General features: G+C 32.4%; 61 protein-coding genes, 2 tRNA genes and 1 pseudogene (1 of these 64 only partly in view). 31 read left to right on the top strand and 33 right to left on the bottom strand.

All coding sequences use genetic code 11. The annotated features are described in order from the left end of the window. The 5 genes from HXZ74_RS04675 to HXZ74_RS04655 all read left to right on the top strand — a co-directional run. A protein-coding gene (locus HXZ74_RS04675) for a LemA family protein (RefSeq protein ID WP_180904995.1) crosses the window boundary here: on the top strand, nt 1-281 show its end. It extends 322 nt beyond the left edge of the window; only the last 281 of its 603 coding nucleotides appear in the window; the start codon falls outside the window, past its left edge; it ends in the stop codon at nt 279-281. A gap of 5 nt (nt 282-286) precedes the next feature. Beyond that, nucleotides 287-727 carry a TPM domain-containing protein gene (locus tag HXZ74_RS04670; protein WP_286474062.1) on the top strand — a complete coding sequence of 147 codons (441 nt, stop codon included), beginning with the start codon at nt 287-289 and terminating at the stop codon, nt 725-727. Continuing rightward, nucleotides 708-1,520 (top strand): TPM domain-containing protein, encoded by an 813-nt coding sequence (locus HXZ74_RS04665; RefSeq protein WP_286474060.1) that lies wholly within the window; start codon nt 708-710, stop codon nt 1,518-1,520. The genes HXZ74_RS04670 and HXZ74_RS04665 overlap by 20 nt, the downstream gene beginning before the upstream one ends. Nucleotides 1,521-2,107: 587 nt before the next feature. Beyond that, nucleotides 2,108-3,475, top strand: a complete 1,368-nt coding sequence (locus tag HXZ74_RS04660; protein WP_286474058.1) for a deoxyguanosinetriphosphate triphosphohydrolase — start codon at nt 2,108-2,110, stop codon at nt 3,473-3,475. A 139-nt stretch (nt 3,476-3,614) separates the two neighbouring features. Further along, nucleotides 3,615-4,067, top strand: coding sequence for a GNAT family N-acetyltransferase (locus HXZ74_RS04655; RefSeq protein WP_286474056.1), 453 nt, complete (start codon nt 3,615-3,617; stop codon nt 4,065-4,067). A 61-nt stretch (nt 4,068-4,128) separates the two neighbouring features. Here the strand turns inward: HXZ74_RS04655 and HXZ74_RS04650 are convergent, their stop codons facing one another. Further along, nucleotides 4,129-4,659 carry an RNA methyltransferase gene (locus tag HXZ74_RS04650; protein WP_038332036.1) on the bottom strand — a complete coding sequence of 177 codons (531 nt, stop codon included), beginning with the start codon at nt 4,657-4,659 and terminating at the stop codon, nt 4,129-4,131. Between the two features lie 80 nt (nt 4,660-4,739). On the opposite strand from HXZ74_RS04650, the gene mutS reads away from it, so the two are divergent. The 6 genes from mutS (at nt 4,740) to HXZ74_RS04620 (ending at nt 14,339) form a co-directional block, all read left to right on the top strand. Further along, nucleotides 4,740-7,295 carry a DNA mismatch repair protein MutS gene (gene mutS / locus HXZ74_RS04645; RefSeq protein WP_280063046.1) on the top strand — a complete coding sequence of 852 codons (2,556 nt, stop codon included), beginning with the start codon at nt 4,740-4,742 and terminating at the stop codon, nt 7,293-7,295. A gap of 10 nt (nt 7,296-7,305) precedes the next feature. After that, nucleotides 7,306-8,109 (top strand): M48 family metallopeptidase, encoded by an 804-nt coding sequence (locus tag HXZ74_RS04640; RefSeq protein WP_180904988.1) that lies wholly within the window; start codon nt 7,306-7,308, stop codon nt 8,107-8,109. 97 nt (nt 8,110-8,206) lie between these two features. Then, a complete protein-coding gene (gene acs, locus HXZ74_RS04635) occupies nt 8,207-10,111 on the top strand; it encodes an acetate--CoA ligase (RefSeq protein ID WP_280063048.1) in 1,905 nt (634 codons plus the stop codon). A gap of 180 nt (nt 10,112-10,291) precedes the next feature. Beyond that, nucleotides 10,292-10,939, top strand: coding sequence for an O-methyltransferase (locus tag HXZ74_RS04630; protein ID WP_125348752.1), 648 nt, complete (start codon nt 10,292-10,294; stop codon nt 10,937-10,939). Then, nucleotides 10,939-11,703: a C40 family peptidase gene (locus HXZ74_RS04625; RefSeq protein WP_038332052.1), complete on the top strand. Its 765-nt coding sequence runs from the start codon at nt 10,939-10,941 to the stop codon at nt 11,701-11,703. Before HXZ74_RS04630 ends, HXZ74_RS04625 begins: the two co-directional genes overlap by 1 nt. A 140-nt stretch (nt 11,704-11,843) precedes the next feature. Further along, nucleotides 11,844-14,339 carry a cation-translocating P-type ATPase gene (locus tag HXZ74_RS04620; RefSeq protein WP_286474053.1) on the top strand — a complete coding sequence of 832 codons (2,496 nt, stop codon included), beginning with the start codon at nt 11,844-11,846 and terminating at the stop codon, nt 14,337-14,339. Nucleotides 14,340-14,370: 31 nt separating this feature from the next. Here the strand turns inward: HXZ74_RS04620 and HXZ74_RS04615 are convergent, their stop codons facing one another. The 3 genes from HXZ74_RS04615 to HXZ74_RS04605 form a co-directional block, all read right to left on the bottom strand. Then, entirely contained in the window at nt 14,371-15,141 is a 771-nt protein-coding gene (locus tag HXZ74_RS04615; RefSeq protein WP_115002114.1) for an alpha/beta fold hydrolase, read from the bottom strand. A 90-nt stretch (nt 15,142-15,231) separates the two neighbouring features. Further along, the gene (gene gmk / locus HXZ74_RS04610; RefSeq protein ID WP_038332057.1) at nt 15,232-15,798 is read right to left on the bottom strand and encodes a guanylate kinase; all 567 of its coding nucleotides are present in this window, start codon (nt 15,796-15,798) and stop codon (nt 15,232-15,234) included. Beyond that, on the bottom strand, nt 15,798-16,658 hold the full coding sequence (locus tag HXZ74_RS04605) for a YicC/YloC family endoribonuclease (protein ID WP_260392484.1): 861 nt from the start codon (nt 16,656-16,658) through the stop codon (nt 15,798-15,800). The genes gmk and HXZ74_RS04605 overlap by 1 nt, the downstream gene beginning before the upstream one ends. 150 nt (nt 16,659-16,808) lie before the next feature. Between HXZ74_RS04605 and HXZ74_RS04600 the strand changes: the two genes are divergently transcribed. Then, the gene (locus tag HXZ74_RS04600; RefSeq protein WP_115001452.1) at nt 16,809-18,119 is read left to right on the top strand and encodes a DUF4026 domain-containing protein; all 1,311 of its coding nucleotides are present in this window, start codon (nt 16,809-16,811) and stop codon (nt 18,117-18,119) included. Here the strand turns inward: HXZ74_RS04600 and hutI are convergent. The 7 genes from hutI to hemH form a co-directional block, all read right to left on the bottom strand. After that, the gene (gene hutI, locus HXZ74_RS04595) at nt 18,109-19,338 is read right to left on the bottom strand and encodes an imidazolonepropionase (RefSeq protein WP_286474052.1); all 1,230 of its coding nucleotides are present in this window, start codon (nt 19,336-19,338) and stop codon (nt 18,109-18,111) included. The genes HXZ74_RS04600 and hutI overlap by 11 nt on opposite strands. A 26-nt stretch (nt 19,339-19,364) precedes the next feature. Next, a complete protein-coding gene (locus tag HXZ74_RS04590; protein ID WP_286474051.1) occupies nt 19,365-20,096 on the bottom strand; it encodes a Cthe_2314 family HEPN domain-containing protein in 732 nt (243 codons plus the stop codon). 60 nt (nt 20,097-20,156) lie between these two features. After that, on the bottom strand, nt 20,157-20,687 hold the full coding sequence (locus HXZ74_RS04585) for a GNAT family N-acetyltransferase (RefSeq protein WP_286474048.1): 531 nt from the start codon (nt 20,685-20,687) through the stop codon (nt 20,157-20,159). 5 nt (nt 20,688-20,692) lie between these two features. Next, complete coding sequence (locus HXZ74_RS04580) at nt 20,693-20,902, bottom strand: hypothetical protein (RefSeq protein WP_038332074.1); 210 nt, start codon at nt 20,900-20,902, stop codon at nt 20,693-20,695. Between the two features lie 70 nt (nt 20,903-20,972). Further along, a complete protein-coding gene (locus tag HXZ74_RS04575) occupies nt 20,973-22,025 on the bottom strand; it encodes a DUF3078 domain-containing protein (RefSeq protein WP_038332077.1) in 1,053 nt (350 codons plus the stop codon). A 26-nt stretch (nt 22,026-22,051) separates the two neighbouring features. Further along, nucleotides 22,052-23,152 (bottom strand): DUF3078 domain-containing protein, encoded by a 1,101-nt coding sequence (locus tag HXZ74_RS04570; protein WP_038332080.1) that lies wholly within the window; start codon nt 23,150-23,152, stop codon nt 22,052-22,054. An 80-nt stretch (nt 23,153-23,232) separates the two neighbouring features. Then, the gene (hemH, locus tag HXZ74_RS04565) at nt 23,233-24,216 is read right to left on the bottom strand and encodes a ferrochelatase (protein ID WP_038332082.1); all 984 of its coding nucleotides are present in this window, start codon (nt 24,214-24,216) and stop codon (nt 23,233-23,235) included. A gap of 108 nt (nt 24,217-24,324) precedes the next feature. Between hemH and ruvB the strand changes: the two genes are divergently transcribed. The 7 genes from ruvB to HXZ74_RS04530 all read left to right on the top strand — a co-directional run bounded on the left by ruvB (nt 24,325) and on the right by HXZ74_RS04530 (nt 29,191). Further along, nucleotides 24,325-25,362: a Holliday junction branch migration DNA helicase RuvB gene (ruvB, locus tag HXZ74_RS04560; RefSeq protein WP_038332085.1), complete on the top strand. Its 1,038-nt coding sequence runs from the start codon at nt 24,325-24,327 to the stop codon at nt 25,360-25,362. 120 nt (nt 25,363-25,482) lie between these two features. After that, nucleotides 25,483-25,773 carry a DUF1272 domain-containing protein gene (locus tag HXZ74_RS04555; protein WP_115001444.1) on the top strand — a complete coding sequence of 97 codons (291 nt, stop codon included), beginning with the start codon at nt 25,483-25,485 and terminating at the stop codon, nt 25,771-25,773. A gap of 176 nt (nt 25,774-25,949) precedes the next feature. Then, nucleotides 25,950-26,897, top strand: coding sequence for a tRNA epoxyqueuosine(34) reductase QueG (queG, locus tag HXZ74_RS04550; RefSeq protein WP_115001442.1), 948 nt, complete (start codon nt 25,950-25,952; stop codon nt 26,895-26,897). A gap of 61 nt (nt 26,898-26,958) precedes the next feature. Continuing rightward, on the top strand, nt 26,959-27,639 hold the full coding sequence (locus HXZ74_RS04545; RefSeq protein ID WP_280063065.1) for an SH3 domain-containing protein: 681 nt from the start codon (nt 26,959-26,961) through the stop codon (nt 27,637-27,639). 46 nt (nt 27,640-27,685) lie between these two features. Next, nucleotides 27,686-28,162, top strand: a complete 477-nt coding sequence (locus HXZ74_RS04540) for a hypothetical protein (RefSeq protein WP_115001438.1) — start codon at nt 27,686-27,688, stop codon at nt 28,160-28,162. Next, complete coding sequence (locus HXZ74_RS04535) at nt 28,152-28,646, top strand: hypothetical protein (protein ID WP_286474045.1); 495 nt, start codon at nt 28,152-28,154, stop codon at nt 28,644-28,646. The genes HXZ74_RS04540 and HXZ74_RS04535 overlap by 11 nt, the downstream gene beginning before the upstream one ends. 29 nt (nt 28,647-28,675) lie before the next feature. Continuing rightward, a complete protein-coding gene (locus HXZ74_RS04530) occupies nt 28,676-29,191 on the top strand; it encodes a hypothetical protein (RefSeq protein WP_280045309.1) in 516 nt (171 codons plus the stop codon). Between the two features lie 50 nt (nt 29,192-29,241). Here HXZ74_RS04530 and HXZ74_RS04525 read toward each other — a convergent pair whose 3' ends face one another. Together HXZ74_RS04525 and HXZ74_RS04520 are read right to left on the bottom strand one after the other, a co-directional pair. Next, entirely contained in the window at nt 29,242-30,294 is a 1,053-nt protein-coding gene (locus HXZ74_RS04525; RefSeq protein ID WP_280045310.1) for an endonuclease, read from the bottom strand. 80 nt (nt 30,295-30,374) lie between these two features. Then, the gene (locus tag HXZ74_RS04520; RefSeq protein WP_280063066.1) at nt 30,375-31,253 is read right to left on the bottom strand and encodes a helix-turn-helix domain-containing protein; all 879 of its coding nucleotides are present in this window, start codon (nt 31,251-31,253) and stop codon (nt 30,375-30,377) included. 196 nt (nt 31,254-31,449) lie between these two features. Between HXZ74_RS04520 and hemA the strand changes: the two genes are divergently transcribed. From hemA to hemE, 4 genes are read left to right on the top strand one after another with little or no spacing between them, the layout of a single operon-like run. Further along, nucleotides 31,450-32,697, top strand: a complete 1,248-nt coding sequence (hemA, locus tag HXZ74_RS04515; RefSeq protein ID WP_038332101.1) for a glutamyl-tRNA reductase — start codon at nt 31,450-31,452, stop codon at nt 32,695-32,697. A gap of 7 nt (nt 32,698-32,704) precedes the next feature. Beyond that, nucleotides 32,705-33,631: a hydroxymethylbilane synthase gene (gene hemC / locus HXZ74_RS04510; RefSeq protein ID WP_180904970.1), complete on the top strand. Its 927-nt coding sequence runs from the start codon at nt 32,705-32,707 to the stop codon at nt 33,629-33,631. Next, nucleotides 33,631-34,308, top strand: a complete 678-nt coding sequence (locus HXZ74_RS04505) for a uroporphyrinogen-III synthase (RefSeq protein ID WP_280051037.1) — start codon at nt 33,631-33,633, stop codon at nt 34,306-34,308. The genes hemC and HXZ74_RS04505 overlap by 1 nt, the downstream gene beginning before the upstream one ends. Beyond that, complete coding sequence (gene hemE / locus HXZ74_RS04500) at nt 34,295-35,323, top strand: uroporphyrinogen decarboxylase (RefSeq protein WP_115001423.1); 1,029 nt, start codon at nt 34,295-34,297, stop codon at nt 35,321-35,323. The genes HXZ74_RS04505 and hemE overlap by 14 nt, the downstream gene beginning before the upstream one ends. A gap of 200 nt (nt 35,324-35,523) precedes the next feature. Here hemE and HXZ74_RS04495 read toward each other — a convergent pair whose 3' ends face one another. After that, nucleotides 35,524-36,057, bottom strand: a complete 534-nt coding sequence (locus HXZ74_RS04495; protein WP_286474043.1) for a GNAT family N-acetyltransferase — start codon at nt 36,055-36,057, stop codon at nt 35,524-35,526. Between the two features lie 148 nt (nt 36,058-36,205). On the opposite strand from HXZ74_RS04495, the gene HXZ74_RS04490 reads away from it, so the two are divergent. Beyond that, a complete protein-coding gene (locus HXZ74_RS04490; protein ID WP_286474040.1) occupies nt 36,206-36,985 on the top strand; it encodes a superoxide dismutase in 780 nt (259 codons plus the stop codon). 70 nt (nt 36,986-37,055) lie between these two features. Here the strand turns inward: HXZ74_RS04490 and HXZ74_RS04485 are convergent, their stop codons facing one another. From HXZ74_RS04485 to HXZ74_RS04440, 10 genes are all read right to left on the bottom strand, one after another. Beyond that, the gene (locus tag HXZ74_RS04485) at nt 37,056-37,379 is read right to left on the bottom strand and encodes a T9SS type A sorting domain-containing protein (protein WP_115001418.1); all 324 of its coding nucleotides are present in this window, start codon (nt 37,377-37,379) and stop codon (nt 37,056-37,058) included. 129 nt (nt 37,380-37,508) lie between these two features. After that, nucleotides 37,509-38,333: a translation elongation factor Ts gene (gene tsf / locus HXZ74_RS04480; RefSeq protein WP_038334478.1), complete on the bottom strand. Its 825-nt coding sequence runs from the start codon at nt 38,331-38,333 to the stop codon at nt 37,509-37,511. Between the two features lie 114 nt (nt 38,334-38,447). After that, the gene (gene rpsB, locus HXZ74_RS04475) at nt 38,448-39,194 is read right to left on the bottom strand and encodes a 30S ribosomal protein S2 (RefSeq protein ID WP_115001416.1); all 747 of its coding nucleotides are present in this window, start codon (nt 39,192-39,194) and stop codon (nt 38,448-38,450) included. A gap of 124 nt (nt 39,195-39,318) precedes the next feature. Continuing rightward, on the bottom strand, nt 39,319-39,705 hold the full coding sequence (gene rpsI, locus HXZ74_RS04470) for a 30S ribosomal protein S9 (protein WP_038334481.1): 387 nt from the start codon (nt 39,703-39,705) through the stop codon (nt 39,319-39,321). 9 nt (nt 39,706-39,714) lie between these two features. After that, nucleotides 39,715-40,170, bottom strand: coding sequence for a 50S ribosomal protein L13 (gene rplM, locus HXZ74_RS04465; RefSeq protein ID WP_038334665.1), 456 nt, complete (start codon nt 40,168-40,170; stop codon nt 39,715-39,717). 354 nt (nt 40,171-40,524) lie between these two features. Further along, nucleotides 40,525-41,385, bottom strand: a complete 861-nt coding sequence (locus tag HXZ74_RS04460; RefSeq protein ID WP_115001415.1) for a fumarylacetoacetate hydrolase family protein — start codon at nt 41,383-41,385, stop codon at nt 40,525-40,527. 123 nt (nt 41,386-41,508) lie between these two features. Then, nucleotides 41,509-42,648 (bottom strand): acyl-CoA dehydrogenase family protein, encoded by a 1,140-nt coding sequence (locus HXZ74_RS04455; RefSeq protein ID WP_115001412.1) that lies wholly within the window; start codon nt 42,646-42,648, stop codon nt 41,509-41,511. 52 nt (nt 42,649-42,700) lie between these two features. Continuing rightward, nucleotides 42,701-43,489: a type IX secretion/gliding motility protein PorT/SprT gene (porT, locus tag HXZ74_RS04450; protein ID WP_280062563.1), complete on the bottom strand. Its 789-nt coding sequence runs from the start codon at nt 43,487-43,489 to the stop codon at nt 42,701-42,703. Between the two features lie 26 nt (nt 43,490-43,515). Beyond that, nucleotides 43,516-44,256 (bottom strand): bifunctional demethylmenaquinone methyltransferase/2-methoxy-6-polyprenyl-1,4-benzoquinol methylase UbiE, encoded by a 741-nt coding sequence (gene ubiE / locus HXZ74_RS04445; RefSeq protein ID WP_038334486.1) that lies wholly within the window; start codon nt 44,254-44,256, stop codon nt 43,516-43,518. A 25-nt stretch (nt 44,257-44,281) separates the two neighbouring features. After that, the gene (locus HXZ74_RS04440; RefSeq protein ID WP_115001408.1) at nt 44,282-44,845 is read right to left on the bottom strand and encodes a hypothetical protein; all 564 of its coding nucleotides are present in this window, start codon (nt 44,843-44,845) and stop codon (nt 44,282-44,284) included. Nucleotides 44,846-44,968: 123 nt separating this feature from the next. Between HXZ74_RS04440 and HXZ74_RS04435 the strand changes: the two genes are divergently transcribed. Together HXZ74_RS04435 and aroC are read left to right on the top strand one after the other, a co-directional pair. Beyond that, a complete protein-coding gene (locus HXZ74_RS04435) occupies nt 44,969-46,042 on the top strand; it encodes a 3-oxoacyl-ACP synthase III family protein (protein WP_038334667.1) in 1,074 nt (357 codons plus the stop codon). A 22-nt stretch (nt 46,043-46,064) separates the two neighbouring features. Next, the gene (aroC, locus tag HXZ74_RS04430) at nt 46,065-47,123 is read left to right on the top strand and encodes a chorismate synthase (protein WP_280062561.1); all 1,059 of its coding nucleotides are present in this window, start codon (nt 46,065-46,067) and stop codon (nt 47,121-47,123) included. A gap of 82 nt (nt 47,124-47,205) precedes the next feature. On the opposite strand, the gene HXZ74_RS04425 is transcribed toward aroC, so the two are convergent. After that, the gene (locus tag HXZ74_RS04425; protein WP_280062560.1) at nt 47,206-47,886 is read right to left on the bottom strand and encodes a LytR/AlgR family response regulator transcription factor; all 681 of its coding nucleotides are present in this window, start codon (nt 47,884-47,886) and stop codon (nt 47,206-47,208) included. Then, nucleotides 47,873-48,940: a sensor histidine kinase gene (locus HXZ74_RS04420; protein ID WP_286474036.1), complete on the bottom strand. Its 1,068-nt coding sequence runs from the start codon at nt 48,938-48,940 to the stop codon at nt 47,873-47,875. The genes HXZ74_RS04425 and HXZ74_RS04420 overlap by 14 nt, the downstream gene beginning before the upstream one ends. Before the next feature lie 142 nt (nt 48,941-49,082). Here HXZ74_RS04420 and HXZ74_RS04415 point away from each other — a divergent pair, with 142 nt between their 5' ends. After that, on the top strand, nt 49,083-49,907 hold the full coding sequence (locus tag HXZ74_RS04415; RefSeq protein WP_286474034.1) for a DUF5694 domain-containing protein: 825 nt from the start codon (nt 49,083-49,085) through the stop codon (nt 49,905-49,907). Between the two features lie 208 nt (nt 49,908-50,115). Here the strand turns inward: HXZ74_RS04415 and rplI are convergent. From rplI to rpsF, 3 genes and pseudogenes are all read right to left on the bottom strand, one after another. Continuing rightward, nucleotides 50,116-50,613, bottom strand: a pseudogene (rplI, locus tag HXZ74_RS04410) (50S ribosomal protein L9); the annotation flags it as partial. A 21-nt stretch (nt 50,614-50,634) separates the two neighbouring features. Further along, complete coding sequence (rpsR, locus tag HXZ74_RS04405) at nt 50,635-50,937, bottom strand: 30S ribosomal protein S18 (RefSeq protein ID WP_019976570.1); 303 nt, start codon at nt 50,935-50,937, stop codon at nt 50,635-50,637. An 8-nt stretch (nt 50,938-50,945) separates the two neighbouring features. Further along, on the bottom strand, nt 50,946-51,293 hold the full coding sequence (gene rpsF, locus HXZ74_RS04400) for a 30S ribosomal protein S6 (RefSeq protein ID WP_038334492.1): 348 nt from the start codon (nt 51,291-51,293) through the stop codon (nt 50,946-50,948). Between the two features lie 338 nt (nt 51,294-51,631). On the opposite strand from rpsF, the gene HXZ74_RS04395 reads away from it, so the two are divergent. Continuing rightward, nucleotides 51,632-52,936: an aminopeptidase P family protein gene (locus HXZ74_RS04395; protein WP_280045316.1), complete on the top strand. Its 1,305-nt coding sequence runs from the start codon at nt 51,632-51,634 to the stop codon at nt 52,934-52,936. Between the two features lie 73 nt (nt 52,937-53,009). Here HXZ74_RS04395 and pncB read toward each other — a convergent pair whose 3' ends face one another. Then, on the bottom strand, nt 53,010-54,212 hold the full coding sequence (gene pncB / locus HXZ74_RS04390; protein WP_286474032.1) for a nicotinate phosphoribosyltransferase: 1,203 nt from the start codon (nt 54,210-54,212) through the stop codon (nt 53,010-53,012). A 96-nt stretch (nt 54,213-54,308) separates the two neighbouring features. Beyond that, nucleotides 54,309-55,064: a hypothetical protein gene (locus HXZ74_RS04385; RefSeq protein ID WP_286474029.1), complete on the bottom strand. Its 756-nt coding sequence runs from the start codon at nt 55,062-55,064 to the stop codon at nt 54,309-54,311. A 67-nt stretch (nt 55,065-55,131) separates the two neighbouring features. Here HXZ74_RS04385 and HXZ74_RS04380 point away from each other — a divergent pair, with 67 nt between their 5' ends. Beyond that, nucleotides 55,132-55,545: an RNA-binding S4 domain-containing protein gene (locus HXZ74_RS04380; RefSeq protein WP_115001391.1), complete on the top strand. Its 414-nt coding sequence runs from the start codon at nt 55,132-55,134 to the stop codon at nt 55,543-55,545. Here HXZ74_RS04380 and HXZ74_RS04375 read toward each other — a convergent pair. Beyond that, the gene (locus HXZ74_RS04375) at nt 55,542-56,069 is read right to left on the bottom strand and encodes a shikimate kinase (protein ID WP_280062554.1); all 528 of its coding nucleotides are present in this window, start codon (nt 56,067-56,069) and stop codon (nt 55,542-55,544) included. The genes HXZ74_RS04380 and HXZ74_RS04375 overlap by 4 nt on opposite strands. Before the next feature lie 2 nt (nt 56,070-56,071). Next, nucleotides 56,072-56,677, bottom strand: coding sequence for a hypothetical protein (locus HXZ74_RS04370; protein WP_286474026.1), 606 nt, complete (start codon nt 56,675-56,677; stop codon nt 56,072-56,074). A 298-nt stretch (nt 56,678-56,975) separates the two neighbouring features. Here HXZ74_RS04370 and HXZ74_RS04365 point away from each other — a divergent pair. Next, a tRNA-Lys gene (locus HXZ74_RS04365) sits at nt 56,976-57,048 on the top strand. 97 nt (nt 57,049-57,145) lie between these two features. Continuing rightward, nucleotides 57,146-57,218: transfer RNA gene (locus tag HXZ74_RS04360), tRNA-Lys, on the top strand. Nucleotides 57,219-57,337 lie beyond the last annotated feature (119 nt).

The raw sequence follows: 57,337 nt of genomic DNA, 5'->3' as shown, positions 1-57,337 counted from the left end.
AAGATCAATTAGGATCTACATTAAGCCGTTTATTGGTTTCTGTTGAAAAATATCCAGATATTAAATTCAATCAAAATTTTACTTCTTTACAAGCAGAATTATCTTCTATCGAACAAGAAGTTTTATTTGAAAGAAAAAAATACAACGATGCTGCGGAGAAATTTAACAACATGATTGTAACTTTCCCAAACAGTTTAATCGCTGGTTTTACAGGTGCTACGAAAAAAGGTTATTTCAAAGCTGCTGCAGGATCTGAGAATGCTCCTAAAGTAGAATTCTAATCATTATGGGAAAAAAGAAACACAAATTTCTTTCTTCAAAAGATGAAAAAAAAATAATCGAAGCTATTCAAAAAGCAGAGAAAAATACAAGTGGGGAAATTCGAATTCATATTGAATTCGAATCTTCTCCCAATCATTTTGACAAAGCTTTAGAAGTTTTCGAGCAATTGGAAATGCATAAAACCAAATATCGAAATGGTGTGTTGTTTCATGTTTCGCCAACCGATCATAATTTTACGATTATCGGAGATGAAGGAATTGACAATGCAACGCCAGACGACTTTTGGGACGATATAAAAGCAGATGTTGTCAAGCATTTCAAAAAAGAACATTATGTAAAAGGACTTTGCAAAGGAATTAAGAAAACCGGCAAAGCACTTAAGAAATATTTTCCTCATCAAGAGGATGATACAAACGAATTACCAGATGAAATTAGCTACAGTTAAATACTTTTTTCTAACTTTTTTTCTTTCCATTTTAACCGTTTTTGGGCAAACGCCTGATGAATTGGTTAATATGAAACATCCGCCAAAAAAGCTTGTGCAAGATTATGCTCATGTTTTTGATGCAATGCAATTGGATGAATTAGAACGAAAATTGGTAGCCTATGATGATTCAACTTCTACGCAAATTTTGGTGTTAACAGTTGAATCTTTGGATGGTTATCCGTTAGAAACTTTTGCGAATGATATTGGTCAAAATTGGGGAGTTGGTACACAAGGAAAAGATAATGGAGTGGTAATTGTTTTGAGTGAACAAGATCGTAAGATTACAATCAGAACAGGATATTCGGCTCAGATTTATCTACCGCCAAGTGTCAACAAATCGATTATTGACAATGTTATTATTCCGTATTTCAAACAAGGTGATTACGCTGGCGGAATAAATGCTGGAGTCAATTCTATTTTTCAAGCTTTTGCAGGAAAATACAAACAAGACAAAGCAAAATCTCAAGAACCAGAAATGGATTGGTTTGCATTGATTTTTGCCATAGGATTTTTCATTTTTATTTTCATTATTATTTCGAAAGGTAGAGGAGGTAATAATGGCGGAAATGGCGGTAGACGAAGAAGTTTGTTAGACGATATTATCATCATGAACACAGGAAGTTCTGTTTTCGGTGGTGGAGGTTTCGGCTCAGGAGGAAGTTCTTGGGGTGGATCATCTAGCGGCGGAGGCGGCTTTGGTGGCTTCGGTGGCGGAAGCTTCGGAGGCGGAGGTGCTTCTGGTAGTTGGTAATAATTTTTATATGAATAAAAAAATACTTATTCTTTTAGTTGTAATTATAGCGTTCTTAAATATCTTTTTTTATTTCGGAGCATTATATTTTAATTTAAAGTATCCATTGTATGGTAATAGTAGTTTTAGTTCTAATATAATTGTGTTTTTTTCTATATTAATAAGTATTACTTTAGCATTTGTCTATAGAAAGATACCTATTGCATTTAGGTTTTTAATTTTTATATTATGTTTTTGTTTTATTTATTCTGTCTCGATTATATTTTTCAAGGACTTTTATATTAATGTAGATAAAGCTTTGGCAATAAATTATCCAATTAAGAATGCGAGTAAATATTATGATCACAATGATCCGATAATAAAATTAGAAGCTAATAATGGTAAGATTTATTATTATTTTCAAAAAACTTCGTTAGGAGATATTGAGATACCGAATAATGAAGTTGAAAATATAAGACTTAAAAAAAGTATTTTTGATTCTGAAGTATTATACTATTATATTAAATAAAACCAAAAATCCGAACGAAACCGTTCGGATTTTTTTATGACTGGACATTATTCGTTAAATTCGTTTTCTAAATCAGTTTATGGAACTTCTAAATCATATTTATACCAATCAACGCAGTAATACAAACGATACGTCGGATGCGAGATCAGAATATCAGCGCGATTATGATCGTATTATTTTTTCGTCTGCCTTTCGTCGTTTGCAGAACAAAACGCAAGTTTTTCCTTTGCCGGGAAGTGTGTTTGTCCACAATCGATTGACACATTCGTTAGAGGTTTCGTCTGTTGGGCGTTCGATGGGAAATTTGGTTGGAACATTTATTTCCGAAAATTATAAATTAACCAAAGAATCGCAAGAGTTTTATAAATATAGTATTCATGATGTGATTTCAGCGGCGTGTTTGTGTCACGATATCGGAAATCCAGCTTTTGGACATTCGGGCGAAGATGCGATTGCCTCGTATTTTGATCGTCATGAAACAGATTTGAAACAATATTTTACTGAATCCGAATGGGCTGATTTAATCAATTTTGAAGGAAATGCTAATGCAATCCGAATTTTAACACAACAACAAAATGGGAAATCGGAAGGAGGTTTGCGTTTGACGTATTCTACGTTGGCTGCGATTGCAAAGTATCCGTGCGAATCGGTTGCGAAAGATAAAAGTCAATTGCATCGAAAGAAATTTGGATTTTTTCAAGCACAAAAAGAAGCTTTCCGAACGATTGCTGAAAAAACAAATATGATTTTGGAACAAGATTCGCCAATTATTTACAAGCGACATCCGTTTGTCTGGTTGGTAGAGGCGGCTGACGATATTTGTTATTCGATTATTGATGTCGAAGATTCGCAACGTTTAGGAATTATTGACCATGATAAATGCCGAAAATTATTCTTGAATTTGGTTGAATCTTTAGATCCATCTCAAATTGATAAAACAAAAAATACATTAAAATCTATTTCAGATAAAAATGATCGAATTGCGTATTTACGTGCAAAATCAATTAATTTATTGACTCAAAAATCAGTTGAGGTTTACCAAAATAATTTTGATCAGATTGTAAAAGGAGAATTTAAAACAGCTTTGTTAGATGTTATTAAAAATGAAACAGAACAAGTAACAAAAAGAGTTTTAGACGAAATTCAACGTTTCTCTATTGAAAACATTTACAACCATCGTTCTGTTCTCGAAATAGAAAATGCAGGTTATAATGTAATGTCTGAATTACTTTCGCAATTTATTCCACCAATTTTGAAAGATGAGAAAGAGCGTAAAACGTTTGAGAAAAAAGCGTTGCGTTTAGTTCCTGCTCAGTTTCTATATGAGAAAGGAACAAAGTATCAAAAGGTAATGGGAATCTTGGATTATGTTTCGGGAATGACGGACAATTACGCAACCGAATTGTATCGCAGAATCAAAGGAATTGAAATTGGAATGACGATTTAAGTACGAAATTAGAAGTTAGAAATTAGAAGTTAGAAATACGAGGTAGGAATTTCGTTATATTTTTAAATAACTAATTTCAAGTTTCGTAAAACGAACTTCGAGTTTCGAAAAACGCATAACTAAATAACATCACACAATAATGAAAAATGTAACAATACGAGAAGCAAAAAGAGAAGATTGTCCTCGAATTTTGGAATTGATTAAAGAATTAGCTTTGTACGAAAAAGCACCAGACGAAGTAACGGTAACCTTAGAAGAAATGGAAGAATGCGGGTTTGGAGATAAACCAGTTTGGGGTTCTTTGGTCGCAGAAGTGGACGGAAATGTAGAAGGAATTGCGTTGCATTACGACCGTTATTCAACTTGGAAAGGACGCAGATTATATTTGGAGGATTTAATCGTAACCGAAAAAATGCGCGGTTCTGGAATTGGTAAATTATTATTGGATGAATTAATTGTTTACGGAAAAGCAAATAATTACCACGGAATGGTTTGGCAAGTGTTGGATTGGAACGAACCTGCAATTAATTTCTACAAAAAATATAACGCCGATTTTGATCCAGAATGGATTAATGTTTCGGTGAATTTTTAAACAATAAAAAAGACTCAAATCATATGATTTGAGTCTTTTTTATTTTGCTTACCGCTTACCGCTATTTCATAAATCCTTCATACCATTTCCACAAAATAATACCTGTACAAACAGAAACATTTAACGAATGTTTTGTTCCAGATTGTGGAATTTCGATGCACGTATCACATTGATCAATGATTGATTGTTGTACACCATCAACCTCATTTCCCATCACAATTGCATATTTCTGAGATTGGTCAACTTCAAATTCATTCAACAAAACAGAACCTTCCGTTTGTTCAATCGTCACAATTTGATAACCATCTTCTTTTAGTTTTGCAACCAATTCATTCGAATCTTTTACATATTCCCAATCAACAGAATTTTCTGCACCAATTGCCGTTTTATGAATTTCTTTATGAGGCGGAGTTGCTGTAATTCCACACAAATAAATTTTATCAATTAAAAATGCATCAGAAGTTCTAAAAACCGCACCAACATTGTGCATACTTCTCACATTATCCAACACCACAACAATCGGATGTTTTTCAATAGCTTTATATTCTTCCGCAGAAACGCGACCTAATTCGTCTAATTTTAGTTTTCTCATCACTTCGTTTTTAACTAACTTAGCTGTTCAAAATTTATAATAATTTGACAAAAGTAGTAAAGAATAAGGAAACTCCTCTAATGAAACAATATAACACGATTAAGGCGAAATATCCTGATGCGATGTTGTTGTTCCGTGTGGGAGATTTTTACGAAACATTTGGAGAAGATGCTGTGCGAGCTTCTCGCATTTTAGATATAGTTTTAACGAAACGTGCCAATGGCTCTGATAATAGCGCTTTGGCAGGTTTTCCTCATCATAGTTTGAATACTTATTTACCAAAATTGGTGAAAGCTGGTTTGCGTGTTGCAATTTGCGATCAGCTCGAAGATCCAAAGATGGTAAAAGGTATCGTGAAACGTGGTGTAACAGAGTTGGTTACGCCTGGTGTTGCGTTGCAAGATGAGGTTTTATCGTCAAAATCGAATAACTTTTTGATGGCTGTTCATCAAGGTGATAAAGCTTTTGGAATAGCTTTGTTAGATGTTTCGACTGGAGAATTTTTAGTTTCTGAAGGACAAGAAGATCAAGTTGCAAAAATTATTCAATCGTTTCGTCCAAGTGAAGTGATTTACCAGAAACGTGTCAAATATAATTTTTCTGATGTCAAAAGTAAATTTTTGTTAGATGATTGGGCTTTTCAATATGATTTTGCAATTGATAAATTAACCAATCTTTTCAAAACTAAGAATCTAAAAGGTTTTGGAATCGAAGATTTAAAAGATGGAATTATTTCGGCTGGCGCTATTTTAGCTTATTTGGACGATACGCATCATTTCGAAATTCAGCATTTAACATCTATTCAGCGTCTTAATCAAGATAGTTTTGTTTGGATGGATCCATTTACGATTCGCAATCTCGAATTGGTTTATTCTCCACATCCAAAAGGAGTTACATTATTAAATGTTTTAGATGATACCAAAACTCCGATGGGTGCTCGTTTATTGAATCGTTGGATGGTGATGGTGTTGAAAGATTTGAAATCAATTCAACGTCGTCAAAATATTGTCGAATATTTCTACAAATTTGGAGATTTACGTTACGATTTGCGCGAGAAATTAGGTCAATTAACCGATTTAGAACGTTTGGCTGGAAAAGTTTCGACAGGTAAAATTACACCTCGTCAATTGCAACAATTAGCACAAAGTCTTAAAATTTCGGAAGAAATAAAAGAAGTTGCTGAACAATCGAATATCAAAGAAGTTGCAGATTTATTTTCACGAATAGAACCAATTGATGATTTAACGCAAAAGATTTTTGATACACTTTCTGACGAACCTCCGCATCAAATTGTAAAAGGAAATGTGATTAGAGAAGGTGTTTCAGAAGAATTGGATCGATTACGAAAAATTCAGTTTTCTGGAAAAGATTATTTGGATCAAATGTGTCAGCGTGAAACAGAACGAACTGGAATTTCGTCCTTGAAAATTGCGTTCAATAATGTGTTTGGTTATTATATCGAAGTTCGAAATACACACAAAGATAAAGTGCCAGAAGAATGGATCCGTAAGCAAACTTTGGTGAATGCAGAGCGTTATATTACTGAAGAATTAAAAGAATACGAAACACAAATTCTTGGTGCTGAAGAAAAAATTCTTGCAATAGAAAATCAATTATTTATTGAATTATTACAAGAAATTATCACCAAACTTTTACCAATTCAACAAACTGCAAAAGCAATTGCTTTTTTGGATGTTTTGTCAACTTTTGCAGAAATAGCTGAGAAAAATAATTACACAAAACCTTCTCTTAATGATGGTTTTGAACTAAATATAAAAGAAGGTCGTCATGCTGTAATTGAGCAACAATTACCAATTGGCGAACAATATGTGTCAAATAATGTTGAGTTAAATTCGGATCATCAACAAATTATCATGATTACTGGACCCAATATGTCTGGTAAATCGGCACTTTTACGTCAAACTGCTTTGATTGTTTTGATGGCGCAAATGGGAAGTTTTGTTCCAGCTCAAGCAGCAGATTTAGGAATTATTGACAAAGTTTTTACTCGAGTTGGTGCTTCAGACAACATTTCTTCAGGGGAATCGACGTTTATGGTCGAGATGAATGAAACAGCAAGTATCTTAAATAATATTTCGGAACGAAGTTTGATTTTGTTGGATGAAATTGGTCGAGGAACTTCGACGTACGATGGAATTTCGATTGCGTGGGCAATTGCAGAATTTTTGCACCAAAGTGCCTTGAAACCAAAAACATTGTTTGCAACGCATTATCATGAATTGAATGAAATGTCAAAATCAATGGAACGTATCAAAAATTTTAATGTAAGTATCAAAGAAACAAAAGATACAATATTATTTTTGCGTAAATTAGTTCCAGGAGGTAGCGAGCATAGTTTTGGTATACATGTTGCTAAAATGGCTGGGATGCCAAAACGAGTGGTGGACAGAGCAAATGATGTGTTGAAAGTTTTGGAAGCGACGAAAACAGATGAAGGAATCTCGAACAAAACGGAGAAAATAACGCAGGATAATATGCAATTAAGTTTCTTTCAGTTAGATGATCCAATTTTAGAATCGATTCGAGAAGAAATTATGAACACAGATATCAATACTTTAACACCTGTTGAAGCATTGATGAAATTGAATGAAATCAAAAAGAAACTCGGTAAATAAACTTAAAAATATGAAGAAAATAATTTTAACAGCTGCAGGAGCTTTAGTCTTAGCTTCTTGTGCTACAAATCCAGTTACAGGACGTAAATCGTTGTCATTAGTATCGAATGCAGATTTATTTCCGACAGCTTATAATCAGTATTCTCAAGTTCTTAAACAAGGTAAAGTGATTACTGGTACTGCTGATGCAAAAATGGTGCAAACGGTAGGGGAACGTCTAAAATATGCCGCTGAAAAATATTATCAAGAAAAAGGAATATCTTCTCAATTACAAGGTTATCAATGGCAATTTACGTTGTTGAATGCAAACGAAGTAAATGCGTGGTGTATGCCTGGAGGTAAAGTTGCAGTTTATTCAGGTATTTTGCCTGTTACCAAAGATGCAACGGGATTAGCTGTTGTTTTAGGTCACGAAATTGGTCACGCTTTGGCTGGTCATAGTGCGGAGCAAGCTTCTCAGCAAATGGCAGCACAAGGTTTAGGACAAATTGTAGGTGGATCGATTGGAAATGCAGAATATGCAAAAGTTTTTGAACAATTATATCCTGTAGGTGCACAAGTTGGTTTACTAAACTATTCTCGTAAAATGGAATTAGATGCTGATGTTACAGGATTGTATTTAATGGCGATGGCTGGTTATGATCCTTCCCAAGCAATTCCTTTTTGGGAACGTATGGCGGCGAAAAGTGGAAACGCTGGAGTTTCAGAATTTTTGAGTACTCACCCTTCTGATGCTACGCGTATGGCTAAAATAAAAGAAGCCTTACCAACTGCTTTAGCATATTACAATGCAAGTCCGTATAAAGGAAAATAGAATAGTTTTTATTCATTTATAAAATATAAGCGAGTTAATTTGATAAATTGATTCGCTTTTTTTATATTTAGTATTCAAAACCACAATTAAAATTAAAATGATTAACAATTTTAGAATCAATTCGTTTTCTGAATATAAGAAAGCGTATAAAAAAAGTGTCGAAGAGCCTGAAAAATTTTGGGATAAAATTGCCGGAAACTTCGTTTGGCAAAAGAAATGGGACAAAACACTTGAATATAATTTTGAACAAGCAGATTTTAAATGGTTTCAAGGTGGACAACTAAATATTACCGAAAATGTTTTGGATCGTCATTTAGAAAAAAATGGAAACAAAACCGCTTTAATTTGGGAACCAAATAATCCTTTAGAAGAATCTCGAATTATTACATATCGTCAATTGCATTCTAAAGTTTGTCAATTTGCGAATGTCTTAAAAAATAATGGCGTACAAAAAGGAGATCGTGTGTGTATTTATATGCCAATGATTCCAGAATTAGCCATTGCAATGTTAGCTTGTGCTCGTATTGGCGCGGTACATTCTATTGTTTTTGCAGGATTTTCTTCTGCTGCTATAGCTTCTCGTATCAACGATGCGCAATGTAAGGTTTTGGTGACAGCAAACGAAGTTTTTCGTGGAACGAAATCAATTAACTTAAAAGCAATTTGTGATGAAGCGTTAAAAGATTGTGCTTCTATTCAGTCGTGTATTGTTTATCGTCGTGCTATAGAGCCTACTTCTATGGTTGGTGGACGTGATAAATTTTGGATTGATGAAATGCATAAGGTAGACGATAATTGTCCTGCGGAAATTATGGATGCCGAAGATCCTTTGTTCATCTTGTATACTTCTGGTTCTACGGGAAAACCAAAAGGAATGGTGCATACATGTGGTGGATATATGGTAGAAACGGCTTATTCGTTCGATAATATTTTTCAAATGGAGCACAACGATATTTATTGGTGTACAGCAGATATCGGTTGGATTACAGGACATAGTTACATTATTTATGGACCTTTAGCTTGTGGAGCAACTTCGGTAATGTTCGAAGGAATTCCAAGTTTTCCTGATTTTGGACGTTTTTGGGAAATTGTCGAAAAATTAAAAGTGACACATTTCTATACAGCTCCAACAGCAATTCGTTCGTTAGCTCGTGAATCGTTAGATTATGTCGAGAAATATGATTTATCAAGTCTTAAAGTTTTAGGATCAGTTGGTGAACCAATTAACGAAGAAGCTTGGCACTGGTTTAATGATTATATTGGAAAAGGAAATTGTCCAATTGTAGATACATGGTGGCAAACCGAAACAGGATCTATTTTGATTTCGCCATTAGCAGGAATTACGCCGCTTCGTCCAACGTTTGCAACATTGCCACTTCCTGGAATTCAGCCAGTTTTAATGGATGAACAAGGGAAAGAAGTAGAAGCAGTAAATGAGAAAGCAGAAGGACGTTTAGCAATTAAATTTCCTTGGCCATCTATGGCTCGTACTATTTATGGTGATCATAAACGTTATGTAGAAACTTATTTTTCAACATTTCCGGGATATTATTTTACAGGAGATGGAGCGTATCGTGATGTAATGGAAAATTATCGAATTACAGGACGTGTAGATGATGTGGTGATTGTTTCTGGTCATAATTTAGGAACTGCGCCAATAGAAAATGCAATAAATGAACACGAAGCTGTAGCAGAAAGTGCAGTTGTTGGTTATCCTCATGATATCAAAGGAAATGCATTATATGCTTTCGTGATTTTACAAGACGGAGTACAAGGTTCACCAGAACTTGAAGCAGAAATAAAAAATGGAGTTTCTAAATTGATTGGAGCAATTGCAAAGCCAGATAAAATACAGTTTGTTTCTGGTTTACCAAAAACGCGAAGCGGAAAAATTATGCGTCGTATTTTGAGAAAAATTGCAAGTGACGAAACTGATTTTGGAGATACATCAACATTATTAGATCCAGAAATTGTAACCGTTATTCAGAAAGGAAAAGTTTAAAGTAAGGCTGAAGTTAAGATTTAGCCTAAGTTTATCAAAATAATTTTCAAAACAAAAAGCATTACCCAAAAAGTAATGCTTTTTTTGTTTGATTATTTTAGATAAATTTTCTTATCTAAATTTCCTTTATATAGCCGAGATTCAATGCATTTTTTGTAATATTGTAGACTTTTTAAAGGTATGATAAAAATTTCACCAGTTTTAGAATCGTATTTAGATCATCATGTGGATCAAGAACCTGAAATCTTGAGCCGTTTACGTGTTGAAACTTACCAATGTACAACGCAACCTCACATGATTTCGGGCGAATATCAAGGTCGTTTGTTAAGCATTTTGTCGAAGATTTTAGCGCCTAAAATTATTTTAGAGTTAGGAACTTTCACAGGTTACGCAACATTGTGTTTAGCGGAAGGTTTAACTGCTGATGGAAAAATCATTACGATGGATAAAAATGATGAGTTAGAATATCTTTGCAGAAAGTATTTTGATGAATCAGAATTTGCCTCAAAAATTGATTTCAGAATCAATGATGCGCGCAAAGAATTGAATACAATTGAAAAAGATTCTGTAGATTTAGCTTTTATTGATGCCGATAAAGAGAGTTATCCTTATTATTTCGAGAAGGTATTGGAACTTCTTCGTCCCGGAGGAGCAATGTTGGTTGACAATGTGTTGTGGTACGGAAAAGTGATGATGGAGGAGGAAGATAAGAAAGATCCTTCGACAAAAATCTTGAAAGAATTTAATGAGATGGTAACGAAAGATGAACGTGTCGAATCGATCATTTTACCAATTCGTGATGGAATTACATTAATTCGAAAAAAATAATGAAGTACGCCATTTGTCAAGTAAGTGTTGCGCCATTGCGCTCCGAAGCAAGAGATTCATCAGAAATGGTGAGTCAGGTTTTGTTTGGAGAAAAGTTGATTATTTTAGAAGAATTAGAAAAATGGACGAAAGTTCAATTGGCTTTTGACGGTTATGAAGGTTGGCTTGATCCAAAACAAATTGTAGAAATTTCGGAAGAAGAATATAATAAAGATTCAATCGAGAAATTTGCTATCAATCCGTACAATCATGCAATGGAAAATGGCTTGCCAATGACTTTGACAATTGGAGCTGAGGTTCGTGCTTTGAATGAAAGTAAAATCAAAATTGGTCCAAAATGTTTTGAATATTTTGGGGTTTATACTTCTGGAAAAAAATCAAAAGATCAATTGGTTGAAATTGCAAAAGCCTATCTAAACGTTCCTTATTTATGGGGCGGAAAATCTTCTTTTGGAATTGATTGTTCTGGTTTAACGCAACAAGTGTACAAAATAGGAGGTTACAAAATTCCGAGAGATGCTTATCAACAAGCGGAAATGGGCGAAGTTTTAAGTTTTGTTGAAGAAGCAGAACCTGGAGATTTAGCTTTTTTTGATAATGCAGAAGGTCGAATTATTCATGTCGGAATTATGTGTGGAAATGGAAAGATTTTACATGCACACGGAAAAGTTCGCATTGATCCAATTGATACAAATGGAATTTTCAATACCGATTCTCAAAAATATTCGCATAAATTGCGATGCATTCGAAAATTAATTCCTTAATAATAAAGCTAAAATCATTTCGAAAGAAATGATTTTTTTGTTTTAATTGAAATCAAATCTAAATAGGACATAATCAGTGATTAAACTATTTTTTAATTGGATTTAGCTGTAACTTTAGTAAACACTAATCGATTGAAATAATGTCTATAAAAATTCCTGAAAATTTAAAAGGGTTATCTGATGCTGAAGTAAAAAAAGCTCAAGAAGAATACGGAGATAATGCGATAAAAAGTAATCAAAATTCTGCTTGGTACAGTTTATTGTTTGATATTCTAAAAGAACCAATGACGCTAATTTTGATTGCGGTATCAATTATTTATGTGTTGGTTGGTGATTTGGGCGAAGCTGCATTTATGTTTGTGGCGATTGTTGCGGTGACAGGAATTTCTTTTTACCAAGATTCTCGTAATCAAAAAGCTCTGCAAGAGTTGGAAAAGTTGAACGAACCTTTGAGTTCTGTTATCCGTAATGGACGATTAGTTGAGATTCCAACACACGAAATTACAATTGGTGATTTGTGCGTGACGGAAGAAGGAAAAATGATTAATGCGGATGGGAATATTGTTCATAGTAATGATTTTTCGGTGAATGAATCTGCTTTAACAGGCGAAAGTATGTCAGTTTTTAAAGATATAGATCATCCAGAAATTTACAGTGGAACTTTGACGGTTTCTGGATTGGCCATTTTTGAAGTGACGGCCATTGGAGCAGGAACAAAATTAGGGAAAATAGGAACGTCAATTTTATCTATAAAAGAAGAAAAATCGCCTTTGCAATTGCAGATAGAAAAATTTGTGAAAGGAATGGCAATCATTGGAATCATTGTTTTTGTAATGGTTTGTGGATTCAATTATTTTCAAACAAAAGATATTGTAAGCAGTTTATTAAACGGTTTGACTTTGGCAATGTCTATTTTACCCGAAGAAATTCCAGTTGCATTTACCACATTTATGGCATTGGGTTCATGGAAATTATTACGCGAAGGAATTATTGTAAAAAAGAGTAGCGTTGTCGAAACTTTAGGAAGCACAACTGTTATTTGTAGTGATAAAACAGGAACAATTACCGAAAATTCGATGAAATTGAAAGCGATTTATGATGCAAAAACGTCTTCTGTTTTTGATGAAAATCAATTCAAAAATGTAGAAATTTCTGAGATTATACAATATGCGATGTGGAGTAGTGAACCTGTTCCGTTCGATCCGATGGAAAAAACGTTGCACCGAGTTTACGAACAAACGCAGCTTGATGAGCGCAATCAATATCAAATGTTTTTCGAATATCCTTTATCTGGGAAGCCTCCCATGATGACGCATTGTTTTAAAAATATCGATAATCAACGAATAATTGCAGCAAAAGGTGCTCCAGAAGCAATTCTGAATGTTTCTAACTTATCTGAGGAAGAAAAAAATCAATTAAAAAAAGTAATTGATGATTTTGGATTAAAAGGTTTTCGACTTTTAGGTGTTGCGAAATCTAATTTTGAAGAGGATAATTTTCCAAAACATCAACAAGATTTACCATTCGAGTTTTTAGGATTCGTAGTTTTTTATGATCCTCCAAAAAAAGGAATTAATACTGTGTTTCAACAGATTTATGATGCGGGAATAAAAGTAAAAGTGATTACGGGTGATAATGCTGAAACAACAAAAAGTATTGCAGAACAGGCTGGAATTTTACATGCAGAAAATAGTATTACAGGAAGTGAGATTGCTCAACTTTCGGAGACAGATTTGTTACAAACGGCTCATGATAAAGTGTTGTTTGCTCGTATGTTTCCTGAAGCGAAATTGGCTGTTGTAAAAGCGTTGAAAGAAGATGGAGAAGTAGTGGCAATGTTAGGTGATGGCGTAAATGATGGACCAGCCTTGAAAGCGGCTCATATTGGAGTGGCGATGGGTGAAAAGGGAACAGAAATAGCGAAACAAGCTGCTCAATTGATTTTGACGAATGATGATTTAGGTAAATTAGTTGTCGGAATTGCGGCAGGAAGACGTATTTATACGAATCTAAAAAAAGCTGTTCAATATATTATTTCTATCCATATTCCGATTATTTTAATTGTCTCGTTGCCGTTGTTTTTAGGTTGGGCTTTTCCACAAATTTTTACGCCAGTTCACGTTATTTTCTTAGAATTGGTCATGGGACCAACGTGTTCTATTGTGTATGAAAATGAACCATTGGAAAAAGATTCGATGAAGAGAAAACCTCGTCCTATGACCGAAACTTTCTTGAACTGGAAAGAGCTTTCGACGAGTATTATTCAAGGAATTATAATCACATTAGGATTGTTGTTTGTATATCAATATACTTATCAACTTGGAGGAAATGAAGAGAAAACACGTGCAATGGTTTTTACAACGTTAATTTTCTCGAATGTTTGGTTGAGTTTAACTAATCGCTCATTTTATTATAGTTTATGGTCAAGTTTCCGAAACAAAAATAACTTAATGGTCTATGTCACAGTTTTGACATTAGTAATACTTTTTGCCATATTGTATGTACAACCAATTTCTTTGTTTTTTAAAGTAACTTCATTAAATCTAAATGAATTAGGAATCGCAATGATTGTAGCAATGCTTTCTGTACTTTGGTTCGAAGTGTATAAATGGATAAAACGTAGAAGAAAAAATTGAATAAATAATGATATTTAGGTTTATTGATTCGTTATAACGAATCAATAAACTCAACTGTTTTTACCAAAGTTGGCGTTCTATTTTCCTTGTAAGGCGTATGTTTTGCATCAGGAACAAGATAACTTTCTTTTCTTCCTTTTACATTGTTGATAATTCCATTTACTTGCTCAATCGAACCATATTCATCATCAATTCCTTGAATAACCAAAGTTGGACATTCGATGTTTTTTAATTCTTCTCGAATGTCAAAATCAATAAAATCTGGACGTAACCAAGTTTCTGTCCACATCTCAAAAACTTTCTGCGTCTTATCGCCATGATATTTTGTCAAACGTTCTTTCAAATTAGTTTTTGCATATGCAATTTTAGCATCTCTGATTCCTTGTAATGAAATTTCTTCCACAATAATGTGCGAACCAACGACAACGATTCCTTTTAAATTTTGATGATATTTCGCTGCGTAAAGCAACGTTATCGAGCCACCATCGCTATGTCCAAATAAAATAATGTCTTTGAAGTTGAAATGTTGAATCAAATCATTCAGAAAATCTGCTTCATCATGCATATAGGTTAATTCGCGATGATTAATGGTAAAAGGCGACGATTTTCCATAACCTTTTCGATCGTAGATAAATAAATTACAATTCGTTTTTTCGGCAACTTCTTTTGGAAAATCTCTCCAAAGCTGGGTGGAACCTAAAGAATCGTGTAAGAAAATAAGTGTTGGTCTTTCTGGATTTATTTCGTGGTGAACATAATGAATATTGGCGTTGTTGATTTCTAAACTATTTTGGCTTTCCATTTTTATTGTAATTTTTTCGAAAGTTAAAGATAACAAAAATGCCTCGATTTTATTTATTCGAGGCATTTGTTTATTTTGGTTTTAGAATTATTATTTGATAAAACCTGTAATAATTTCTAAGGTTTTTGCTTTTGCAGTTTCCAAATCGTCGTTCAATAAAATGACATCAAAGTCTTTTGCTTTTTCCATTTCAATTCCCGCTTTGTCCAAACGTTGTTTCAATTTATCTTCGCTTTCTGTGTTGCGAGAAATTAATCGTTCTTTCAAAATTTCCAAAGATGGAGGATTCACAAATACCGTTAAACATTGATCTCCATACAATTTTTTGATATTCAATGCACCAATAACATCAATATCAAAAATAACAGAATTTCCTTCTGATGTAATGCGATCAACTTCCGATTTTAAAGTTCCATAAAAGTTATCGCGGTAAACTTCTTCGTGTTCTACGAATTCGTCGTTTGCAATTTTTGCTTTAAATTCTTCTGGTGTTAAGAAATAATAGTCTTCTCCGTGAGTTTCACCTTCGCGTTTATCTCTAGTTGTACAAGAAATAGAAAATTTGATATTTTCCAATTGTTCTAAAGCGTAACGAACCAAAGTTGTTTTTCCTGCGCCTGATGGAGCCGAAAAGACGATTAATTTTCCTTTTTTCATTATAAAATGTTTAACGATTGTTCTTTAATTTTTTCTAATTCATCTTTCATCTGAACAACAATTTTTTGCATTTCAGAATGATTTGATTTTGAACCTAATGTATTTATTTCACGACCGATTTCTTGAGAGATGAAACCAAGTTTTTTTCCATTTGATTCAGTTCCAGCTAATTCTTTTAAGAAATATTCGCAATGATTTTTTAGACGAACTTTTTCTTCTGTAATGTCCAATTTTTCCAAATAGAAAATTAATTCTTGCTCAAAACGATTTTGATCAATATCAACTTTTACTTCTTCTAAACGTTTATTGAAACGTTCTTTGATTGTCTCAATTCGTTCTTTTTCAAAAGGTACAACTTGTGTTAAAAGCTCAAGAATATTATTCAAGTTTAAAGTCAAATATTTCTCTAAAACTTTTCCTTCATCTAATCTAAATTGATTTAAAGCGTCAATTGCGTCAATAATTGTTGCACGAATTTGATTCCATTCGTCTTCACCCAAATCGTCTTGCGTGTACGAAATAACGTCTGGAAGGCGCATTACTACAGGCAATAATTCACCATCAGTCACATTTGGTGTGATTGATTTGAATTCTGCCATATAACTTTTGATTAATTCAGCATTTATATTTTGATTTCTTGCAGCAGGATTTAACTCTACCAACATCGAAAAATCAACTTTTCCACGTTGAACTTTTTCTGAAATAAGGTTTCTGATTTCTAATTCTTTTTCACGATAAAAAGAAGGAATTCTCGTGTTTAAATCTAGTGTTTTACTGTTTAAAGAACGGATTTCTATCGTTACTTTTTTCTCAGGTAATTCCAATACGGCTTTACCGTAACCTGTCATAGATGCTATCATAATTGTAAAATTATGCGAACAAAATTACAATAAATTAACGTAATGCGAACTGAATTATCATCTTTAATCATTTTAAAGTTTAACATTTTGCTAAAATTTTGATGAACTTAAAAGATTTATCTTTAACAAAAATCAAACTAAAATTATACTATGACAAATCAAGAATTGTACAAAGGAATTGCAGAAGATGGATTGAGTTTACCTTCTACAATGGGAATTTTTCCTTCGTCGAAAGATTTTGTATTCTCGAGAGAATCAATCGAAAATAGTCTAAAATCAACGGATTATTTTCAATTAATCAATTTTGATCTTATCGAAATTGATAAAGACGAAAATGGAGCTGTAAAGCAAGAATATCAACTTGTTGTGTCTTATTTGGAAGAAGAATTTGATGTGAATTTGTATGTTGTGGATGCGAGAAGTAATGATTATTCTGAATTTGGTTTCGGAAATATGATTTCGGACGAAGAAATGGAAATTGCAACGCAACAAGATTTTTATTTGGAATCTGTGATGTATTTTGGAAATGATGCGTTGGATAGTTTTCATTTGCAACTAAAAATAATGCAAGCCATTGTCGAAAATCCATCTATTGTTGTCGATTTTATGCCTTATCGTTTGCTTTCTGGTAAATGGGCGAAAGTGACAGCAGAGTCAGAAATTCCGCCTGCGCCTTCGTATTTATATGTGATACATGGCGTTTATGATGAGGACGAAAATGGTGATCGCGTGTATTGGATGCATACGCATGGTTTGCATCGTTGTGGTTCTGTGGAATTGGAAATGTTGAACATCAAAGATGGAGTAGAGCAGATGAATTCGGCTTTGGATATGATTGTAAATGCGTTTATCAAACCAGATTTTCGTTCGCCAGAAAATGAAGAATTTAATATTGGTTATGATGGTTTGGATATTACATTTTGTTGGAAACGTTGGGAAGATGTGGTGAAAGATTATCCTGCAACAATTCCAGGAGGTTACAATGAACGTCAACCAGAAAACGAAAATTACGAACCTTGTGGTGTTTTGTTAGCGGTGCAAGAAGGACATACGTTAACGCCAGAAGTTTATGCAGCAACAATTGCAGATAATCCGATTTTCTTTATCAGCGATCAGGAAACGGAACGAATGTCAGCCTTGGCTTATCAACGTTTTGAATCGTATAAAAAAGCATTTAACACGTATTTTAATCCAGAAGCAGATGAAGAAAATTATTATCGATTTTTAATCAAATTAGGATTTGATGTCGATCATGAAATGAATAAGGAACATATTTGGTTTGATGTGTATGGAATCAATGAAAACAACGAAATTTTTGGTGTTTGCTTGAATCGTCCTTATGCTGTAGAAGGTTTGAATGAAGGAGATGAAGGTCTTTATCCGCAAGAAATGATTACCGATTGGTTAATTTACACGCCGACAAACACCATCACTCCTGATAATATTTACACTATTGATTAATCAACGCGCCATTTTTCCAAACATGAGTTGGTTGTAATTGCCCTTGATAATAGATAATATTACGATAATCGAAGGTAGAGAAGCTGATAAAATCGGCTTTTTTACCTTTTTCTATTGTTCCTCGATCAGCTAAATTCAATGCTTTTGCCGCACGAAAAGTAATTGCCGCTAAAACTTCTGCCATTGATAATTTCTCGAAAGTAGCCAAAACAGAAGCTTGTGTCAAAAGATTTCCCATCGGAGCCGAACCAGGATTCCAATCCGAAGCAATAGAAACGCAACAACCAGCATCTAACAATTTTCGTGCAGGCGCATATTGCATTCCCAAACCGATAGAAGCACCAGGTAAAACAGTTGCCACAACATTAGAATTGGCAAGATTTTTCACTTCTTCTTCACCAGAAAATTCTAAATGATCTGCACTCAATGCATTATATTTTGTTGCTAAATAACTTCCTCCAGCTGTAAATTGATCAGCGTGAATCGTAATTTCAAATCCTTGATTTTTTGCTTCATTCAAGAAATAATCGCCTTCTTCAACAGAAAAAGCAGATTGTTCCACAAAAATATCGATACGATTTGCTAAATCATCAGCTTTCAATTTTGGAAAAACTTCTTTGACTAAAAGTTCTAAATATTCTTGATTTGAACCTTCGAAATCTTTTGGTTTCATATGTGCACCCAAAAAAGTTGGAACTAAATCAATTTCGCTTTCTTGATTCGCCATATTTATCGCTTCCAACATTTTAATTTCGCCTTCAACAGAAAGTGCATAACCCGATTTAACCTCAGCAGTTGTGATTCCTTGTTTGGCTAATTGCGCAATATGTTTTATGGTAATATCTTTCAGTTCGTCAACTGTTTTCTTACGCGTTTCTGTTACAGTAGACCAAATTCCTCCACCACTTTCGGCAATTTCTAAATAAGTTTTTCCGTCCAAACGCATGGCGAAATCTTTGGCGCGATTTCCTCCAAAACAAACGTGTGTATGCGAATCCACAAATCCAGGAAGAAGAATTTGTTCCGTTTTAATTTGTTCAATTTCGATGGTTGGATGTTGTTGAGAAAGTGTTTCGAAATTTCCAATTTCTACAATTGTTTCATCATCAATAATAATTCCTCCATCTTCGAGAACTTCGACTTGGTTTTCGTGAATAGCACCTTTTAAAGGTAAATTGGCAAGTGTTATAATTTGTCTGAAAGGACCGATTAATTTCATTTTTGTTGTTTTTTTTGATTAAAGATTTATTTCAGTTTTACTTTCATCTTACCATATTCAACTTGTAAAAAATCAAAAATAGGAATCAAATTTGAAAAACAGTTGCTATTAATTTTTGAAAATTCTGATTTTGTTTCTTTTATATACTTTGTTAAAACGTCTTTTCTAAGATCTTTTGTGAGTTCTAAGTTCATATTATTATATTTATCAAGAAAATTTGATTCATACAAAACATGAATTTTTCTAAGTTTTTTTTCTAAATATGAATGTTTATGAATTATAGTATTTCTTTCGCCAATATATTTAGTATTAGAATTTTTAAATTGTTTAAAAAGTTTTTCAAAATTTGTTCTAGAAACTTTAAGATTTGTCAAAACTATTCTATCATTAACGTTTTTTTCATCTATACATAAATGAAAAACAGCATTTACTAATTGTAATAATCTGTCATTTATTGAACTTAATCTTATAATATAGTTTTCAACATTATAAGTTAAATGTTGATCTCTAGTAACTTTACTTTTTTTACTATAATTAAAGTTTGATAATAATTCAATTCCATATTCCAATTGATAACATAATTGAATTAAATGAAAAAAATAAAAACCTGTTTTGTGTATATAAAATTCATATTCACTAAAATTAGCATCTAAAATTTCAACTTCAAATATATCAATATCACGATCTTTAGAAATTTCTATAGCATCATTCAATAATGTTTTTAAAAATTCGTGATTTTCTAATTCGTCTAATTTCATTTGTGAAGTTTTATTATACACATAACGCAAGTTTACGAAATTTAAGGGAGAAGAGAAAAGTTAATCAGTTGATAAAATAGCGTAGCCATAATTATCTGCCCAGCCAGATTTTAGAGGAAGTAATTGTCTTGTATGCGCTTCTCGTATCATGCCAACTTTTTCAAGAACTTTGTAAGATCCAATATTATCAACAGCGCATCCAGCTTCGATTCTGTGAAGATTTAACGTGTTGAATCCAAAAGAAATAATTTCTTTTAAAGCTTCTGTTGCAATTCCTTTGTTCCAAAAATCTGGATGTAATTTGAACCAAATTTCTGCATTTTTGTATTTAGCTCGACCTAAATTTAGAGAAATTAATCCAGCAAATTGATTATCATTTTCGATAACAAAAGTATAAGCTTGTGGTTGTTCTCCTTGATTAGACTTTACTAAATCTTTTACATGAAGAACGGTTACTTCTATATTCTCTGGAATTCCTAACGTGTTATATTGATCAACTTCTTCGATAGAATGTAATTGGTGAATTGTTTCAGTATCACCAATTGTGACTGGTCTCAAAGTTAAACGTTCAGTTTTAAGAATTACATTCATATCAATTACTTTTTTTTCAAATAAGTAGGGTCGTTTGGATATTTGATTAATTTAACTAATGTAATAATTGTAAAAATAACGAAGATTAATATCACAATTGCGCTAAGAATGATGCGGTTATTTTGTTCGTTGTTGAACCCAAGGTAAAGCTCGAAAGCTGCCCAAACAATCATTAAAATTTGTGGTAATAGTGCGCCGAAAATATTTTTTGTCATTTTATTCTTCTATTGAGCTGTAAAAATAAGAAAAATAAAAAACCTGCTTATTAAAAGCAGGTTGAAAATATTATTGAGCGACTAATTTTGTTTCATTAAGAATTGGTTCCTTTTTCAGAATGTTAGTTGCCACTTCTACAGTTTCTTCTTTTTCTTCGAAAATTGGCGCTTCTTGTATAAATGCAGTTGCTGGCGCTTCTTCTACTTTTGGTGGAGTGTTATCAAATTTGTAATTAAATCCGATACCAAGTGTTTGTTTTATCTGCGTTTTCTTGATTTGATCTTCATCATACAGTAAATTTAAACTTACTTGTGCCGAAACAAACTTGTTCACTTTCATATCCAAAATTCCTTGATAAGCAACGTCCATATTTCCGAAATTTTTCAGATAATCAGCGTAAATTCCAACACGGTTATCATAAGAAATTCCTTCCATAATTTGTAATTTGTATCGCGCACCTAAATATGCACCAAATTCGAATAATGTTTTATCGCCATCATTTTTAAGTCCAAAGTTTCCTTTTTTCTGTAAATCTTTGTCCAAAACAAATGTCATTCTTGGTGTAAATGGATGAATATTAACTTGGAAATTTTCGTTAGGTTTGTAATCCACACCCAAACCTAAGCTTAAATAACCTGGAGCCATTAAGCCTGAGATCTTCGTTTTTGGATCTGTTGAATAATCAAAACCATCTGTAAATTGCGTACGAAAATTCATAGAGGCAGCTAAATACCAATTATTTCCGATGCTGTAACCATAAGAAGAAGTTAAGTCGATAACATCATTTGTTTTGCGAGAACTTTCACCTTTGTTAGTCTGGATTCCATAGCCCAAAACGACACGATTATCCCAGATATGCTTTTCTTTTGTCAAGTTAAATTCGTAATCTAAACTTCCGTTCAGCGCAAATGAATTTACACCTCCCGCAACCCAATTACTGAATGCACTTTGAGAAAATAAAAGTGAATTATTTCCTGAAACAAACCAGCCAGGTTGACGACCATCAAATTTCTGATCTTTTAAATAACGCTTGCTATCAGTAGCTACTTTACCATCTTTTACTGTTTGCGCAAAAGTTGTAGCACTTCCTAAAATTGCTAATGTAAATAAAATTTTTTTCATATAGATTGGTTGATTTAATAGTTATTTTATTCCAAAAATATGGATTCTGATTTAATATACGTTGATTTTTCGTCAATTGTATTTTTATCAAAAACTTGATCATAGTTTTGCTTCTCCAGTTTTATTCTAGGTAATTTGACTGGAGAAATGCCAGATGTATCGAAATATGGGAGAATTTCCTTCTTTCGACGTTTCTTCTTATCTTTTTTCTTAGTACTGTCTATTTTATACGTTAAGCCAATCCCAAGAGCTTGTTTAAACTGTGTTTGCGCAACTTGATCTTCATCATAAATCAAATTGATAGTTAATTGCGTGGACATAAAATTATTAATTTTCATGTCTAATAATCCAGCATATACAATATCGAGGTTATAAAATTTGTTCGAATAATTGGAGAAAATTCCAATATTATTATCGTAAGTGACATTATCAAAAAGTTTTACCTTATAACGTCCACCTAAATATGCACCAACTTCGAAAAGAAATGTATCGCCATCATTCCGCAAACCATAGGTTCCTTTCTTTTGCAAATCTTTGTCCGCTACAATTGTTGTTCTTGATGTTAAAGGTTGAAAACTGACAGAAAAATTAGAATTTGGCGTATAATTCGCACCGACCCCAATTGTTACATATGCAGGCGCAAACAAATTTGATAGTTTTGTTTTTGGAGTTGTTCCATAATTGAAACCCGCAGAAAACTGTGAACGAATATTAAGTGATGAGGTTAGATACCATTTTTCTTTAATCAAATATCCATAAGAAGTTGTGATATTTAGATTGTCAGCAGTTTTACGTGTTCCATTGGTTTTATTATCTAAAAAACCATATTCAAAAATAAAACGATTGTCCCAAAAGTGTTTCTTTTTTCGGAAATTGAATTCGTAATCAGTTTTTGCATTTAGTGAAACCGAATTTTCACCTCCTGCCATCCAATTGGAAAAGGTATTCTGATTAACGGTTAAAGTATTTGCACCATAAATTTCCCAACCCGATTTTCGTCCTGTAGTATCCACTTTAGATTTCAGATATTTTCGACCATCAATAATTAGATTTCCACTGGTATCTAAAAATTGAGCCGAACTAAAAAGTGATAGGACTAAAAAAATAATTGAGAAAATTAGTCTCATTTTAAAAAAATATCTTTGTTTAAAATTGAAAAATTCCAAACAAAGATATCTAATTTATTTTGTAAGGCTAAAAACCTTTCTTAATTATTTTGCCAACCTTTCAACCATTTCACTAATGTATCCACCCATTCTTGACGATCATTCAAACATGGGATGTATGTAAATTGTTCTCCACCAGCTTTTAAGAATTCTTCTTGTCCTTCCATCGAAATTTCTTCCAAAGTCTCCAAACAATCTGCAACAAAGGCAGGTGAACAAACAACTAAATTTTTCACGCCTTGCTCAGGAAACTCTTCCAATACATAATCTGTATATGGTTTTATCCAAGGATCACGTCCCAAACGAGATTGGAAAGATGTTGTGTATTTATCTTCTGGTAATTGCAGATATTCAGTTAATAACCTTGTTGTTTCAAAACATTGATTACGATAAGTTTCAATTGGTAATTTACTAATTTTCGCAGCACGAAGCGCTTTATTATCATGACGTTCTGGAATTCCATGATAAGTGAATAATATTTTATCGTATTCTTCAGGTAAATTTTCTTTGATAGAATCTCCTAAAACTTTGATATAATCTGGATGATTGTAAAAAGCTTTCAAGAAATTAATTTTCGTGTCTTTGTAGCTTTTTTTCTGGATTTCAAGCACTTTATCTGCAACAGTTTCTGTAGAAGACATCGTGTATTGAGGGTATAAAGGAACAACCAAAATGTCGCGAACTCCTTTGTCATAAAGCTCTTGTAAACCAGCTTCTATCGAAGGATTTTTGTAACGCATTGCCAAAACAACTGGAATATCCATTTGTTTTTGTACCATATCTCTCAAAATTTTAGAGTAAACAATCAAAGGAGAACCTTCTTTTGTCCAAATTTTTCGGTAAGCTTCAGCAGATTTTTCGGGTCTTTTTGGTAAAATAAATAATTCAACAATAGTTTTACGAATAATCCAAGGAGAATCTAAAACTTTCTTATCCATTAAAAATTCGCGTAAATAAGTTCTTACGTCTTCAACATTGGTAGAATCGGGCGAACCTAAATTCACTAATAATATTCCTTTGCTCATAATTCTTTTTATCTAAAAAAATATTGCGTTCTTTGTAGGTGTAAAAGTACGGAGGATAATTTAATTTGTCCTTCGTAATATCATCATTATAATTTATATCATCATTTTATGTCAGATTTATTAAATCCTGATAAAGAATTTTATCCAGACGACGATCTAAATCACGAAAATACTGTTCGTCCGCAAAGTTTTGATGATTTTGCTGGACAAGCACATATTCTCGAGAATCTAGAAGTTTTCGTAAAAGCGTCTAAACTTCGTGGCGAAGCGTTAGATCACGTTTTGTTGCATGGACCTCCAGGTTTGGGAAAAACTACATTGGCAAATATTATTGCGAATGAATTAGGCGTTGGAATCAAAATTACTTCTGGACCAGTTCTCGATAAACCAAGTGATTTAGCTGGTTTGTTAACGAATTTGGAAGAAAATGATGTGCTTTTTATTGATGAAATTCATCGTATGTCTCCTGTTATCGAAGAATATTTGTATTCGGCAATGGAAGATTTTAAGATTGATATTATGATCGAATCTGGACCAAATGCACGTTCGGTTCAAATTGGTTTGAATCCTTTTACATTAATTGGTGCAACAACGCGTTCTGGTTTATTAACTGCACCGCTTCGTGCTCGTTTTGGAATTAATTTCCGTTTCGAATATTATAATGTCGAATTATTAAGTACGATTGTTGAGCGATCTTCTCGTATTTTAGACACACCAATTGACGAAAGAGCGGCGATAGAAATTGCAGGTCGTAGTCGTGGAACTCCTCGTATTGCAAATGCATTATTGAGAAGAACACGAGATTTTGCTCAAATAAAAGGAAATGGAAAAATTGATTTATCAATTGCCGAATTTTCTTTAAAAGCTTTAAAAGTTGATGATAATGGTTTAGATGAAATGGATAACAGAATTTTATCAACGATCATAGAGAAATTTAAAGGTGGACCAGTCGGAATTACAACTTTAGCAACAGCAGTTGGAGAAAATGGTGGAACATTAGAAGAAGTTTACGAACCATATTTGATTCAAGAAGGTTATTTGATGCGTACTGCGCGTGGACGTGTTGCAACAGAAAAAGCTTTCAAACATATTGGGGTAAAATATCGTGGCGAAAATTCACCTCAAACCGATTTGTTTGATTTGTAATTTTGTTCTAAGTTCTAAGTTCTAAGTTCTAAGTTCTAAGTTCTAAGTTCTAAGTTCGTTGTCATTCCGACGTTAGGAGGAATCTAAAAAGAGAATAGTATTTATCATTAAAAATATTTTATGTTAGAATTAAGACCTAATTGCGAAAATTGTGGAAAGAATTTATTGCCAAATTCAACAGAAGCGATGATTTGTACATTTGAATGTACTTTTTGCAAAGATTGCGTTGATAATATTTTGGAAAATGTTTGCCCGAATTGTGGCGGTAATTTTACTCCAAGACCTATTCGACCAAATAAATATTTATCTAAATATCCTGCATCTACGCAAATTGTGTTGAAAAAAGTTAATCTAACAGAATTTGAGAATTTAAAGAAAGAATTTAAAGATATTTTACCTGAAAATCGTTAATCTCAATTTAGGAAAAATTAAATAAGATGTGATGTTGAAACGAGTTCAACATGACAATATCATTCCGATGTTAGGAGGAATCTAAGATTCTTCATTTCACTAACGTTTCATTCAGAATGACAAAATTTAATCTCGTCGATTTAATAATTATAAATTCATAATTACGAATTAAAAAAATGCTCCTTCAAACAGAAGAACATATCAAAATAAAATGGTCCCAATGCATCAAAGAAAAAGCTGAAGCGTTGGGATTTATTTCTTGCGGTATAGCCAAAGCTGATTTTTTGGAAGAAGAAGCGCCGCATTTAGAAGCTTGGCTGAAGAATGATTTTCATGGCGAAATGCAGTATATGGAAAATCATTTCGATATGCGATTGGATCCTCGAATTTTGGTTGAAGGAGCAAAATCTGTGATTTCTTTGGCGTATAATTATTATCAAAATTTAGATCGAAATCCTAATTCTTACAAAGTTGCAATGTATGCGCAAGGCGAAGATTATCATTTTGTCGTGAAGGAAAAAGTACGCGAATTATTAGATTTTATTCAAGAGGAAATAGGGGAAGTGAGTGGACGAGCTTTTACCGATTCAGCACCAATTCTGGAACATGCATGGGCGAAAAAAGCTGGAATTGGTTGGGTTGGAAAAAATTCGTTGACGTTGTCTAAACAAAAAGGTTCGTTTTTCTTTTTGTCCGAATTAATTATTGATTTGGATCTAGCTTATGATTCTCCAATTGAAACTGATCATTGTGGAAAGTGTACGCGTTGCATTGATGCTTGCCCAACTGAGGCGATTTTACCCAATAAAACAGTGAATGGAAGTCAATGTATTTCGTATTTTACAATTGAATTGAAAGATCAAATTCCGACCGAAATGAAAGGGAAATTTGACGATTGGATTTTTGGTTGTGATGTTTGCCAAGAAGTTTGTCCGTGGAATCGTTTTTCGTTGCCCATGAAAGAAACTCGTTTTGTTGGTCATGACAAAATTAATCAATTCTCGAAGAAAGATTGGGAAGAAATAACGGAAGTTGTTTTTCGAGAAATTTTTAAGAAATCGCCCGTAAAACGTACAAAATTTGATGGTTTAAAAAGAAATATCGATTTTGTAAAATCACTATAATTCGTGAAAATTTTTGGTTTAGATTTTGTTAGCTTTACTTCAAGAAAATCGAATCATAAAAATGAAAAAAAGTTTATTCATTCTTACTACTTTTTTAAGCTATTTTGCGCAAGCTCAATTTGGGATTGTCCAAGATAAAGATGGTTTTGCAAATGTGAGAGATGAAAAAAGTACTTCGTCTAAAATAGTTGCTAAAGTCAATTCAAATTCTATCTATCCAATTGATTCTGATGAAGAAAATTCGAAATGGTATTTGGTCGAATATCAACTTGAAAAAGCTGGTTATGTTTACCATGATCGAATCAAAAAATTAGAAGATTTTGAAATGATTTCTCCAACTTCGGCAAATGATTCTAAAATAGAATTTTCAGTTGCTGATTATATTATTCAGCTCGAAACGCAAGCATTTAATTCAAAAAAGCATAAAATTTTCAAGGAAGGTGATTTTGTTTATGCGATTGATGAAAAAGATTTTCTTGGTTCGGACGGAATGATTCCTCAAACAGAATTCAAATCGTTTAAAATATCATTCAAAGGAAAAGATATTATCATTCCAAAAGAATATTTTACCAATTTGTATAACGCGAATTTATCCGCTACAAAACTTACTTACAATAAAGAGTTAAATCAATATTATTTATTCGGAACATATAGCGATGGAGCTGGAGTTTATGATGCGCTTTGGGTGTTGGATAATGGGAAAATTGTAAAACATATTGCTCAAATTAATGCTTATGCTTAGTCGTTTTTTTTCAATTTTAGGATGCTTTTTGCTATTTACTTCGATAATGTTTGCTCAAAAAGTAACGACTTCCAAATTTGGAGATATTTCGTACGAAATGACACAAAAACAAGTTGCAGCTTTAACGCCAAATAAATTAGCTCTTTATGATGTAAATAATCCTGAAATGCCTGAACAGGACATTGAGTTGAATGGAATTAAATATCATATTTCGTATTATAGAAATTTGAAAACGAAACAATTCGAAGTCTATATGGTTTCGTCTGTTAGCGCTCAACTTTCGACTTTATCAGGAATAAAAATTGGAAGTTCGTTGGATGATTTATGGAAAGCGTACAAAAAATATGATATTTCGGTGCAAGATATTTTTGAAGATGACGAAACAAAATCGGTCAGAGCTTTTGCAATAAATGATCTTGATAATGGATGTACATTAGATTTTTATTTAAAAAATAATAAAGTCGTAAAAATGGTTTTGTCAAATGAATCGGGTTTTTTAAATAACAATATTTATGAAAACTAAAATAGCTTTAGTAGGATTTTTCTTACTTTCAATAGTTGGATTTGGTCAGATTTCTACAACACGAATGAATGAGTTGAAAATTGGAATGCGTCCGTCCGAAGTATTAAAATTGTTAGGTAAAAAACCTGCTGCAATTGTTGATGAAGGAGAAACGAAAATAACTTTAAAAGGAATTGATTACACAATCGAAATAAGAAGTGGTTATTTGAGCAAAACAGAAAATGACACCTATTTAAGTTCTATTTCGACAACAAGTAAAAACATCAAAACCTTATCTGGAATTGGTATTGGCAGTACGTTGGAGGATTTATGGAAAGCTTATTCGTCGAAATACAATGTGTTGTTGGATAAATCGAATAATAATTACAGAGAATTTAGAATTGATGATAAAGAAAATGGTGTAATATTGACTTTTTCTTTGAAAAATGAAATTGTAACAACAATAGGATTGAGTTCTTATAATCCAGAAGAATGTACACTTTAGAATAATGATTAAAACCTAAATACATAAAAATGAAAAAAATGTTTTTTATAGCTGCTTTTGTAGCTGGAATAGCTTTGCAAGCGCAAGTTTCTACAACTCGTATAAATGATGTAAAACTTGGAATGAAATTGTCTGAATTAGAGAAATTAACTGGACAAAAATTCAAATTGAAATTAAATGAATACGGTTATCCAGAAGACGATTTGACAATTGTTTCGAAAGGCGTAACCTATAAAGTTGGCTTAACATCGAACGGAGATGGAAACGGTTCTAATAATTTGACTGTTTATAGCGTCAAATCGACAGATTCGAGCCTTAAAACATTGTCTGGAATTAAAGTTGGTTCTTCATTAGATGAATTATTGTCGAAATACAAAAACTTGAATATCTCTATTTATGATGGTTATGATGATAAAACGGATAAAAGAACAAAGGCTTTTCGTTATTTTAATGTAGAAGATCAAGATGCAGGTTCAATATTACAATTCAAATTGGTAAATGATAAAGTAGCTTCTTTTGATGTGATGTATAACGAAGGTTGTTAAAATAAATAAACAAAAAATTCCAACCCTTAGAGTTGGAATTTTTTGTTTATTTATTTCTTAATCACTTTTTTCGTGATGATTTTTCCATCTTTTAGGTGAATAGATAAAATATACATTCCAGCTGGATAATTTTTCAAATTAACTTCCGAACCTAATTCAATCCCAAGTAAACGACCATTAAAATCATATAAATTGACATAATCAAAATTCTTCGCATTAATTTTTACCTTATCTGTTGTTGGATTTGGAAAAACTTCTACAAGCGTTTGTTGATAATTGTAATCGTTCGCAGATAATTCAGCCCAAGTATTTTCGGCTTTATCTCCGCCCCAAATTAATGTTGCTAAATACGGATTATCAATAAATGGATTTCGACTTCCTTGCGTTTCGGCAATAATTTCGTTTCGGACTTTCTCAAATTCAGATACTTTATCTTGCACATTCCATTTCAGAAACATATCTGGCATTCCATCATTATTGGTTGTTGTTGTGTTGTTGTACGCAACCAATTGCGGATCAGTTTCCAACCCATAATGTACATACATATACATAATAATTCGTGCCACATCTCCTGTCCATTCATCACCTGGATAAAAACCGCCATTGATTAATTTGGCTTGCCCTGTCACATCTTGTGCCCATTTTTCACGATAAGTATTGTTACTTCTTGTCGAATTTAATTGTCTATCAACTGCACGTAAATTGTGCGCATCTGTACCTGTTCCTGGATTATTAGTCGTTAAAACAGGATTTGCTAATGATTTTGGAAAAACATGTTCGCGTTCCCATTTTCCATTTGCATTTCCGCCAGTATTGTTTTTGTTATTTACATCACGTGTACGCTGTTCAGCATAAACAGTAGAATTATCAGTAAAACCATAAATCAATAAAACGCGACCTTTCGAATCTAAATCTAAGTCAGATTTATCTAAAATATTCCAAACTCCAGGCGTATAGCTAACTGCATGATGCGTAGCATTGATTAAATCGTGTAATTCTTCCTTTATCGTTTTTCCATTTTGTTTAAAATCAATCCCTTCATAATAGTCGGGTTGCTGCGCAAAAGCGGCAAAAGGAAATAAAAGAAGTAAAAATTTTTGCATAATTATTTATAAATATTTGACAAAAGTAAGTATTTATAAGTAGTTAAACCGGAATATTTAGATTAGAAATCGTTAAACTTTTACTGAAATTGTTTGATGTATTGTTTAGGCGTTAAGCCGTATTTTTTCTTAAATGCTGAGATAAAATGAGATGGATTTTCGTAGCCAATTTCAAACGAAATATCCTTTACCATTTGTTGATTTTCTTCTAGTTTATGCAACGCATATTCTAGTTTTTTATCCAACAAATAACCATAAACAGTTGTTCCATAAAGTTCTTTGAAACCTTCTTTCAGATGATATTCCGAGATCGTAAATTTTTCGCAAAGTTGTTTGATAGTTGGAGGATTTTTAAAATCAGCTAATAAATAATCTTTGATTTCTTTGATTCGTTTTCCTTCATTTTCATCATTCAAGAAAGGACAATGCTCAGTTTGATTTTCAATTTCAGAAAAATAAAGCGTGAACAATTCGTACATTTTTCCAATCAAAAATAAATTTTGAAATTGTGGAGAAAGTTTCATTTGTTCAATTTGATTCAAAACTAATTTTATCGCTGGTCCAATTTCACGTTCAATATAAAATTTCTCTTGTGTCATGCTCGAAATCAAATTATTCTGAATTTGATATTCTGCAAACAATTGATGTAATTTCTGAATAGACAAAACCACAATATAAACCTTACTTTCTACATTTATATTTAGCGATAATGGAATGTCTAATGTCGGATAATAAAACAAAAAACTTTTTCCTTCGTTCAAATTGATTTTATAAATACCATTATTAAAATTAAATGTCAACGAACCTTTTGTACAAAAATAGAATTGTATATAGCGCTTGTCAATTCCTTTCAGAATCGTATCTGTAGAAGCTGTAAAGTTGTCTATTTGAGCGATAAATACGTCTGTTGACAATTTATACTCGTTAATTTTACTTTTATGGGTATTTTTTAAATCCATTTCGAATAATGAGGTTTGTCATATAAAAAACGTGATAATTGTCAACTTCGCTCTTTATAATGGTTTACATACAAATATAAACCTTTAATTTATAATTATTCTAAAAAAGCAAACTTTAATTTTTAGCGTTATTTTTTCTTTTTAAAGTTATTTTTCAAAGAGTTTTGAAACTACTTTTGTATCAGTATTTGAAGAAATGGCAATTAGAGGTAATAAAACGGAAGAAAATTTTTACGTAATCGGAATCAGTTATGAAAAAGCTGATGCCATTACACGAGGTAAATTTACATTTTTCCCGGAACAAGTTGAAACGTTTACACAAGATTCTAAAACGAATGGTTTAGAAAACTTTTTTATTGTATCAACTTGTAATCGTACTGAATTTTATGGTTTTGCAGAAAACGAAGATCAAATCGTTGAGCAATATTGTAAATACACAGAAGGTAATGCAGATGAATTCCGTCAATTTATGATGGTAAAAGAAGGAGAAGAAGCGATTACACATTTATTCCGAGTTTCGTCGGGATTAGAAAGTCAGATTTTAGGTGATTTTGATATCATCGGACAAATCAAAATTTGGTTTTCTCGTTTCAAAAAACAAGGTGCATCAAATGCTTTTTTAGAGCGTTTGGTAAATACTGCGATCCAAATTAGTAAAAAAGTGAAGAACGAAACTTTCTTAAGTAACGGTTCTGCTTCGGTTGCATATTCTGCGGTTAATTTTATTCAAGCAACGCAAGGAAACTTGGTAGACAAAAATATTTTGTTGTACGGAATTGGTAAAATTGGTCGTAATACGTGCGCTAATTTGGTCAAACATTATCCAAATACAAACATTACGTTAATCAATCGTACAAAAGAAAAGGCGGAAGTTCTTGGATTGAAATATGATATTACCGTAAAAGATCACAGCGAATTAAAAGAAGAATTACAAAAAACAGATATTCTAATTGTTGCAACGGGAGCAAGTAATTACACGATTACAGAAGAAATGATTCCGTTCGATAAGGAAATGACGATTATTGATATGTCAGTTCCAGAAAATGTAATTCATACATTGGCTGCTCGCGAATCTATACAATTGGTAAATGTGGACGGATTGTCTAAAATGGTAGATGATACAATTGCGCAACGTCGCAATGCAATTCCAGAAGCTTTGGCAATTATAGAGGAGCATTCTACAGAGTTTTACGAATGGTTAGAAACCAGAGAATTGGTTCCTGCTATTCAATCTTTCAAAGATAGATTAGACTTTTTTCAGAGTTTTGCTTTAAATAATTTGAAAAAAGATAATGTAAACATTGACGAAAATGAAACGATTTTAACTGAAAAAGTAATTCAGAAAATTACAAATCAGTTTGCTTCTTATTTGATTGAAAATAAAGAAAATGCAGACGAAACAATTCAGTTAATCGAAAAAATGTTTCATTTAAAACAAGCTTAATACAATCATGAAAACAATAAAAATTGGTACACGTCAAAGTCCGTTAGCGCTTTGGCAAGCCAATAAAGTTGCTTCTATTCTTGAGGCAAAAGGTCATCCAACAGAAATCGTTCCGATTACTTCTGAAGGTGATGCAAATCTAAAACAACCCATTTATTCATTAGGTTTAACAGGTGTTTTTACGCGTTCATTGGACATTGCTTTGTTGAATGATCAAGTGGATATTGCGGTTCATTCGTTGAAAGATGTACCAACTGTTTTACCAGAAACATTAGAGTTGATTGCATATCCAGAGCGTGCAAGTTCTGCGGATATTTTGGTGTACAAATCGGAAGATATTTTCGAGAAAGAACACCGAATTATTGCAACAGGATCTTTGCGTCGTAAAGCATTTTGGAATCATAAATATCCAAATGATACGATTGTAGATTTACGAGGAAATGTGCAATTACGTCTGAAAAAGTTGCAAGATAATGCAGATTGGGACGGAGCTGTATTTGCTTTTGCAGGTTTGGATCGTTCAGAAATTTTAGATGAATTGGCAGAAAAAGGTCTTCATTATAAAGTGATTGATTGGATGATTGCTGCGCCATCACAAGGGATTTTGGGAATTGTTGCCAAAGAAGGTTTTGATTTGAGTGATATTAATAATCCGCAATGTGAACTTTTTGCAACAGTAGAACGTCAATTCTTGAATGTTTTAGAAGGAGGTTGTACAGCGCCAATTGGTGCGTTAGTTGAAAAAATTGATGAAGAAAATTACTCGTTCAAAGGAGCAATTTTATCAATTGATGGACAAGAGATGATTTCAATCGAAAGACAATTCAAAGCAGATGAATATTTGACGAAAGGTCGTGAGTTTGCTGAAGAATGTATTGCGCAAGGTGCAGCAAAAATGATTGAAGAAATTAAAAAAGAAATCGGAACGAAATAGTGCGAACGAAAGTTTTATTCACGAAGTTTATTTCTCCTGAATTGCTTGAAAAAGAATTTGGAACTGATGTTGAGGTGGTTTGTAAACCAACTTTACAAATTGAATTGACTTCGAAAAATGAAATTTCTGCACAGGTTGATGAATCCGTTCATCAATTTATCGTGACGAGTCAAAATACAGTAAATGCCATTCAAGGATTGGAATTGAATGGTCATTTTTTTGTTGTTGGAAAAAAAACGGCAGAAAAACTAAAAGCACAAAACAGAGAAGTTGTGTTGGTTGAAGATTATGCAGAAGATTTAGCTCCGAAATTGATTTCAGGAAATTATTCTCCGAAATGGAATTTTTTATGCGGTTCTTCGCGCCGAGATTTGTTGGTAAATGAATTGTCAAAAGCAAATCACAAAGTCAATCAAATTATGACATATCAATCAGAACAAATTGTTTATCAATTAAATGAAACTTTTGATGCGTATGCTTTTTTTAGTCCGTTGTCATTCAAAGCGTTTCATCAACAAAATGAAATTTCAGAAAGTTCGCGTATTTTTACAATCGGAAATACAACAACCTCTGCGATACAAGAAGTTTATCCAAATTATGAAATTATAACTGCGCAAACACCTTTGGTGGAAGTGGTTATCGAAAATATAAAAAAATACATCAATGATAAAAAATGATTTGCTTTTAAAAGCATTGAGAGGTGAGGAGGTAGAGCGTCCGCCAGTGTGGATGATGCGTCAAGCAGGACGTTATTTACCAGAATTTATCGAATTGAGAGATAAATATGATTTCTTTACACGTTGTCAAACGCCAGAATTAGCGGCTGAAATTACAGTTCAACCAATTCGTCGTTTTCCGTTGGATGCAGCCATTATCTTTTCGGATATTTTGGTTGTACCACAAGCAATGGGAATGAATTTCGAGATGAAACCTGGTGTTGGTCCGTGGTTAGAGAATCGTATTCGTACAGCTCAAGATGTAGAAAAAGTTTATATTCCTGATGTTGAAGAAGAGTTAGGTTACGTTTATGCAGCGATGGATATCACAAAGAAAGAATTGGATAATAATATTCCGTTGATTGGTTTTGCAGGATCGCCTTGGACATTGTTGTGTTATGCAGTGGAAGGTCGTGGTTCTAAATCTTTTGATCAAGCGAAAGGTTTCTGTTTCCAAAATCCAGTTGCAGCGCACCAATTGTTAGAGAAAATCACTCAAACTACGATTCAATATTTGTTGAAAAAAGTGGAACATGGTGCAAATGTGATTCAGATTTTTGATTCTTGGGGTGGAATGTTATCTCCAAAAGATTATGACGAATTTTCTTGGAAATACATCGAGCAAATTGTGAACGAAGTTTCTAAAGTAGTTCCTGTAACAGTTTTTGCAAAAGGTTGTTGGTTTGCTTTAGAGAAAATGGCAGATTCTAAAGCTTCTGCTTTGGGTGTTGATTGGACAATTACGCCACAATTAGCGCGTGAGTTTACAGGTTTCAAAAAGACGTTACAAGGTAACTTTGATCCTTCTCGCTTGTTATCTCCACCAGAAACTATTCAGCAAATGGTAAAAGAAATGATTGACGATTTTGGTCCGTATAAATATATTGCCAATTTAGGTCACGGAATTTTACCAAATATTCCAGTAGAAAATGCACAAGCTTTTATAGAAGCTGTCGTAAATTATAAGAGAGATTAATTTCTTTATTTAACAGAAAATCCGAAGTTTATTCTTCGGATTTTTTAGTTATTTAATTTCATTTATGTACATAAATGAGTGTTTATTATCATATTTTTTATAGCGACATTCCCTAAAATAATTGCCAGATTTAATTCTTATTTTCCAATTTATATTTGAAAAGAAGGTAAATGGTTGAACAAATTTTTTTGTATTGGTTATTAATTAAAATTAACAATCCATTTAGGTTCTTTTCCTTTTTGAGGATTCTCACAATCCCAAATTTCTATAAAATTGTCATTAAAACTAATGTCTTTTTTTAGATTAATTTCACAAACACTTCCAAATATTTTATTCATATATAATCTGGAGTTATGTTTTAAAGCATTTTCGGGGTAATAAGAAAAACCTAGCTTATTCCATATATATTGAGATTCTATAGGTGAACAAAATAAGTAAACTGCTATATATCCTAATTTTGAGAACTCCTCAATTAAATTACTAATTAATAATTTTGCAACTCCTTGTTTTTTATACAAATCTTTTGTTTCAGCTAAAGAAATATAAATTGCAAGTATTTCTATTTTATAAGCTATGTAGCCTATAACTTTATCATTAATTTTTGCAATTACAAGACCTGTTTTTTTATAACAATCCCATATTTCTCCTCTATCAGATGAAGTCCATGAAAAAATATCCTCAATTTCCTTTTCATTTGGTGTAAATTTAATTTCTATTTTATATTCTTCATACATATTAAACTTTTATAAAAAATGTCAATCAAATTTAATTAGTTTATTTCATTTTAACAGAAAATTAAAAGAAATCAATTTTATATTCGATAGTTTTAGTATATTTTAGTAGAAATATTAATATCATAAGTAAACTACATAAAAGAATAAGATGAAAAAGGGTATATTTTTGATGTCAGTTTTGGGTGTTCTTCTCTTTGTTCAGTCATGCGAAACGAAGAAAGAAAATGCTGACTCAACAACTAAAGAAGTTGTAAAACAAGATACAGTGCAAGCTGCTGCAGAGCCTGTTGGAAATCCTACAGATGTTAAAGCTGACCCAGGAACTTTCCAAATTAAACCTTTGAAATATGGTTACGATGAATTGAACGAATACATTGATGCAAAAACAATGGAAGTTCATTTCTCTAAACATTATTTAGGATACATCAACAAATTGAATACAGCACTAAAAGAAGCAAATATCAAATCGAATGATATTGTAGACATTTTGAAAAAAATGGATATGAATAATGCTGCTTTACGCAACAATGCTGGTGGATATTACAATCACATGCTATATTTCGATATTATGTCTCCAACGCCGCAGAAAGCGCCTACAGGAGATCTTAAAGCGAAGATTGATGCAACATTTGGTTCTACAGAAGAATTGATGAAACAATTGGACGAAGCGGGTTCTAAACGTTTTGGTTCTGGTTGGGCTTGGTTGGTTGTGAAAGCGGACGGAAGTTTGGCGGTTACAAGTACAGCAAATCAAGATAATCCATTGATGCCAGGAGCAGAGGTTGCAGGAACGCCAATTTTAGGAATTGATGTTTGGGAACATGCTTATTATTTAAAATATCAAAACAAACGCGATGATTATTTGAAAGCGTTTAACAATGTTTTGGATTGGAAACAAGTTGAAGATAATTACAAGAAAGCGAAATAGACTTTCGAGTAACGACATAAAAAAAGCTTCTCAAATTTTTGAGAAGCTTTTTTGTTTTATATGAATAATTTTAATTCTTAATCAACGATTGTGTTTCTGTTGTTCCATCTTCATTAAAAACGCGAACAATGTATTTTCCTTTTTTCAAACTTTGTACATTAAAGTTTGCTTTTTGGCTTCCATCTAATTTTTTATTCATCACTTCATTTCCGATAATCGAGTATATCGACACTGAACTTGCTTTCGATGGATTATCAAATTTTATTGTAAACGTAGAACTCGCAGGATTTGGATAAATGCTAACAGAGCCTTTGTCCTGATCAAATCTCGACTGAGCTGATGCAGATGTTATGGTGAATAAAAATATAGTTATAAATAGTATAAAGTGTTTCATATGCTTGTAATCCTAACAAATATAAAAATAAATAATTATAAAACAAACATTTCAAAATATATACCAAACAAAAAAGTGATGCTAAATTTTAGCATCACTTTAAGATATATAATAAAAATTATAAACTTATTATAAGCTGTAACGGATAAATCCAGTTACTTTCAAGTCAGCGTTAACAGCTTTAACGACATCTTGAACAGAAGTTTTTCCGTCTTTGATTGACGCTTGGTGAACTAATGTATTCTCTTTGAAGAATTTTTGTAATTTACCTTGAGCGATGTTTTCAATCATATTTTCTGGTTTACCTTCTGCAACTAAAGTTTCTCTAGCGATAGATAATTCAGTGTCAATTACAGATTGAGCAACAGAAGTTTCATCTAATGCTACTGGGTTCATAGCAGCAACTTGCATAGCAACGTCACGAGCTACTTCAGAAGCACCTTCTACGTTAGCAGATAAAGAAACTACAGCACCAATTTTGTTACCAGCGTGGATGTAAGAATTAACGATAGCACCTTCGATAGCTTGGAAAGTACCAATTTCGATTTTTTCTCCAATAACACCTGTTTGCTCAGTTAATTTTTCACCAACTGTAATTCCTGCGAATGGTAAAGCTAATAATTCTTCTTTAGAGTTAACTGTTAAAGCTAAATCAGCGATTTCGTTAGCCATAGCAACGAAAGCTTCATTTTTAGCAACGAAGTCAGTCTCACAGTTCAAAGCGATAACGATACCTTTAGTTTGGTCAGCGTTAACTTTAGCGATAACTGCACCTTCTGTAGAATCACGGTCAGCTCTTTTAGCAGCTACTTTTTGTCCTTGTTTACGTAAAACTTCTACAGCTTTATCGAAATCTCCACCAGCTTCTTCTAAAGCTTTTTTAGAGTCCATCATTCCCGCACCAGTTGCGTTTCTTAATTTACTTACCTCAGCGGCTGTTGCTTTGTAGCTCATAGTAATATTTTTATTTTGTTTCTTAATATTTTAAATAAAAGTAGCTCGTACACCACAAAGTGGTGTAGGAGCTACAAGGTATATTATATCGATGAATTGATCATCAAGTTAATGTTAAGCTTCTTTTGTTTCAGCTCCTTCTTCTTTACCTTCTTTTGCTTTTTCTTTTTCTGCTTTACGTGTAGATAAACCAGCTTTGATAGAATCAGCTACTGTAGATAAGATGATATCGATAGATTTAGAAGCATCATCATTTGCAGGGATTGGGAAATCTACTTGACGAGGGTCAGTATTTGTATCAACCATTGCAAAGATTGGAATACCCAATTTTTGAGCTTCAGCTATAGCGATGTGCTCACGTACAATATCTACAACAAATACTGCAGATGGTAAACGTGTCATATCAGCGATAGAACCTAAGTTTTTCTCTAAAGATGCTCTTTGACGATCAACTTGTAATCTTTCTTTTTTAGATAGTGTTTCAAACGTACCGTCTTTTTTCATACGATCGATTGAATTCATTTTTTTAACTGCTTTACGGATAGTAACAAAGTTAGTTAACATCCCACCAGGCCAACGTTCTGTAATATAAGGCATGTTGATTTCTTCAGCATGCTTAGCTACAACATCTTTTGCTTGTTTTTTAGTTGCAACAAAAAGAACTTTACGTCCAGATGCAGCAATTTTTCCTAAAGCTTCAGATGCTTCATCTAATTTCACTGCAGTTTTGTGAAGGTCGATGATGTGGATTCCGTTTTTCTCCATAAAAATATAAGGAGCCATAGCCGGATTCCATTTTCTTGTTAAGTGACCAAAGTGCACACCAGCACCTAATAAGTCCTTTACATTTACTTTTGCCATTTTCTTTTTTTTAGTTTACGTTCCGTTATCTCAACAAGCAACAAACAAGTGGTCGAAAAATTCTAGCCTTATTTGTTTAGATGCTAAACCAACGGAAAATGGATTTTTTAATGAATTGAATAAATTAACGTTTAGAGAATTGGAATTTCTTACGCGCTTTCTTTTGACCGAATTTTTTACGTTCAACCATACGTGGGTCACGTGTTAATAACCCTTCTGGTTTTAATTGTAAACGAAAATCTGCGTCAACTTCACATAAAGCTCTAGAAATTGCTAAACGAATTGCTTCAGCTTGACCAGTGATTCCACCACCAAATACTTTGATATCTACATTGTATTTCTCTTTTGTACCAGTGATTAAAAATGGTTGTTCTACTTTGTATTGTAATACTGCCGTAGGGAAGTAGATTGCTAACTCGCGCCCGTTAATGAAGATTTCTCCATTACCTTCTTGTAAGTATACACGAGCAACAGATGTTTTTCTACGTCCGATTTTATGAACTATTGCCATGGAATTAGATTATAAATATTCGTTAATATCGATTTGTTTTGGTTGTTGAGCTTCGTGATTGTGCTCAGTACCAACAAATACATGTAAATTAGTCAATAATTTACTACCTAATTTATTTTTAGGTAACATTCCTTTTACTGACTTTTCGATTAAGCGTACAGGATCTTTTGCAAAAACTTCTTTCGCAGTTAAAGATCTTTGTCCACCTGGGTAACCTGTGTGACGAATGTATAATTTGTCATCCCATTTGTTACCTGTTAATTGAATTTTGTCAGCGTTTAAAACAATTACATAATCTCCACAATCTGCATGAGGAGTGAAGTTTGTTTTGTGCTTACCTCTGATAAGCTTCGCAACACCTGACGCTAAACGACCTAATGATAAGTCAGAAGCGTCCACAACTACCCATTCTTTCTGAGCAGTTTCTTTGTTGGCTGATGAAGTTTTGTAACTTAAAGTGTCCACTATCTTGATTTTTAATATTTTATAAATTACCGACAATCCGATCGGGGTGCAAATGTACAAAATGATTCTGTTTTCCCAAAAGATTTTAGGAATTATTCGTCACTTTGATGGATTTGTACCATTTAGACGGTTGTCAAAACGTTTGCAAAATTACGTTAATTAATTGAATATCCAATATTTTTTTCGAATTAGACGTTCTATTTAATTGATAGATTGTTTTAAAATCAATAATTGATTGGATGAAAAAGAATACGTTTTATCGTTTAATCAATTAAGTATGATACTAAACAGAAGTTAAAAACGTGCAATTCAAATTTTGAATTGCACGTTTTTTTATTGTAAGATATCTTATTTTTAACCTCTTGAGAAAGGTAAAATAGTTTGAGTTGTAGAACCTAAACCATCAATTCCATACTCGATAACATCTCCTGGTTTTAACCAAACTTGAGGTGTTTTTCCCATTCCTGATCCTGCTGGAGAACCTGTAGAAATAATATCTCCAGGTAAGAAAGACATGAATTGAGATAGGTAGGAAATTAATTTAGGAATGCGGTAAATAAAATCACTTGTATTACCATCTTGCATTAATTCTCCGTTTAATTTTAACCAAACACGTAAATTATTTACATCCTCGATTTCGTCTTTTGTTGCAATAAAAGGACCTACAGGTGCAAATGTATCACATCCTTTTCCTTTGTCCCAAGTTCCTCCACGCTCTGTTTGGAATGCACGCTCAGAAATATCATTAATCAACGCATAACCATATACGTGATTCATCGCATTTTCTTCCGTTACATTATTTGCTTTTTCACCAATAATAATACAAAGTTCTGTTTCCCAGTCCATTTTTGTAGAACCATTTGGTTGCATAATTCCGTCTTCTGGTCCGTTAAACGATTGATTTGCTTTGATAAACATAATCGGCTCTGCTTGTTGCTCCAAACCTGTTTCTTTTACGTGATCATCGAAGTTAAGACCTACACAAACAATTTTTCCTGGACGAGTTAAAGGCGTACCAATACGTACATTGTCTTCAACTAAAGGCAAACTGTTAATGTTTTGCTCGATATATTTTTGTAAAGTTTCTTGTTTTTCGGTATTTCCAAAAAAATCATCATCATAAATAATTCCAGATGCTGAAACATCAAATTTTTTCTCATCGATGATTACACCTGATTTCTCCTGACCTTTTGGTCCGAATCTAAAAATTTTCATCTTCTTTATATTTTTTCCGCCACAAATATACGACGTATTGTTTTTTGATTAAATAAATAAAAAAAGACATCTGTCATTAACAGATGTCTCATAAAGATAAAAAATAATTATATTTATCTAAAATTATTTAGCAATTCCTCTCGAAATTACAATTTTTTGAATTTCTGATGTTCCTTCGTAAATCTGAGTAATTTTTGCATCACGCATCATACGCTCTACATGATACTCGCGAACATAACCATTTCCTCCATGAATTTGAACGGCTTCCGAAGCAACTTCGTTCGCTGTTTTAGAAGCAAATAGTTTTGCCATTGCACCAGAAATAGAAATATCTTTTCCTTCATCTTTCTCAACAGCAGCTTTGAAACATAACATACGAGCAGCTGTAATATTAGTTGCCATATCTGCTAATTTGAATGCAACAGCTTGGTGATTGATGATTTCTGTTTTGAATGCTTTACGAATTTTTGCATAATCTAATGCTAATTCATAAGCGCCTTGTGCAATACCTAATGCTTGAGAAGCAATACCGATACGTCCTCCGTTTAAGACATTCATTGCGAAAGCAAATCCAAATCCATCTTCACCGATACGGTTTTCTTTTGGAACTTTTACATCATTAAAGAATAATGAATGTGTGTCAGAACCACGGATTCCCATTTTTTGCTCTTTTGGTCCAATTTCGAAACCTGCCCATCCTTTTTCTACGATGAAAGCATTGATTCCTTTGTGACCTTTTTCTGGATCAGTTTGAGCGATTACTAAATAAGTAGAAGCTGTTCCACCATTCGTAATCCAGTTTTTTGTACCATTTAATAAATAGTGATCTCCCATATCTACCGCAGTAGTTTTTTGAGAAGTAGCATCAGAACCAGCATCTGGCTCAGATAAACAAAAAGCTCCGATTACTTGACCAGAAGCTAATGGTACTAGATATTTTTGTTTTTGATCTTCGTTACAATATTTTTCCATACCAGCACAAACCAAAGAGTTGTTAACTGACATGACAACAGCAGCAGAAGCATCAACTTTAGCGATTTCTTCCATTGCAATGACATAAGAAACGCTATCTAAACCAGATCCTCCGTATTTTGGGTCAACCATCATACCTAAGAATCCAAGTTCTCCCATTTTTTTTACTGCATCAGTTGGGAAAGTAGATGTTTCGTCGCGTTCGATAACTCCTGGTAATAACTCAGCTTTAGCGAAGTCGCGAGCAGCTTCTTGAATCATTAATTGTTCTTCCGATAATTGAAAATTCATGTGATTATATTATTTATGGTTTTTATTATTTTATGATTATGACTTTAAATTTTTATTCAAATTTTAGAGAAAAAACAAATGCTCTGGTTGATAATGAATTCAAACTTCCTGTCCAATACTTTTGTGAAGCATCTTTATCAGGAACAATTTCATTATTAAAGAAGAACATACCTTTTAGAGCTGGTGTAAGTTTAAATCGTTTGAAATAAATTTCAACACCAATTTCTGCTTGCCAGTTAAAATTATTCGTTGTAGTTCTGAAAACTCCAGTTTCGTTATCGTCTTCTTTGTTTTCGTTTGATTGTAAATTCATTAGATAACCCAAACCTCCTTGAATGTATGGACGTGTATTGAACCAACGATCTCCGTGAAAGTTAAGTAACAACGGAATTTCGATATAAGTAGATTTTACTTCGCGTGTTATTTTAGAAGGGTCTTCTATTGTTTCACCTGTAGCAGGATCCAAGTAGTTATTGAAATGTAAAATACGTTGAGCAAAATGCAATCCTGGTTCTGATTTTAAATCAATATAATCATTTACTCGCATTTTTGCGATTAATCCAACAGAGAAACCAGCTTTACTTTCTTGATCTAAATAAACTAAACCGTGTTCATTTACCCCATCATCATCTGGTGTTTGAGGAGTTCCTGGTAACGGATTTGTTTGAGCTTTAGGAACAATCTTGTAACTCATCATATTAGTTCCCAAGAAATATCCAAAACTAAATTTTTTCTGATCAGTTTCAGTTCTGTTTTCGCTTCTGTCATTATTAGGGCGAAACTGTGCATTTGCAATGCTTGCAACAGTTAACGATAATGCGATGATTAGATTTTTTCTCATAGACTTTCAACGAATAACAAGCAAATTTATTTTATACTTTTATAAATGCTTGCAATACCAAAAGTAAGTTTTTTATCAATAGGTTGTGTAAATTTTACACTTTTCAAGATATTTTTCATTTCTTCTCCATGTGGAAAAGCACGAACTGAATCTGGTAAATAGGTATAAGCACTTTGATCTTTCGAAACCATTTTACCAATTGCAGGTAAAATATTTTTAGAATAAAACGTGTACAATTGTTTCATAGGGAAAGCCGTTGGATAAGAGAATTCTAAAATAACGAAAGTTCCTCCAGGTCTTAAAACACGGTTGATTTCTGCTAAACCTTTCTCTAAGTTTTCAAAATTACGAACACCAAAAGAAACGGTTACACAGTCAAAAGTGTTATCAGGAAAAGGTAAATTTTCCGAATCACCTTGTACCATTTCGATACGATTTTCTAATCCAGCTTCTTTTACTTTTTTGCGACCAACTTCCAACATTCCGTTAGATAAATCTAATCCAGTAATTTTTGCATCAGTATTTTTACCCATCATAATCGCCAAATCTCCTGTTCCAGTCGCGATATCTAAAATCGTTTTTGGTTGAGAAGCTTTTACCATTTTGATAACATCTTTTCGCCATTGAATGTCGATTCCCATTGATAAAACACGGTTTAATAAATCGTATTTTGGCGAAATATTATCGAACATTTGCTCGACTTGTTTCTTTTTATTTAGATCTGATGCTTCGTAAGGAGTTACTGCATCGTGTTGATGATTTGCCATTTTGTAAAGTTATAAAATCTAAATCTTATTCGTAATTCTCGAAATAAAATTGTTTAAAATCTTCTTTGTTAAATATTTTCGATAAATCAGTTGCTTTCTCGCTTCCGCCACTTTTTATGAACATTTTAGGATAATCCTGATCAATGTTATAGTAAAAGTTTTCGATGTATAATTGAGAAGATTTTTCGATAATTCCGTGATAAACCTTGTTATCTATTGCAATGTTGTTTGATAAAAAGATAGAATCTTTGTTTTTTCTAACACCATAAGGTCGTGTAAATGTATAATATTCTTGATGTGTAGGATTTATAAAACCATTTGCTCTTGTAATATCTACAACCGTATCTACATTTTTATTATTAAAACTATAAACGATATGCGCTTTTCCTTTTTTCAGGTCTACTCGTGCATTTTGTTGCGGTGCAATTGTAAAATCTTTATCGTTAATTTTGATTGTCAAGGTTTTGTTTGATGGATTGTCAATCACATACCCATCTTTTTTGCTCAAAAAAGTGTTATAAATAACAACGATCAAAGCAGCTAATCCACAGACGATTAAAAGACCAATTAATGAAGGATTTTTTTTCATGCTGCTAAATTAATTATACTTTATTAATTTCGGTATGAGTTATTACATATTTTTCATGACTATTTTAATGAAATGTGTAACTTTGTCGCTATTATTTTTTTATTAAAATTGAACAATATTAATATGATAAACTCTGTAATTACAGGTTCTGGACACTATTTACCAAATAGAATTGTTACGAACGAAGATTTTGTTAACCACGAATTTTATGACGAAAGTGGAAATCGTTTGGATAAAACTGGTGAAGAAATTACGCGTAAATTTGAGGAAATTACAGAAATCAGAGAAAGAAGATATGTAGAAGATGATTTATTAAATTCTGATATCGCAACTTTTGCAGCTAAAAAAGCAATTGAAGAATCTGGCGTTAATCCAGAAGAATTAGATTATATAATCGTTGGGCACAACTTTGGAGATATTGATCCTGTTGGTCATCAAATTGATATTATGCCGTCAATTTCGGCAAAAGTGAAACACAATTTAGGAATCAAAAACCTAAAATGTAAGCCTTATGATATGACATTTGGTTGTCCTGGTTGGATAGAATCATTGATTTTAGGACATCAATTTATTCAAGCAAATATTGCAAAGAAAGTTTTGGTAATTGGTTCTGATACGTTATCTCGTGCTGTAGATCCACATGATCGTTCTGCGATGATTTTTGCAGATGGAGCAGGAGCAGTGGTTTTGGAAGCAAAAGAAGCTGACTATAAATATGGAATCATCAATCATGAAACTTTAAGTTATACAGGTGATGAATTGGCTTATTTGACAAATGGACGTTCTGCTAATCCAGACTATAAAGGTTCAATCAAAACAATTAATATGAAAGGTCGTAAAGTTTACGAATTCGTATTAAAAAATGTTCCACCAGCAATAAAAGAATTGTTAGACGAAACAAATTTATCAATTACTGATATTGATAAAATTTTATTGCACCAAGCAAATGCAAAAATGGATCATGCGATGATAGAGCGTTTATACAAATTATATGGTGTGGCTGTTCCAGAAAAAATTGATCCAATGACGGTTCAATTCTTAGGAAATACATCTGTAGCAACGGTTCCTACAATGTTTGATTTAATCAAAAAAGGAGAATTAGCTCCTCATCAATTTCACGCAAATGATAAAATTATTTTAGCTTCTGTTGGAGCTACAATGAATGTTAATGCAGTGATTTATCAATTCGAAAAATAAAAACAAAAACTCATATACTATTGTGAATACATTCGGAAGACTATTTAAAATTTCAACTTTTGGCGAAAGTCATGGTGTAGCGATTGGAGGTGTAATTGATGGCGTTCCAAGTGGAATCGAATTAGATTTTGATTGGATACAAGCACAATTAGATCGTCGTAAGCCAGGGCAATCTGCAATTGTGACACAACGAAAAGAACCAGATACAGTACAATTTCTTTCAGGTATTTTTGAAGGAAAAACAACAGGTGCTTCTATCGGGTTTATTATTCCGAATGATAATCAAAAATCTCACGATTACGATCATATCAAAGGCGTTTTTCGTCCTTCTCATGCCGATTTTACATACGAAACCAAATATGGTGTTCGCGATCATAAAGGTGGAGGAAGAACTTCTGCGCGCGAAACGGCGAATTGGGTTGTAGGTGGCGCTGTTGCAAAACATGTGATTCCAAATATCACTATTACGGCTTATGTAAGCGGAGTGGGTGAGTTGAAGTTGGATAATGATTATTCTACATTAGATTTTTCTAAAATTGAAGATACGGCAGTACGTTGTCCAGATCTAGAAATGGCAGAAAAAATGATTGATCGTATCAAAGAAATTCGCAAAGAAGGAGATACAATTGGAGGTGAAGTGACTTGCGTTATTCAAAATGTGCCAGTTGGTTTAGGTGAACCAATTTTTGATAAATTGCACGCGCGTTTAGGGCAAGCAATGATGTCGATAAATGCGGTGAAAGGTTTTGAATACGGCGAAGGTTTTGCTTCTACATCAATGAAAGGTTCAGAAATGAATGATCAATTCAATCAAGACGGAACAACAAAGACCAATTATTCTGGAGGAATACAAGGTGGAGTTTCGAATGGAATGAATATTTATTTCAAAGTTGCTTTCAAGCCAGTTGCGACATTAATGCAAGAACAAACGACATTGAATGCTGATGGCGAAATGGTAGAAATGCATGGAAAAGGTCGTCACGATCCTTGTGTTGTTCCAAGAGCCGTTCCTATTGTAGAAAGTTTAGCTGCGATGGTTTTGGCTGATATGTTGCTGATACAACGAACAAGAAATATATAAAAAACAAAAAACTCCAACTTTTAAAGTTGGAGTTTTTTGTTTTGCATAACGCATAACGCATAACGCATAACGCATAACGCATTTAACCAAAATCCTTCATTTCTTTTCTGTATGTTTCTCCAATTGGTAAAATTTTCTGATTGAGATAAACAGAATTACCATCTATTGAAGTTAAAAAATCAAGATTGATGATATACGAACGATGAATTCTTTTGAAATGATTTGGTAATTTTTCTTCGAAAGATTTCATGGTTTCTAAGACTAATATTTTTTCAGTTTTGGTATGAATTCGAATATAATCTTTCAAACCTTCAATGTATATTAAGTCCGAAAAATTAATTTTCACTTGCTTTCCATCTGCTTTTACAAACAAATAAGTTGACTGATTTTTAGTTGATGTCATTTGAAAAAAATCAACATACTTTTTTACTGATGAATCAAAACGATCTTTCGTAATAGGTTTCAATAAATAATCAACCACATGAAAATTAAAACTTTCTAAAGCATAATCTTGATAAGCAGTTGTAACAATAAATTTCTGAGAATGATCAAGGATTTTCATCAATTGAATTCCTGTTAATTCGGGCATTTGAATATCTGTGAAAATAAGATCAACTTTATTATTTTTGAGAAAATCAATTGCTTCAAAAACTTCGGTTGTAGCAAGTGAAACAATTAAATTTTCATTTTCAGAAGCGTGTTTTTTTAATAATTCAACAGCCAAAGGTTCATCGTCTAAAATAATACACTTAATTTTCGTCATTTAAAGGAATTTTTAGGTAAATATGAAAGGTTTCATAATCGTTTTTAATCTCGAAATTATAATTATTTCCGAAATAATAATTCAATCTTTTTTTCAAATTTGTTAATCCAATTCCAGAAGTTTCATCTTTTTGATGTTGGTTAATTTTATTTGAAACGGAAATCTCAAGGTATTCAGAATTGGTTTTTAAATTGATTTTAATTGGATGATTAATGTTTTTTACAACGCCATGTTTTATTGCATTTTCGATTAAAGGTGAAATAATATACGGATGAATCAATTTTTTAGAATTCTCAATCAAAAATTCTTTTTCAACATAAAATTTTTCTCCATAACGAATCTGCTCCAAATCTAAATATTGATTGATGTAATCAATTTCTCGTTCAATTTCTATTTTATCTTTATTGGTTTCGTAGGTTGTAAAACGCATAATTGCACTCAAATTTTCGATTGCTTTCAGCGAATGAGGAGAATTTACACTCACCAAACTATAAATATTATTAAGGGTATTAAACAAAAAATGAGGATTAATTTGAGATTTAAGAAAATTAATTTCAGCTTCTTTTTTCTCTTTTTCTATAATGTTATTTTGTTTTAGAGTATGAATTGAATGGAATGTCATCCATAAAAAAAGTGACGAAAAAACGATGAAAGAACCATAATGTAAATTGTCGTAAATGTAAAAACTAATCGTTGTTCCTTCAAAATAATTGACTTTGTGAAACAAAAAATCTGTAATAATTTGCTCAATAAAATAACGAACAATAATAAATGTTGTAAAGGAACATATTATAGAGAATAATATCGATTTCCAATTGATATTTTTTAGAAAATAAGGAGCAATAAAAAAATAGATAATAAAAATTGTAATTAACTGAACAATATACATTGTTGATGCAAATAAGTTAATTGCTTCAAAAAATGAATTTCCGTTAGTTAGATTAACTAATCCAATTGTTATGTAGTCAAACAGAATGTAAATAAGCCAGAACCCTAAAAGTATAAGTACACTTTTTTGTTTCGAGAAACTTAAATTTTTTTTATCACTCTCCATTGTTTTTGTTTTTTGTAAAATTAGATTCTTTTCTAGATAAAAGTGAAGTGATTCGTCGATAAATCAAATGGGTTAGTCGATAAATAGAAGTCAATTTTTTCAGAATCACAGAAATTTGAATCATAATTAAAAATTAATTCAAATGAAAAACTTATTTATCACAATCATTACCGTTTTAGGTTCTGTTAATTTATCTGCTCAGGCAAAATATAATTTTCAAACAAAATTTGATGATGCGATTCCAGTTCTTAATGTTGGGACTTTTCACATGGGCTATACGACAGATGCTAATTCGACAGAGTTTGACGAACATAATAAAGAGAATATTCGACAAGTACATGAATTAGCAAATAAAATTGCAGCTTTTAAACCAACAATTATTTTGGTTGAACAAGAGCCGTATAAGAATAAGAAAATTGCCACGGCTTATTCAGATTATTTAAAGAATCCAAAAATGAAATTTGAAAAACCTACCGAGATTGAGTTATTAGCTTATGAAGTTGGACGATTAAGCGGAACGAAACAGATTTATGGAATCGATTATCAGAAAGATTATTACTATCTGCTTTCTTCTGCATTAAAAGATCAACAAGATACCATAACATATAAAAAATATGGTGAGTTGTTTTCTTTGAATGAGAAAAAGAATAAGATTAATGAAGATAAAATGAATGTTATGGAATTATTTTGGTTGAATAATCAACCTGATTATTTGGATGCACTGATTAATTATAATGCAGATTTATTAACCACTGTTTCTGTAAATGGTTATCCATTGGGAGCGGAGCAAGCGGCAAAGTTTTATGAAAGAAATTTGTGGATGTTTGCGAATATGAACAATGTGCCAATTACAAAAGACGATCGTATTTTTGTATTAATGGGAGCTACACATACGGCTTTCTTTAAAGATTTCTTACGACGTTCGCCAAAGTTTAAAGAAGTAAATACGTTAGATTATCTAAAATAAAAGCATAAAAAAACCTCGCAAACTGCGAGGTTTTTTATATATAGTTGAATAATAATTATTCTTCTGTAGATGGAGTTTCTTCTGTAGCAACTTCTTCAGATACTTCCTCTTTTTTCGCTTTCTTGTCGTTAGCGTAAATTGGGTTATCATAGTTGAAGAAAGAACCTTCTTCTTTAGTAGCATTAGCTGCTTTTTGAGCATCTAATTTAGCTAATTCTGCTCTAGTTTTAGCAGCTTCTTCAGCAGCTTTGATAGATGCAGCATCTGGTACAATTTCAAATCCGAAATCTACTTCAACATCTCTGTGGAAACGAACTTTAGCTTCGTATTTTCCTAAACGTTTGATAGTATTTCCAGGGATTCTAATGTTTTTCTTCTCGATTTCAACACCAGCTTTAACTAAAGCTTCTGCTAAATCTGCATTGTTGATAGATCCAAATAATTTGTCTCCAGAACCAACTTTAGCGTCGATTTTAACAACTAAACCATCTAATTTAGCCGCTTTTTCTTTCGCTGCAGAGATTAATGTAGCTTCTTCAGCTTTACGAGCGTCTAAAACTTCATTTAATTCTTGTACATTTTTTGGAGTTGCAACTGATGCTAATCCGCGAGGGATTAAGAAGTTACGTGCGTATCCAGGTTTTACTGAAACAACTTCAAATTCAAAACCTAAACCTTCTACATCTTGTCTTAAAATTACGTTCATGATATTTTAATATTTAGGTTATTATTTTAATTGATCACCAATAAATGGCATTAATGCTAAGTGACGAGCTCTTTTGATCGCTTTAGAAACTTTTCTTTGGTATTTTAAAGATGTTCCTGTGTAACGACGAGGTAAAATTTTACCTTGCTCATTCACGAATTGAATTAAGAAATCAGCGTCTTTATAGTCAACGTATTTGATTCCAAATTTTTTGAAACGACAATATTTTGAGTTTGATTGTGTTTCGATATCTAAAGGAGATAAATAACGGATTTCTGATTCGCTACCTCCAGCTGCTTTTTTTGCTAAATCGTCAATTGCCATAGCTTTGCTTATTTGTTAGAGTTAGACTTTAATTTTGTTCTACGTTTTTCTGCCCAGTCCATACCGTGTTTGTCTAATTTCACAGTTAAGAAACGGATTACACGCTCATCACGTTTGTAAGCAACTTCTAATTGAGAAACTAACTCGTTATTGTCTGATTTAAATTCTACTAAGTGGTAGAATCCATTTCTTTTGTTTTGAATTGGGTAAGCTAATTTTTTTAAGCCCCAGTTCTCTTTTGCTACGATTTCACCACCGTTAGCAGTAACAAAGTCATTGAATTTATTAACTGCTTCCTCTACCTGAGAATCAGATAGAACGGGAGTCAAAATGAAAACAGTTTCGTAATGTGTCATTTTTAACTTCTTTTAAGTTATTATTTATACTAAAATTCGAGGTGCAAATATAAGAATAATTATTTGAATATCGCAAATGAATAATTATTGAATTTTTATAGAGGGTTTATTTGTTGAATATTATCGTTTTATCATATTGACGTTAAAAAAATATTGACTTTTTTTAAAAAAAATTTGCAGTTTAAAAAAAGTAGCTTACATTTGTCAACATAAAAGGCTAATGGCTTTTTCATAGGTTTAGGTTGGTTAAGGTTAAAACCCTCGTTTCTGCGAGGGTTTTCCTTTTTTTTCTAAAAACATCTTCTTAAATTTGGTCATAATAATTAATGTAAAATTTTATGACAACAAAATACAATCCTATTTCAAGCGAATTATTCGTAAAGAACAGAGCGAAATTTGTAAAAGCAATGAAACCTCGTTCTCTTGCTATTTTCAATTCTAACGATATTTATCCAATTTCTTCAGATTCTACGTTACCATTTGCGCAACATCGTGATATTTTTTATTTATCTGGAGTTGATCAAGAAGAATCTATTTTATTGATTTTCCCTGATGCTTACGATCCAAAATATAAAGAAGTATTATTTGTTCGTGAAACGAACGATCATATTGCAGTTTGGGAAGGAGAAAAATTATCAAAAGCTCAAGCAACAGAAGTTTCTGGAATCAAAACTGTACTTTGGTTACAAGATTTACCAAATGTTTTACGTAAATTGATGGTAGAAGCGGATAATGTTTATGTAAATAAAAACGAGCATTATCGCGTAACAGAAGCGCCACAAGTAGAAACGCGCGAAGATCGTTTTGTAAAACAATTGAAAGCAGATTATCCTGGACATACTTATTTACGTTCAAATCCTATTTTGCAACGTTTACGTTCTGTAAAAGAAGTGGAAGAAATTGCTTTGATTCAACAAGCGTGTGATATTACAGAAAAAGGTTTTCGTCGTATTTTAAATTTCGTAAAACCTGGTGTTTGGGAATTCGAAATCGAAGCTGAGTTTGTTCATGAGTTTTTACGTAATCGTTCGAAAGGTTTTGCATACACGCCAATTATTGCGTCTGGAAATAATGCAAATGTGTTACATTATATTCAAAATAACCAAGAATGTAAAGATGGTGATTTGATTTTGTTTGATGTTGCTGCAGAATATGCAAATTATTCATCAGATATGTCACGTACAATTCCGGTTAATGGAAAATATACAAAACGTCAACGAGAAGTATATGATGCGGTTTTACGTTGTAAAAAAGAAGCGGAAACAATGTTAGTTCCTGGAAATAATTGGTACAAATATCACGAAGAATTAGGAAAAGTTTATACTTCTGAATTGTTAGGTTTAGGTTTGTTGGATAAAGCAGATGTACAAAACGAAGATCCAGCTTGGCCAGCTTACAAAAAATACATGATGCACGGAACGTCTCATCACATGGGATTAGATACACATGATTATGGTTTATTGACTGATGATTTTGTGGCTGGAATGGTTTTCACAAACGAGCCAGGATTCTATATTCCTGCAGAAGGTTTTGGAATTCGTTTGGAAGATGATTATGTAATTCAAAAAGAAGGAAAGCCTTTCAACTTGATGCAAAATATTCCGTTAGAAGCAGAAGAAATCGAAGATTTAATGAATAAATAATCTTTCATTATATTAAATGATAACAAAAATGGAACTCAATATTGAGTTCCATTTTTTATTTTAAAGAAAATTCTTAATCATTTTCTGGCGCATCATGCGATGGAATGTCATCTAAATCTAACATTTCTTTAGCAAGAGCAATCATACGTGAAGTTCCAGTGTGTTTATTTTTTTCGTCCGAAAGTTTTACAACGCCTGTCCATTTTATATCTATCGAAGAAATTTCTGTTAATTTCATTACAATATTCATTGGTTTTAAATCAGTGTCGTTTGTTAAGTTGGTTCCAATTCCAAATGATAATCCAATTCTTCCTTTGAAAGCTTTTGTAATCATTTCCACTTTTTCTGAATTTAATCCATCCGAGAAAATAATCGTTTTGAATAAAGGATTGATGCCCATTTTTTCGTAATGCGCAATTGTTTTTTCTCCAAATTCAATTGGATCTCCAGAATCATGACGAACTCCATCAAATAATTTAGATAATTTTTTATCAAATTGTCCAAAGAAAACATCCGACGTATACGTATCTGTCAAAGCAATTCCTAAATCGCCATAATAAACTTTTACCCAACGATCTAAGCTGATTGAATTCGCAATTTTGAATCCGTAACGAGCACCATGAAACATAAACCATTCGTGAGCATGAGTTCCAATTGGTTTTACGCCATATTTATGTGCAAAGTGAACATTAGAAGTTCCAACAAAACTTTTTCCTTTATGATTTGTTAATTCTTTCATCACTACATCATGAACTTCGTAACTGTGACGACGACGAGTACCAAATTCCGCAACTGTAACGCCAAGACGATTGTATAAATCAACTTTATCGCTTGTACGTTTTGTGATTTCTTCGTTCGAAATGCGTTGTGCATTTGTCAATTTATAGAAAATTTCACTAATCAAACACAAGATTGGAACTTCCCACAGAATTGTACGATACCAATATCCTTCTACGTGAACTTCTACATCAGTTCCGTTTTGGGTGATTTTCACTTCATTTGGATCATAGCGATAACCTTGCAAAAAGTCTAAATAAGCAGGACTTAAATAAGGGCAATTCGTTGTGAAAAAGTTTTTTTCGTCTTTGGTTAAAGCAAGAGAAGCCATTGCGTTGATTTCTTTTTGCAATTCATCTGCAAAACCTTCAGGAAATTGGTGTTCACCACGGTTGATGAATTTATAGCGAGCCATTACATCTGGATACAATTTTGTAACGCCAAATTGCATGGTGAATTTATAGAAATCGTTATCGATAATAGATTTTATAATACTCATTTTTTAGGTTTAATTCTAATACATTTTGAAATTTAAAGATAAAAAAAAACCATCAATGTAGATGGTTTTTGTAAGATTATCTTGTTTTGAAGATAATTATTTTGTTGTTCTTTTCTCGATTTTAGGTAATTCGAAATTGAAAATATAACTTATGTCTCTATATGCGCTTAATTGGTCAGAAATTCCTATGCCCGAAGAATATACTTTGTTTCTACCGTAAGCTAAACGAGAAGGTAATATAATTACACCTTGAAAGTTGTATAAATCATTTGTAGAACGGTTTGTTGTTTTGAAATGTTTTAATCCTTCTATAAAATTCTTTAATTCTAAATGTTCTCTTTTTACTCCATTTTTAGCTTCTGTTTCAGTTGGGATAAAATAATAAAAACTAGGATCTTTCACAGCCGATCCATCACCAGAATTTGGCGTTCCTCCTGTAGATATAGATCCATATTTTCTTTTATAATCTGTACTATTAGTCGCTAAAAAAGTTCCAATATTATAAGAAATATAAATAGATGTACTATCATTAGAAAGAATAGTTTCTCCAGTTCCTTTATGATTAGGGTTTTCGGCATACCAAATTCCTAAGTTATCTTGTTTTGCTAAAGATTTTAAAGAAGGATATTTATCGTCCTCATTATCTTTTACGTCATCAAACTTTGTAAGTTTTCCATTTTTAGGATTGAAATAGAAATCTTCCATGTATTGTTGAATAGCCTCATCATCTAATGCATTACGTTCTTCAACTGGAATTTTAGTTTCTTTACTTACACCGTTATCATCATCATTATTACATCCTACTAAAACAGCAGAACATGCAATTAAAGTAACGAAGAATTTCTTTATCATGTTATTTCGATTTATATTGCGAATTTAGAAAAAATATTAGTTTAACCTAACAAATATTCAGTTTTAAATGAGATTAGATAAATTTCTTTGGAGTGTTAGATATTATAAAACGAGATCTTTAGCGGCTGATGCGGTAAAAAAGAATCGTGTAAAAGTGAATGGAGATGTAGCAAAAGCGTCGCGAGATATAATTCCGGGTGATGCGATTGAGGTGAGAAAAGATCAAATTAATTTATCTTTTAAAGTATTGCAAGTGCCAAATAATAGAATTGGAGCTAAATTGTTAACCTTGCATATTGTGGATACAACGCCAAAAGAAGAATATGAAGTTTTAGAGCTTCGAAAGCTTTCGCAAGATTATTATCGTGAAAGAGGTGAAGGTCGACCAACGAAAAAAGATCGGCGAGATTTGGATGATTATTTAGAAGAAGGTGGAGAAGATGCAGAAGGTATCATTATAAAAGGAGAAGATTTGGATTAATTCCAAATCTTCTCCTTTTTAAGATGTTTCATAATTTCGTCCAAAATTTCTAATGTACTTTGGTTTGAAATACTGATTGTATATTTTGCCTTTTCATAAAACTGATTGCGCTCAAACAAATGTTTCGCAATAAACTCCATCATTTCTTCATCAGAAAGATGAGCAATCAAAGGTCGAGTTTCTTTTTTATTTTCCAATCGTTTGACCAATTGCGGTAATTGCACACGCATGAAAATTGAAATTGAATTGTTGGCAATCTCATCCATATTATCGTAATAAACAGGAGTTCCACCGCCTAAAGAAAGCACAATATTTGTTGAAGTCAAAACTTCTTTTAAGGCTTCTCTTTCTTTTTTTCGAAAACCTAATTCGCCTTCTTTTTCAAAAATCTCACTAATTTTTGCTTGATATTTATTTTCGATAAAATCATCAAGATCGATAAATTCGAAACCAAGTGCTTTGGCTAAATCTTTTCCGGTAGTCGATTTTCCGCTACCCATATATCCTACTAAAGAAATAATCATGATTAGTCTACTGGTAAGTCTTCTGAATAAAAAATAGTTAATCTCGCATATCCATCAAACGTATCAATTTGATACGAATACGTATTTTCCAAACGTCTTGCATCATAACGCTCTACATTATATGTTACCTGATAATCTTCGTTGGTAACAATAGAATTTGAATGATGATATTTAGATTTTGGCGCATCTTTTTTGATTTCTGCTCTATATTGATTCAAGAATTTAATCGGAAAAGAATACGTTAATTTGTAAACAATCTCTTGCGAAACCTGTATTGCTGTTATTTTATTCAAAAACATCGTTCCTTGATTATTTTTTTTGATTTTCAAAGAATCTAAACGATCAGAATTTTGAATGTATAAATTTTTTCCAAGTTTAGAAACTTTGAAACAACGATCATTCAATTTTTGATGAATAATCTGTGGTTGATCTTTTATCAATTCCTTTAACTCTTTCAATGCAAAATTAGATAAATGTGCATCTTTTGTTTCTTGATTACAATTGTTTGCATATTCAGAATCGGGTACGTCTGCCTCTGGATTATCAGATTTTTTACACGACACCACCGAAAACAAAGCAATAATAATATATAGTATATTCTTCTTCATTCTAAAATTTCAATCTTTAAATAGCGTTCCGAAAATAATTTCGGTTCACATAGATTTAGATTTGCTGGTTGACAAATATAGTATATAAATCATTTATCAAATGTATAAAATGATGTTTCTATGGCTTATTTTTTCAGTTTTCTTACTCGAAATTCTATCTTTCAAAAAAAAACTAAAAATTTATCTAAATTTAAGTTCTTAAAACCGAAATGATTAATTAATAAATTGTAAAAAACTTCACAAAACGTTTGTTAAATTAGTATTAAACGCCCTATATTTGCACTCGATTTAAGAAACCGACCTGGTAGCTCAGTTGGTAGAGCACAACACTTTTAATGTTGGGGTCCTGGGTTCGAGCCCCAGCCAGGTCACTTAGTCAAAACGTTCTTTTTTATATAAGAAAAATAAAAACGTCTTTCGTTTTGTAAACTCAGATATAATCGTATATTTGCAGTCCGAAAAAACGGAGACCTGGTAGCTCAGTTGGTAGAGCACAACACTTTTAATGTTGGGGTCCTGGGTTCGAGCCCCAGCCAGGTCACAAACTTCTAGTTATTGAGAAGTCTAAAAACAATAACACTCCAAAACGGAGACCTGGTAGCTCAGTTGGTAGAGCACAACACTTTTAATGTTGGGGTCCTGGGTTCGAGCCCCAGCCAG

The sequence above is a fragment of the Empedobacter sp. R750 genome, assembly GCF_030324345.1.
GTDB classification, from domain to species: Bacteria; Bacteroidota; Bacteroidia; order Flavobacteriales; family Weeksellaceae; genus Empedobacter; species Empedobacter falsenii_C.
This window is presented reverse-complemented; position numbering and strand designations above follow the sequence as displayed.

Bases quoted from the DNA above. Each gene is read 5' to 3' on its own strand.
- HXZ74_RS04670 (WP_286474062.1), top strand. From the start codon at position 287: ATGGGAAAAAAGAAACACAAATTTCTTTCTTCAAAAGATGAAAAAAAA.
- HXZ74_RS04665 (WP_286474060.1), top strand. From the start codon at position 708: ATGAAATTAGCTACAGTTAAATACTTTTTTCTAACTTTTTTTCTTTCC.
- HXZ74_RS04660 (WP_286474058.1), top strand. From the start codon at position 2,108: ATGGAACTTCTAAATCATATTTATACCAATCAACGCAGTAATACAAAC.
- HXZ74_RS04655 (WP_286474056.1), top strand. From the start codon at position 3,615: ATGAAAAATGTAACAATACGAGAAGCAAAAAGAGAAGATTGTCCTCGA.
- HXZ74_RS04650 (WP_038332036.1), bottom strand. From the start codon at position 4,659: ATGAGAAAACTAAAATTAGACGAATTAGGTCGCGTTTCTGCGGAAGAA.
- mutS (WP_280063046.1), top strand. From the start codon at position 4,740: ATGAAACAATATAACACGATTAAGGCGAAATATCCTGATGCGATGTTG.
- HXZ74_RS04640 (WP_180904988.1), top strand. From the start codon at position 7,306: ATGAAGAAAATAATTTTAACAGCTGCAGGAGCTTTAGTCTTAGCTTCT.
- acs (WP_280063048.1), top strand. From the start codon at position 8,207: ATGATTAACAATTTTAGAATCAATTCGTTTTCTGAATATAAGAAAGCG.
- HXZ74_RS04630 (WP_125348752.1), top strand. From the start codon at position 10,292: ATGATAAAAATTTCACCAGTTTTAGAATCGTATTTAGATCATCATGTG.
- HXZ74_RS04625 (WP_038332052.1), top strand. From the start codon at position 10,939: ATGAAGTACGCCATTTGTCAAGTAAGTGTTGCGCCATTGCGCTCCGAA.
- HXZ74_RS04620 (WP_286474053.1), top strand. From the start codon at position 11,844: ATGTCTATAAAAATTCCTGAAAATTTAAAAGGGTTATCTGATGCTGAA.
- HXZ74_RS04615 (WP_115002114.1), bottom strand. From the start codon at position 15,141: ATGGAAAGCCAAAATAGTTTAGAAATCAACAACGCCAATATTCATTAT.
- gmk (WP_038332057.1), bottom strand. From the start codon at position 15,798: ATGAAAAAAGGAAAATTAATCGTCTTTTCGGCTCCATCAGGCGCAGGA.
- HXZ74_RS04605 (WP_260392484.1), bottom strand. From the start codon at position 16,658: ATGATAGCATCTATGACAGGTTACGGTAAAGCCGTATTGGAATTACCT.
- HXZ74_RS04600 (WP_115001452.1), top strand. From the start codon at position 16,809: ATGACAAATCAAGAATTGTACAAAGGAATTGCAGAAGATGGATTGAGT.
- hutI (WP_286474052.1), bottom strand. From the start codon at position 19,338: ATGAAATTAATCGGTCCTTTCAGACAAATTATAACACTTGCCAATTTA.
- HXZ74_RS04590 (WP_286474051.1), bottom strand. From the start codon at position 20,096: ATGAAATTAGACGAATTAGAAAATCACGAATTTTTAAAAACATTATTG.
- HXZ74_RS04585 (WP_286474048.1), bottom strand. From the start codon at position 20,687: ATGAATGTAATTCTTAAAACTGAACGTTTAACTTTGAGACCAGTCACA.
- HXZ74_RS04580 (WP_038332074.1), bottom strand. From the start codon at position 20,902: ATGACAAAAAATATTTTCGGCGCACTATTACCACAAATTTTAATGATT.
- HXZ74_RS04575 (WP_038332077.1), bottom strand. From the start codon at position 22,025: ATGAAAAAAATTTTATTTACATTAGCAATTTTAGGAAGTGCTACAACT.
- HXZ74_RS04570 (WP_038332080.1), bottom strand. From the start codon at position 23,152: ATGAGACTAATTTTCTCAATTATTTTTTTAGTCCTATCACTTTTTAGT.
- hemH (WP_038332082.1), bottom strand. From the start codon at position 24,216: ATGAGCAAAGGAATATTATTAGTGAATTTAGGTTCGCCCGATTCTACC.
- ruvB (WP_038332085.1), top strand. From the start codon at position 24,325: ATGTCAGATTTATTAAATCCTGATAAAGAATTTTATCCAGACGACGAT.
- HXZ74_RS04555 (WP_115001444.1), top strand. From the start codon at position 25,483: ATGTTAGAATTAAGACCTAATTGCGAAAATTGTGGAAAGAATTTATTG.
- queG (WP_115001442.1), top strand. From the start codon at position 25,950: ATGCTCCTTCAAACAGAAGAACATATCAAAATAAAATGGTCCCAATGC.
- HXZ74_RS04545 (WP_280063065.1), top strand. From the start codon at position 26,959: ATGAAAAAAAGTTTATTCATTCTTACTACTTTTTTAAGCTATTTTGCG.
- HXZ74_RS04540 (WP_115001438.1), top strand. From the start codon at position 27,686: ATGTTTGCTCAAAAAGTAACGACTTCCAAATTTGGAGATATTTCGTAC.
- HXZ74_RS04535 (WP_286474045.1), top strand. From the start codon at position 28,152: ATGAAAACTAAAATAGCTTTAGTAGGATTTTTCTTACTTTCAATAGTT.
- HXZ74_RS04530 (WP_280045309.1), top strand. From the start codon at position 28,676: ATGAAAAAAATGTTTTTTATAGCTGCTTTTGTAGCTGGAATAGCTTTG.
- HXZ74_RS04525 (WP_280045310.1), bottom strand. From the start codon at position 30,294: ATGCAAAAATTTTTACTTCTTTTATTTCCTTTTGCCGCTTTTGCGCAG.
- HXZ74_RS04520 (WP_280063066.1), bottom strand. From the start codon at position 31,253: ATGGATTTAAAAAATACCCATAAAAGTAAAATTAACGAGTATAAATTG.
- hemA (WP_038332101.1), top strand. From the start codon at position 31,450: ATGGCAATTAGAGGTAATAAAACGGAAGAAAATTTTTACGTAATCGGA.
- hemC (WP_180904970.1), top strand. From the start codon at position 32,705: ATGAAAACAATAAAAATTGGTACACGTCAAAGTCCGTTAGCGCTTTGG.
- hemE (WP_115001423.1), top strand. From the start codon at position 34,295: ATGATAAAAAATGATTTGCTTTTAAAAGCATTGAGAGGTGAGGAGGTA.
- HXZ74_RS04495 (WP_286474043.1), bottom strand. From the start codon at position 36,057: ATGTATGAAGAATATAAAATAGAAATTAAATTTACACCAAATGAAAAG.
- HXZ74_RS04490 (WP_286474040.1), top strand. From the start codon at position 36,206: ATGAAAAAGGGTATATTTTTGATGTCAGTTTTGGGTGTTCTTCTCTTT.
- HXZ74_RS04485 (WP_115001418.1), bottom strand. From the start codon at position 37,379: ATGAAACACTTTATACTATTTATAACTATATTTTTATTCACCATAACA.
- tsf (WP_038334478.1), bottom strand. From the start codon at position 38,333: ATGAGCTACAAAGCAACAGCCGCTGAGGTAAGTAAATTAAGAAACGCA.
- rpsB (WP_115001416.1), bottom strand. From the start codon at position 39,194: ATGGCAAAAGTAAATGTAAAGGACTTATTAGGTGCTGGTGTGCACTTT.
- rpsI (WP_038334481.1), bottom strand. From the start codon at position 39,705: ATGGCAATAGTTCATAAAATCGGACGTAGAAAAACATCTGTTGCTCGT.
- HXZ74_RS04460 (WP_115001415.1), bottom strand. From the start codon at position 41,385: ATGAAAATTTTTAGATTCGGACCAAAAGGTCAGGAGAAATCAGGTGTA.
- HXZ74_RS04455 (WP_115001412.1), bottom strand. From the start codon at position 42,648: ATGAATTTTCAATTATCGGAAGAACAATTAATGATTCAAGAAGCTGCT.
- porT (WP_280062563.1), bottom strand. From the start codon at position 43,489: ATGAGAAAAAATCTAATCATCGCATTATCGTTAACTGTTGCAAGCATT.
- ubiE (WP_038334486.1), bottom strand. From the start codon at position 44,256: ATGGCAAATCATCAACACGATGCAGTAACTCCTTACGAAGCATCAGAT.
- HXZ74_RS04440 (WP_115001408.1), bottom strand. From the start codon at position 44,845: ATGAAAAAAAATCCTTCATTAATTGGTCTTTTAATCGTCTGTGGATTA.
- HXZ74_RS04435 (WP_038334667.1), top strand. From the start codon at position 44,969: ATGATAAACTCTGTAATTACAGGTTCTGGACACTATTTACCAAATAGA.
- HXZ74_RS04425 (WP_280062560.1), bottom strand. From the start codon at position 47,886: ATGACGAAAATTAAGTGTATTATTTTAGACGATGAACCTTTGGCTGTT.
- HXZ74_RS04420 (WP_286474036.1), bottom strand. From the start codon at position 48,940: ATGGAGAGTGATAAAAAAAATTTAAGTTTCTCGAAACAAAAAAGTGTA.
- HXZ74_RS04415 (WP_286474034.1), top strand. From the start codon at position 49,083: ATGAAAAACTTATTTATCACAATCATTACCGTTTTAGGTTCTGTTAAT.
- rpsR (WP_019976570.1), bottom strand. From the start codon at position 50,937: ATGGCAATTGACGATTTAGCAAAAAAAGCAGCTGGAGGTAGCGAATCA.
- rpsF (WP_038334492.1), bottom strand. From the start codon at position 51,293: ATGACACATTACGAAACTGTTTTCATTTTGACTCCCGTTCTATCTGAT.
- HXZ74_RS04395 (WP_280045316.1), top strand. From the start codon at position 51,632: ATGACAACAAAATACAATCCTATTTCAAGCGAATTATTCGTAAAGAAC.
- pncB (WP_286474032.1), bottom strand. From the start codon at position 54,212: ATGAGTATTATAAAATCTATTATCGATAACGATTTCTATAAATTCACC.
- HXZ74_RS04385 (WP_286474029.1), bottom strand. From the start codon at position 55,064: ATGATAAAGAAATTCTTCGTTACTTTAATTGCATGTTCTGCTGTTTTA.
- HXZ74_RS04380 (WP_115001391.1), top strand. From the start codon at position 55,132: ATGAGATTAGATAAATTTCTTTGGAGTGTTAGATATTATAAAACGAGA.
- HXZ74_RS04375 (WP_280062554.1), bottom strand. From the start codon at position 56,069: ATGATTATTTCTTTAGTAGGATATATGGGTAGCGGAAAATCGACTACC.
- HXZ74_RS04370 (WP_286474026.1), bottom strand. From the start codon at position 56,677: ATGAAGAAGAATATACTATATATTATTATTGCTTTGTTTTCGGTGGTG.